Here is a 53,572-nt window from a genome sequence, read left to right as displayed (position 1 = left end):
CGCCCCCCCGGCGGGGCGGGGGGGGGCGCGCCCCCCCCCCCCCGCCGCCCCGCGCCCCCGCGGGGCCGCGCGGGGGGGGGCGCGGCGCGGGGGGGGGGGGGGGGGGGGCGGGGCCCCCCCCCCGCCCACCACTGCGCGAAGCGCATCTATCCGAAGCGGCCGGAGATGTAGTCCTCGGTGGCCTTCTGCGACGGGTTCGAGAAGATCTTCTCGGTGTCGTCGATCTCGATCAGCTTGCCGGGCTTGCCGGTGGCCTCGAGGTTGAAGAAGGCGGTCTGGTCGCTGACGCGGGCAGCCTGCTGCATGTTGTGGGTGACGATCACGATGGTGAAGTCCTTCTTCAGCTCCGTGATCAGGTCCTCGATCGCGAGGGTGGAGATCGGGTCGAGCGCCGAGCAGGGCTCGTCCATGAGCAGCACGTCGGGCGAGACGGCGATCGCGCGGGCGATGCACAGACGCTGCTGCTGACCGCCGGACAGGCCGCCGCCCGGCTTGTCGAGGCGGTCCTTGACCTCGTTCCACAGGTTCGCGCCGCGCAGCGACCGCTCGGCGACCTCGTCGAGTTCCTTCTTGTTGCGACCACCCTGCAGCTTCAGGCCGGCCACGACGTTGTCGCGGATCGACATGGTGGGGAACGGGTTCGGACGCTGGAACACCATGCCGATGGTGCGGCGCACGCCGACCGGATCGACCTGGTTGCCGTAGATGTCCTCGCCGTCGAGCAGGATGGCGCCCTCGACGCGGGCGCCGGGCGTCACCTCGTGCATGCGGTTGATGGACCGCAGCACCGTGGACTTGCCGCAACCGGACGGGCCGATGAACGCGGTCACGTTGCGCGGAGGCACCGACAGGCCGACGTCGGCGACGGCGTGGAACTTGCCGTAGTAGATGTTGACGTCCTTGAGATCAAGACGCTTCGCCATGGTGGCTCCCTTGCATGGTGGTGACTCGAAGGATTGTGGGGGTCACTTGCTGACCCGGGAGAGGTGACCGATCAGCTTCGCGACGATGTTGAGCACCGCGATCAGCAGGATCAGGGTCAGTGCGGCACCCCAGATGCGGTCCGAGCCGGCCTGGGTCGGGTTGTTCATCTCGGCGACCATGACGCCGGGCAGGGTGCCCATCTCGCCGTGGAACAGGTTGAAGTTGATGAACGGTGCGTATCCGACCAGGATCAGCAGCGGCGCCGTTTCGCCGAGCACTCGGGCGAGGGCCAGCATGACGCCGGTGATGATGCCGGGCAGGGCGGTCGGGATGACGATCCGCATGATCGTCTTCCACTTCGGCACTCCCAACGCGTAAGACGCCTCCCGCAGATCCTGCGGCACGATCCGCAGCATCTCCTCGGTGCTGCGGATCACGACCGGAACCATCAACAGCACCAGCGCGAGCGACACCGCGAACGCCGACTTGGGGAAACCGAGGGTGACGATCCACAGCGCGAAGATGAACAGCGCCGCGACGATCGACGGCACGCCCGAGAGGATGTCGACCATGAACGTGGTCACCCGGCGCAGCCGCGACTCCCCCCCGTACTCGACGAGGTAGACCGCGACGAACAGGCCGAGCGGGATGGAGATGACCGCGCAGACGATGCCCTGCAGGATGGTGCCGATCAGCGCGTGGTAGATGCCGCCACCACTGGCGGACGCCGACAGTCCGTTGAGCGAGTTGGTGAACCAGGTCGGGCTGGTCAGCGCCGACAGGCCCTTCTCGATGACGGTGTAGAGCACCCACACCAGGGGAACGAGCGCGACGAGCACCGACGCGGTCACGAGGACGCGGGCGACGAGGTCGGTGGTGCGACGGCGTCCGCTGACCCCTTGGAAGGTGGGGGCCTTGACCGGCTTGTCCATGGTCGTGGTCGTCATGTCAGTCCTTCTTCCCGGCGACGGCGGCGCGCGCCGCGGCGTTGACCACGAAGGTCAGCACGAACAGGACCAGACCGGCGGCGATGTAGGCACCCGCCTGAATGTCGTTGTTGAACTCGGCGTAGCCGAGGGCGATCTTCGAGGCGATGGTCGACCCGCCGTCGAACAGCGACCACGTCGCCGCCTGGGAGGTGGTGCGCAGGATCATGTAGAGCGCCATCGTCTCGCCGAGCGCACGACCGAGGCCGAGCATGGAACCGCTGATGTAGCCGGACTTGCCGAACGGGAGGACGGTGGTCTTGACGACCTCCCATTTGGTGGCCCCGAGCGCCAGCGCCGCCTCGATGTGGGAGACCGGGGTCTGGCTGAACACTTCGCGAGTGACGGCGGTGATGATCGGGAGGATCATCACCGCGAGCACGATGCCCGCCGTGAAGATCGTGCCGCCGCCCTGGATCGACCCGGAACCGTCCGAGAACAGGAAGAACCACCCTAGGTTCTCGTTCAGCCACACCGCGAGCGGCTTGATCGCCGGCGCGAAGACCAGCAGACCCCACAGGCCGTAGACGATCGACGGCACCGCCGCGAGCAGGTCGATCGCGTAGGCCAGCGGCCGCGCGACCTTCGACGGCGCGTACTGCGTGAGGAAGACCGCGATGCCGAGCGCGACCGGCATCGCGAGCACCAGCGCGAACAGTGACACCAGCACGGTGACCTGCAGCAGGTCGAGGACACCGAACGCCATGGCGTTGATGTCGGTGGTGTACCAATCACGGCTCGTGAGGAAGTTGACCTGGTTCCGCTGCAGCGCAGGAACGGCGCGCCACACCAGGAATATGCCGATCGCCGCGATGAGCACCGAGATGAAGATCGCGGATCCCTTGGCCAGGGTGGTGAAAATGCGGTCACCGGGACGGACGACCGATTTTCCCTGGGGTACGGACGGGGTGGGGATCGGTGCCTCCGGTGCTCCGGGCGGCGCCCCTGCGCCCGACCCCGGATCACCGGAGCCGGGCGCGGCAGGCGCCGACTGGGTTGGCGCGTCGCTCATCTGCGCTCGCATTCTGTTAGGTCCGAATATAGAGCGGGTTGACGATGTTCTGCACTCAGCCGATCGCCGCGATCGAGGCGTTCAGCTTGTCCTGCACGTTGCTGGGCAGCGGGACGTAACCCTGCTCGGAGAGGCCGGTCTGGCCCTCGTTCGCAGCGCTCGTCAGGAAGGACTTGACCGCCGCGGAGGTGTCGGCGTCGTAGCCGGTCGAGCACACGATCTCGTAGGTCGCCAGGACGATCGGGTAAGCGCCCGCGGCCTTGGTGCCGAAGATCGAGTCCAGGTTCAGGGTCAGGTCTCCGACGCCCTCGGACTTGAAGGTCGCGCCCTCGATCGCCTTGGCGGCGGTCTCCTCGCTGAGCTCGACGGCACCCGCGCCGGAGTCGATCTTCGCGACGGTCAGCTTGTTCTGGTCGGCGAAGGACTTCTCGACGTAGGTGATCGACCCGGGCGAGCCGGCGACGGCCTGCGCGACACCAGCGGAGCCCTTGGCCCCCTCGCCGACGCCGCCGACGAAGTCGGATCCTGCGCCCTTGGTCCACGCACCGTTCGATGCGGTGGTGAGGTACTGCTGGAAGTTGTCGGTGGTGCCCGAGGAGTCGGAGCGGACGATCGGGGTGATCGCCTCGTCGGGCAGGTCGACACCGCTGTTGAGTGCGACGATCGCCGGGTCGTTCCACTTGGTGATGCCACCGGAGAAGATCTTGGCGAGCACCTCACCGTTGAGGGTCAGGCCCTCCACGCCGTCGAGGTTGTACGCGATCGCGACGGGACCGAACACGAGCGGCAGGTTCCAGGCGTCGCCGCCGGCGCAGCGATCCTTGGCGGCGGTCGCCTGGTCGCCCTTGATGGCGGAGTCCGAACCTGCGAAGTCGATCTGCTTCGCGATGAACTGGGTGCGTCCGTCACCCGAACCGGTCGGGTTGTACGCGATCTTGACGTCCTTGCCCTTCTCCTGGCAGACGGAGATGTAAGTGGAGACGAAGTTGTCCATCGCGTTCTTCTGCGCAGAGGAGCCCGCGGCCGACAGCGACGTCTTGCCCTCGCAGGTCGCGTCGGAGGCAACGCTGCTGCCGCCACTCGACGACGCCGTGTTGTTGTCGCTACCACAGGCGGCCAGGGTCATGGCACCGACAGCCACCACGCCGAGCACGGCAGCATTGCGCTTGAAGTTCACGCTGTTCCCTCCGGGAGACTCTTCACGTCCGGGCAGCACTCCGCGGCCCACCGAGAAAAGTAGGGGCGGGGGGTGGACAGCCGGTCCCGCCTGAGTGAACGAGAAGTGAACAGCTGTGTGCGTCTCGGATTCCGGACAGTGAAATTCGCCACCTCGCGGGAGCCGCCCCCCGCAGCACCGGACTGCTAGCCGGCCTTGGACTCCGGGGCCCGGAATTCACGCACGACATCGGCGTCCGCGGGCCGGTTCTTCAGGGACGCCGCGTACACGTCGACGTACTCCTGACCGGACATCCGCATCAGCTCGTACATGATCTCGTCGGTCACGGTCCGCTCGACCCAGCGGTTGCCGGCCATCCCCTCGAACCGGGAGAAGTCCAGGGGCTTGCCGTACTTGACCTGTACCCGGCGACGACGCCAGCGGAACGGGCCGGGCGGGCAGATCTCGTCGGTGCCGACCACCGCGACCGGGATGACGGGGATTCCGGTGCTCAGCGCCAGCCGGGCCGCCCCGGTCTTGCCCTTGTACAGCCTGCCGTCCGGCGACCGGGTGCCCTCCGGGAACAGTCCGACGAGCTTGCCCTCGTCGAGGAGCCGGCGCGCCGTCGCGAGCGCGGCGTCGGCGGCGTCCGCTCCGCTCCGGTCGATCGGCACCTGCCCGGCACCGGAGTAGAACGCCTTCTGCAGTGCGCCCTTGAAGCCGGGGGTGGTGAAGTACTCACTCTTGGCGAGGTACGTGATCCGCCGCGGCGACGCCAGCGGCGCGAACAACCAGTCGGCGATCGACAGGTGGTTGCCCGCCAGGATCGCGGGGCCGGACGCGGGGATGTTCTCCACTCCCTCGACCCTCGGCCGGTTGTACAGGCGGATGAACGGTCCGACCAGCACGTACTTCAACAGCCAGTAGAACATGCAGTTATTCCTCGTCTCCTGCGTATGCGACGTCGACGTGATACCGCTCGAACGCTAGCCGGTCGTACGTGTGCAATGCGGAGGAATTGTCAGCTTCCGTGTAGAGGAGCACCGAGCCCAGGCCCCGGTCCCGCAGGTAGCGCAGTCCGGCGACGGTCAGCAACCGGCCGAGGCCGCGGCCCTGCGCGGAGGGGTCGATCGCGACGACGTACACCTCGCCGATGGCGGGCTCGCCGGGTTCGTCGCCGCTACCGGTCGCGGCGTGCACCTTCGTCCAGTGGAAGCCGAGCATCTCGCCGGTGTCGGAGTCGGCCGCGACGAACAGTCCGGCGGAGTCGAACCACGGCTCCGCGACCCGCTCGTCGATCTCGCGCTGCGTCCACGCCCCCTGCTCGGGGTGCCAGTCGAAGGCGGCAGCGTTGACGCGCAACAGATCGGCGTCGTCGCTCGGGCCGGCGTACGTCCGCAGTGTCACGCCGTCCCGCGTCGGCACCTCCGGCAGCGGTGGCTCGTCGAGGCGGCGCCGCATCTGCAGCAGTTCGCGTGCGGGCCGCAGGCCGAGCCGGGCCGCGACCGCGCGGGCGGCGGGCAGGTCACCGTGAGCCCAGATGCGGGTCCCCGGTCCGCCGTGCTCGAGCGCCGCCGACACCAGTTCCCGGCCGACGCCGCGTCCGCGGTGGTCGGGATGGACCGCGGCCTCGGCCATCGCAGGGTGCTCGCCGTGCGCAGGTTCCACCCCGGCGTAGCCGATGACGGTGTCGTCCGACGTCGCCAGCAGGTGAGTGGTCCGGGAGCGGCCGCGCAGGCGGTGGACGGCCTGCTCGGAGACGGGCTCCGTGCCGTCGACGGCGGTCGCGTGGTCGAGCAGTGCGCTGATCTGGTCTACCTGCTCCTCGTCGAGCAGGAAGAACCGACTCATTCCCGCCTGGCTCATCTACAGCGCCGAACCGTTCGCGGTGGTCAGGCTGGTGTCGTCGGGGTTGTCCTCGTCGGCGAAGTCGCCCTCGTCGTCGGGTCGCGCCGCGCCGGAACCGGCCTTGCGGCTGGGCCGGACCGCCTTGTAGCCGACGTTGCGGACGGTCCCGATCAGTGCCTCGTACTCGGGTCCGAGTTTGGCCCGCAGCCGTCGCACGTGCACGTCCACCGTGCGGGTGCCGCCGAAGAAGTCGTAGCCCCACACCTCCTGGAGCAGTTGGGCGCGGGTGAACACCCGGCCGGCGTGCTGCGCGAGGTACTTGAGTAGCTCGAACTCCTTGTAGGTCAGGTCGAGGGGGCGGCCACGCAGCCGTGCGGTGTAGGTGCCCTCGTCGATCACGAGTTCACCGAGCGTGATCTTGCCGCTCGACTCCGGGCTGGCGATGCCGCCGCTGCGTCCGACCAGCAGACGCAGGCGCGCGTCCAGTTCGGCCGGTCCGGTGCCGGGCAGCAGGATGTCGTCGAGTCCCCAGTCCGAGTTCACTGCCACGAGACCGCCCTCGGTGAGCACCGCGACGACCGGGATCGCGGAGCCGGTGCTGCCCAGCAGCCGGCACAGTCCCCGGGCCGCCGCGAGATCGGTACGGGCGTCGACCAGTGCCACGTCCGCCGACCCCGCGTCCAGCAGCGACGACACTTCCGTCGGGGCGGGACGGACGGTATGCGCGAGCAGCGCTAGGGAAGGCAGTACCGACTCCGGGTTCGGGTCGGAGGTCAGCAGGAGCAGCTCCACGCACCCTCCCCTTCTCGTCGCTCATGTGCCTGGGCACGGTCGACAGTGATGCCTATCTTCGGGCTACAGAATAGCGTGCCCAATGTTACGAATTGTTACGCAGACAGCGGCGCCCCCACGCCCGCCCCGCCGTGACAGCCCCCGGGGGTGCCTCCCCGCGGTCCGTCACAATGAAACGGTGCGCAAACTGATTCTCGCCCTGGTGAGCCTGCTCGCCCTGGTCGTCGTCGTCGACTTCGGGGCCGCGGCGTACTCCGAGTTCCGGGTCTCGCGGAGCCTGCGGGAGGGTGCCGGACTCAGCTCGGACCCGCAGGTGACGATCACCGGGTTCCCGTTCCTCACCCAGGTCGCCGAGGGCCGGTACCAGCACGTCGAGATCCGCGCCCAGGGCGTGCCCAGCGACGCCCTCGGGGACGTCGCTGTCGAAGCCGACCTGCACGGCGTGCACGTCGAGGCCTCCGACCTGTTCGGATCCTCGGTTCGCACGGTCCCGGTCGACCACCTCGACGGCCGGGTCAAGATCGAGGCCACCGCGCTGGGCGCCTACCTCGGTATCCCGGACCTCGAGGTGTCCGCGCCCCCGGCCGACCGGTCGGACGGGACGGGCGGCTCCGGCGGCTCCGGGATGAGCACGGGCGGCGGCATCGTGCTCACCGGCACGGTCTCCGTCGGACCGTTGAGCGCGACGGTCAGTGTCACCGCGGACCTCGTGCTCGACGGCGACAAGGTCACCATCGTGGCGACCGACCTCTACTTCGGGCCGGAGGGCAACGCCGACTTCACCGTCCCGGCGCCGCTGAAGCCGGCGGTCCTCGGTCTGTTCACCCGGGAGATCGACATTCAGCAACTGCCGTTCGGGGTGCGGCCGACGAAGGTGTACGCGGAGGGTTCACAGGTGGCGATCGAAGGGTCGGGAGACAACGTGGTGATCAATCTCGACGAAATGCTGGCGTCGTGACCGGCCTCGTGGTGCTGGGCGTCGTCCTCGTCGCGGCGCTGGTGACCGGCCTCGCGATGCGGGCCCGGACCGGACGGGTGCGGGTCACCGAACCCGCCGCGGCGCCGAACGACGCGCGACGCACACTGCTGACCGAGGTGGGTGTCCCCGGCACCGGACCGACGGTCCTGCACTTCTCCGCCGACTGGTGCGGGCCGTGCGCGGCGGTCCGACGGGTGGTCGCACAGACCCTCACCGGCCTCGACTCGCGGCTCGCCTCGGACGCTCCGAGGCCGGTCGACCTCGAACTCGACATCGACGAAAATCCGGTACTGGCACGAGAACTCGGTGTGCTGTCACTTCCGACGACGTTCGTCTTCGACCGCGACGGGCAACAGCGCTACCGGGTGTCGGGGGTTCCGAGCGCACCCGAGCTCGAATCGGCGCTGGTCGGACTGTGTGAGCCCGAGGGTTCACATCCCGGCGAAACCCGGTAAGCTCGCCGTCGTGCACACCCGCCACGAGCTGATGCTCACCCGACGCCGCGCAGTCGATCTGTGCCGCCTCGGCGGCTGTTGCTGTCCCTGTCGCTGATCCTCACGTCCGTACCCTCACGCTCGCCTGGCGTCCCGCCGCGAGCCCGCCGTGACGATCAGGCATTCGAGCCCGTCACGCATGTCCCCGGCATCCAAGCGCAGGAGCACATTCGCAATGCCCACCCCCACTCCCACCGCTGTCGCGGCCGGCGCCGACGTCCAGGTGGACGTCCGCGGCCCACGATTCGCGGCCTGGGTCACCACCGCGGTCCTGGTGGCCGTGCTGGTCGTGTCCGTGTTCTCCCCCGTCGCCGCCGGTCTGCTGCTCGCGGTGCAGGCCGTCGTGTTCGCCATCGGCGCCGCCCTCGGTCCGCGTCGCAGCCCCTACGGCCGGCTGTTCGCCCGGTTCGTCGCGCCCCGGCTCGGCCCGGCCACCGAGCGCGAGCCGGTCGCCCCGCTGAAGTTCGCGCAGCTCGTCGGCGGGATCTTCGCGACCGTCGGCGTCGTCGGTTTCCTGAGCGGGCTGACCGTGCTCGGCACCGTCGCGACCGGCTTCGCCCTGTTCGCCGCGCTGCTCAATGCGGCCGTCGGTTTCTGTCTCGGCTGCCAGATCTATCCTCTGGTGGTCCGTTTCCGCAGGTCCACCTCGATCCCCGCGGCGTAGCCGCACACCATCCGGCTTCGGCCGCGTCCGATCCACCCGAACCCACGCAAGTTCCGTACCGAAAGGAAACCCATGGCTCGCTCCGACGTCCTGGTCTCTGCCGACTGGGCCGAGCAGAACCTCAACGCACCGAAGACGGTGTTCGTCGAGGTCGACGAAGACACCTCGGCCTACGACGGCGGCCACATCGAGGGCGCCATCCGTCTCGACTGGCGAAAGGACCTCCAGGACGGGGTCCGCCGCGACTTCCTCGACCAGGAGAAGTTCTCGGCGCTGCTGTCCGCCAAGGGTGTCGCCAACGACGACACCGTGGTCCTGTACGGCGGCAACAACAACTGGTTCGCCGCGTACGCCTACTGGTACTTCAAGATCTACGGCCACAAGGACGTCAAGCTGATCGACGGCGGCCGCAAGAAGTGGGAGCTCGACGGCCGTCCGCTGTCGAAGGACGAGGTCGTCCGCCCGGCGACCGAGTACAAGGCCGAGCCGGCCGACACCTCGATCCGCGCGTTCCGTGACGAGGTCATCAACGCGATCGGCAGCAAGAACCTGGTCGACGTCCGCTCCCCCGACGAGTACGCCGGCAAGATCCTCGCTCCGGCGCACCTGCCGCAGGAGCAGGCGCAGCAGCGCGGTCACGTCCCCGGCGCGATCAACATCCCGTGGTCGACCACCGCCAACGAGGACGGCACCTTCAAGTCGGACGACGACCTCGCCAAGCTGTACGCCGACAAGGGCTTCGACGACAGCAAGGAGACCATCGCGTACTGCCGCATCGGCGAGCGGTCGAGCCACACCTGGTTCGTGCTGCAGGAGATCCTCGGCAAGAAGAACGTCAAGAACTACGACGGCAGCTGGGTCGAGTACGGCTCGCTCGTCGGTGCACCGATCGAACTGGGAGCGTAATCATCATGTGTGGAGCACCTGTCCAGGGTCAGACCCTTCCCGCCGGCGTCGACGCGTCGAAGGAGACCGTGATCACCGGCCGCGTCCTCGCCGCGGACGGTCAGCCGGTCGGCGGCGCGTTCGTGCGTCTGCTCGACGGCACCGGTGAGTTCACCGCCGAGGTCGTGGCCTCCGGAACCGGCGACTTCCGGTTCTTCGCCGCCCCCGGCACGTGGACCGTGCGCGCGCTGTCGAGCACCGGCAACGGCGACAGCACCATCAGCCCCGAGGGCAACGGCGTCCACAACGTGGACATCACCGTCGCCAAGTAGGCAGACGGTTCCCGCCGACAATTGGCGGCACCGCCGCGGCGACCCCGCTCTCACTTCGAGGGCGGGGTCGTCTGCATCTGCTCGATCCCTCCGACGAACGCGGTCGGTTCCGAGTCCGACGACGATCCCCCGCTGCCCCGCTCGGCACCGGGGTCCGGCTGCGGTGCGACACGGTCGCTCCTGTTCTCCGCCGCGAGCGCGGTGATCCAGTCGACCAGCTTCGCCGTCTCCGGATACCGTCCGTCGAGGTTCTTCCAGTACCCCATGTGTTGCAGGACACCGAACACGATGTAGGGCTTGGTGATCAGCTCGGGCACACCGCTGTTGTCCCGAGCGAAACCCGTCAGCTCGCTGTGCACCTTCCGGCGGATGACGTCCCAGCCCGGTCCCGTCGCCCACTTCAGGGTCTCTCCCGGTGTGAGCTGATTCCCGCGCGCCTTGTCGTAGTCGACCGGGTACGTCTGGTCGGCGACCTTGATCAGCACGTCGAGGAGCGATTCCTCGGATTCGATCCAGTCGTCCTGGGAGACGATCTCCGCCACCGCGCGCACCGCGATCGACGCCGCGGCGCGCTCGAGGTCGCTGACGGTCCCGAGCGGGTCGAGCAGCGTGAAGTGCATCTGGCCGAGGACGGCGAGGGCGAGGTCGAGGATCGCAATGTTCCGCGGGGCGTCGCACGAGATGTCGTGGACCCGGCACGCCGAGACGACCTTGCCGTCCAGCGCTCCGTAGTCCCGGGCCTTCGCCGAGACGAAGCCACCGCCGGTGGGTCCGGGCGCACCCAGCGAAGGTGTGCCGGCGGGGCGGTACGGATCCCCGACCAGGGCGACGCCGGCGATGTCGTCGGCGTTGACGTGGGCACTGCCGTCGCGGTGTCCGAGTTCGACGGCGACGCGCTCGACGACCTCGGCCCCCATGCTGTAGCCGACCAGGGCGTACTTCGTCGTGTCCCCGCACGCGGTCTTGTTGTCGTCGAGCAGGCGATTGGTGGACGCGACGCCTTCCGCGATCGCCTCCTGGTAGGTGGGGACCCTGCTCACGCCGAGGCCGTAGGTCGACGCGTAGGGGACGTAGACCCATCCCAGCGAGCCGGGATGCGCGCTGTTCGCCGCCCCGGCGGCGACGGTCAGATTGCCGAGACTGTTGTCGAGTGCCGCGTCGTCGTACAGATTCCGGTCGGAGCTGGAATCCGATCCACCGTTGGCCGCGAGGATCAGGAGGTCCGGGCAGTCCGACGCGTAGTTGTTCGGATCCACCGCGGGCGGCGACGACGACGACCCGGGCGGGTTCGCGTTCGCGACACTCGGCAGCGCCGACAGGCAGGCTGCCACCAGCACACCCACCACCACGAACCCGGCGGAACCAGGACGGTGCATCGGTCCTCCCCCGAAGGCCATCGACCACGATTGGATCTGGACGGGTGAAACAAGACGACGATCGGCAGAAACGTACAACACTCCGCGATCCGAGGCGCTTCGACCGACCGGACCCGCCGTGGTCCGACCGAACGCGCGACACCCCCCGCTGCGTGGGTCCCGGAGCCGATGGGTCTAAGCTGTCCCCGTGGTCATCTTCTTCGAGGTGCTGCTGGTTCTCGCAGCCATCCTGATTACCTGGTTCTCGCTGTACGTCGTGTACCGACTGGTCACCGACAAGCCGTGAGCCAGCCCGGCGACGGCGCCGACGACACCGGCGGGCCGCTGGACGAGGCGTCCGGTTCGTCCGCAGGTGGCGACCCCACCGTCCGGCGGGGCAGCGGCGACCGTGCCGTGGCCGACGCCGTCGAACGCGCCAAGGACACCGCCGGCCTGAACATTCCGGTCCTTCCCGGACTCCCTCTTCCCGAGGACACCGCGAACCTGCGGCTCGGTCCCGACCTGAATCCCGGGATGCTCGCGTTGCTGCCGCTCGTCGGCGTGTGGCGCGGTGAGGGTGAGGGGCACGATCCCGTCACGGGCGACTACCGCTTCGGCCAGGAGATCGTCGTCTCCCACGACGGCGGCGACTACCTGCGCTGGGAGTCACGGTCGTGGGTCCTGGACGAAGCCGGCGAGTACGTCCGGCCGGATCTGCGGGAGAGCGGCTTCTGGCGGGTCACCGGTGACGGCATCCCGGGCAGCGTCGACGAGGAAGTCGTCGAACTCCTCCTCACCCACGCCTCCGGCGTCGTGGAGCTGTACTACGGCCAGGCGCTGACCCAGTCCAGCTGGGAACTCGCCACCGACGTCGTGATCCGCAGCAAGAGCGGCGCCCTGGTCGGCGGCGCGAAGCGGTTGTACGGCATCGTCGAGGGTGGCGACCTCGCCTACGTGGAGGAACGCATCCTCGCCGACGGCGACCTCGAGCCGCACCTGTCGGCCCGGCTGTCCCGCTACATCGGCTGACTCGTCCACGGACACAAGAGACACGACACCCGCACGCGCCGCGTGCGGGTGTCGTCGTCTCACGCCCCGTAACGTCGTCGCTGTTCACCGGCAGACATCAGGAGCGACGATGGCATCCACCGCACCAGGTTCTCCTGTCGTCGACACCACGCACGGCCCGGTGCGGGGCGTGGACGACGGCGCCGTCCGGTCGTGGAAGGGGATCCGGTACGCCGCCCCACCGAAGGCCGCCCTCCGCTTCCGCGGCCCGCAGCCGCCGGATCCGTGGACGGACGTCCGGGACGCCGGCACCTTCGGCCCGTGCGCGCCACAGACGCGACATCCTGCGATCCACCTGGGTCCGGGCGCGCGGACGGACGAGGACTGCCTGTCGCTGAACGTGTGGGCACCGTCGGACGCCGACGGCCTCCCGGTGCTGGTGTGGATCCACGGCGGCGCCTACTTCCGCGGGGCGTCGTGTCAGCCGCTGTACGACGGCCACGCGCTCGCCGCGGGCGGTGTCGTCGTGGTGACGGTGAACTACCGCATCGGTGTCCTCGGGTTCGTGGACTTCTCGTCGCTCGGCGACGGGTTCGACTCGAACGTGGCACTGCGCGACATGATCGCGGCGCTGGAATGGGTGCGGGACAACGTCGCCGCGTTCGGCGGCGACCCGCGCCGGGTACCGGTTCGACTACACCACCCCGATGCTCGAGGTGTTGCGGATCGGGGCCACCCACGGCACCGAACTGCCGTACGTCTTCGGCAACATCGCCCGTCACCCGAAGGACGTCACCTACCTGCTCGGTGGGTTGTCCACCGGCCGCCGCATCTCCGCGCGCCTGCAGCACCGGTGGCGCGCCTTCGCGACGTCCGGCCGTCCCGACGGTCCCGCCGGCGAACCGCAGTGGCTGCCCTACGGCACCGATCGCGCGACGCTGGTGATCGACAAGCACGACCGCGCGGTGCCGGACCTCGACAGGTCGCTGCGGGAGACCGGGGCGACGAGGTCATCGCTTTCACCTGAGGGGTCCCGGAACCGCAGGCCCCCGGAACGCGCGACGACCCCCGAGCCGGACGTGAACGTCCTGATCCCGATCGGACGTGGCCGGGAGACTCGGGGGCCGGGTGACTGCTGGGATTCGCCGGCCGCGGATGCGGTGGGTGAAACCCTTCAGCGTCGTTGGCTAGCGGACAGCCACCTCACGCGTCCTGTCGTTCTTCAACTTCAGACCACCTCCTTCCTCGTGTACCGCCGAACGTACGCCCGACGCGAAGCATCGGCAACGGAATTGTTCGGCGGGCGAAAATCAGCAGCTGGACGGGGCGGGGACGCCGCGGAAGCGGTCGTCGAGCCAGCCCAGTGCCTGCGGCAGACCGAGGACGGCCGCGGACAGGTGATCCGGGCTCGGGGTCAGGAGGGTCTGCACGGGGACGCCCGCGTCGCAGTACCGGCGGACGGTGTTGTCGATCGCATCGACGGGGATGAGCGTGTCCGTGGGACTGTGCCATTCGAAGATCGGCATCGTCGGCACTCCCGGGTAGAGCTCGAGGCTGTTCTCCTCCATCACCTTCCACGCCGCCGGGTCGTTCATGAAGTCGGGGTTGTCGGTGACCTGGCTGGCGGCCCGTCCGATTCCCCAGAACATGATCTCGTTGGTGCACCCGTTCTGGATCATCGACTGCAGCCAGCGCCCGGTCTCGTTGAGCTGGTCGGTGACGTTCATCCGGTCCGGGTACTCGCGTTCGAGTCCGAGGGCGGCGGCCATCGCCAGCCCGAAGGCGGGATGCGGGTTGGCGCCGAGCGCGGTCGCCATCTTCGCGATGTTCATCGGCGCCCCACCCTCGGCGGCGCCGACGATGTTCAGCTCCGGCGCGTAGGTGGGCGCGAGTGTGGCCGCCCACGACGTCGCCATGCCGCCGCCGGAGTAGCCGCCGAGCCCGACCGGGCTGTTCGCCACCTTCAGTTCGGGGATCTTCTTGACCGCCCGGATGCCGTCGAGGGTGATCTGTCCGCCGAGTTTCGCGGCGCCGTACGCCATCCGCGGGCCGAGGTGGTCCGGCAGGGCGACGGCCCAGCCGCGCGCGAGCGCGATGTTCAGCCCCGGCGCCTCGCGGATCTGGGTCAGCGGGTCGGTGGTGTACAGCTCGGTCGCGATCTTGCACTTGTGTCCGAGCGCGTTGATGATGTGCTGGTAAGACAGGAGCGGGCTGTCGGCGACGAAGTTCGCCGGCAGCAGGAACGTGGTGTTCGCGGCGATCGGACGGCCCTCGGAATCCGTCGACCGGAACAGCACCTCCCACACCTCGCTGCCCGGGAAGTACAGGTTCGGCGGCATCTGTCGCAGCTTGAGGACGTCGCCCGGCTGGTGCGCGGCGACGACGTCGTCGGCGGCGCTGAAGAAGGGGTCGGGATCGGACGCCGGGTACACCGGCAATGCGGACGCGGTCACGCCGCCCACCGCGCACATCAACCCCGCGGTCAGCCCGGCTGCAACCACCCCGGAGACAAGTCTGCGAATCAACGCTCCCATGAACAACTCCCGGAGTCGTATGGACGTGTGATCGAGCATCCCGACCCGGGCCACTATGCCAGCGTCTTGTGACCTCCTCTCGCCTTTCTTGTCACCGATTGGTTTCGACGTCGCCAACAGGCGTCTCGAATCGGTCACGCACCGTGCCCGGTTCGTCCACCCCCACCACGACCACCCTGTCCGCGCCGGACCCCGCCGGAAGGTGGTGGGTGACGACCACGACCGTGCGGCCGGGATCGACCAGCGTGCCCGCGCGGTCGAGCAGGGCGTGCAGCACCGAGGCCCCGGCGGCGGCGTCGAGGTGCTCGGTCGGTTCGTCGAGCAGCAGCACCCGCGCCGGGGACACCAGTGCCCGGGCCAGCAGGATGCGTCGCCGCTGACCCCCGGACACCGACCTTCCCCCGGCCTCGAGGGAGGTGTGCACGCCGTCGGGCAGCGAGGTCACCCACTCCCCCAGACCGACGGCGCCCAGCACCTCCAGGGCGGTGTCCGCGTCGAGGTCGCCGCGTGCCACCCGCAGGTTCTCGAGCAGTGAGGTGCCGAACAGGTGCGCGTCCTCGGCGAAGTACCCGACCTGCGTGCGCAGCGTGCCGGTGTCGGTGTCGGCGATCGGGGTGCCGTCGACCGTCACGGTGCCCGCGACGGGCGGCAGCAGCCCGGCCAGGGTCATCATCAGCGTCGTCTTGCCCGCTCCGGACGGGCCGACGAGCGCGGTGCGCGACCCCGGCGCCAGGTCGAGGTCCAGGGGCGGGTCCGACGGGCGCGAGCCGGGCCATCCGCTGCGCAGCCCGGACGCGGTCAGGTGCACCGGCTCCCGGACCGGGACGGTCCCGGTTCGAGCCTCGGCGCCGGACCGGTCGAGCAGGTCCATGATCCGCGCCGACGCCAGCCGGCCGCGGGTGAGCGCGACCGCGGCCGCGGGCAGCGCGGATGTGGCCTCGAACGCCGAGAGCGGCAGCAGCACGAGGATGCCCAGCGCCATCGGCGTCATCGCACCCGTCGTGCCGCCGTCCGGTCCGTACAGCGTGATGCCGACGAGCAGCGACCCGAGCACGCTCGCACCGATCGCGAGCGGGGTCGCGGCCGACGCGAACGCGGAGGGGGCCGCCGCGCGGTCGGTGGCCCGGATCGTCGCGTCGTCCCAGTTCTCCGCGGTCCGCAGGACCTCGTCGAGGCGTCCGGCGACGCGAAGTTCGGCGGCGTGGTCGAGGCCGAGCACCGCCGTTTCCGAGTAGCGCGCGGCCGCGTCGGCTCCGGCCGTCTCCGCCGTCCGCGCGGCGCGGGCCGAGAGCAGCGGGGCCGCCACACCGGCGAGGGCGAGCGCGACCGCGAGGACGAGCGCGGCGGCCGGGGAGATCAGCGCCAACCCGACGACCGCCGACGCAGCGATCACCAGGGCGACGGCCATCGGCACCAACGCCCGGATCACCACGTCGCCGAGCGCGTCGACGTCCGCGCCGGTGCGGGCCAGCAGGTCGCCGCGGCGCAGTGCTGCCGGGGCGGCCGGGTCGCCGGTGGCCAGTCGGCGGTACAGGTTCTCGCGGGCCGACACGGTGCCGCGCAGCGCGGCGTCGTGGGTGGCGAGCCGCTCGAGGTAGCGGAACAGGCCCCGGGAGATGCCGAGCGCGCGGACCGCGACGACGGCCACCGTCAGGTCGAGGACCGGCGGCATCTGCCAGGCCCGGGTGATCAGCCACGCCGACAGCGCGGCGAGGGCCAGCGCGCTGCCCAATGTCGCGACCCCGGCGAGGACCGCGTACAGGACGCGGCGCGGGCTCAGGTCGAGCAGGGTGAGGGCCCGCCGCAACGGATCTCGCGTCATGCGCGCACCTCCGCCGTCACCGTGACGACGGTGTCCGCCGCGGCGAGCACGGTCGCGCGGTGGCCGACGATCAGGACGGCGCGACCGCGATCGGCCAACGCCCGGACCGCGGCGAGGACCCGTGCCTCCGACTCCGGGTCGAGGTGTGCGGTCGGCTCGTCCAGCAGCACCAGCGGGGCGTCGGCGAGCAGGGTGCGGGTCAGGGCGAGGCGTTGCCGCTGTCCGAGCGAGAGGCCCAGACCTCCGACCCCGACGACGGTGTTCCAGCCGTCGGGCAGCTCGGCCAGGACGGTGTCGAATCCGGTTGCACTGCAGGCGTTGTCGAGGAGGTCCGCGCTCACCTCGACGGGTCCGGTCAGCTCCAGGTTCTCCCGGAGCGTGCCCGGGATCAGCACCGGATGCTGCGGCAGCCACGCCACCGACGCCCACCACCGTCGCGGCTCGACGTCGCGGACGTCGCTGCCCCCCACCAGGACCCGTCCCTCGTCGGGGTCGGCGAGGCCGAGGACCAGGTGCAGCGCGGTGGTCTTGCCGGCGCCGTTGGGTCCGGTCAGGGCGGTCACCCGGCCAGGTTCGAGTGTCAGGTCCAGGCCGCGGGGTGCCCACCCGGACCGGCTGCGCACCCCGACTCCCCGCAGGCTCACGACGCCCTCGGGCACCGGCCCGTCCCCCTCCCGGGCGGCCCGGTCACGGCCGTCGAGCACCCCGAACGCCTTGTCCGCGGCGGCCATTCCGTCCTCCGCGGCATGGAACTGGGCGCCGACGGTGCGCAGCGGCAGGTACACCTCTGGGGCGAGGACGAGGGCGATCACTCCGGCGCGCAGCCCCATCTCCCCGAAAACCAGCCGCAGCCCGATGCTGACCGCGATCAGGGCAACGGACAGCGTCGCCAGGAGTTCGAGCACCATCGACGACAGGAACGCGATGCGCAGCGAGGACATCGCGGTCCGGCGGTGCCGGTCGCCGAGGTCACGAACCCGGGCTGTGGGTCCGCGCTCGCGGCCGAGCGCGCGCAGCGTGGGCAGGCCTGCGATGAGGTCGAGCAGCTGCGCGGACAGTGCGGTCATCGTCCGCAGCGACGCGGCGGACCTGCCCTTGGTGAGCAGGCCGATCAGGATCATGAAGATCGGGATCAGCGGCAGGGTGATCATCACGATCACCGCCGAGGTCAGGTCGGTGAAGACGATCACCAGCAGGGTCAGCGGGGTGACGGTGACCGCGAGCAGCAGCGCGGGCAGGTAGCCCGTCAGGTAGTCGCGCAGGCCTTCGATTCCGCGGGTCAGGACGGTCGCGGTCTCGTCCCGCCGGGGGTCGAGGTCGCGGGGGGAGAGTGCGGTCGCGGCGGTGAGCACCTCGCCTCGCAGCTCGCCGATCACCCGGGACGCCGACCGGTGCGCGTACCGGGACTGCGTCCACGTGGCCAGCGTCCGGACCGCGAATGCGATTGCGAGCACGACCAGTTCGCCGGTCCAGTCGCCGAGGGCGCGGGCGCCGGGGTCGGTGATCACCCCGGCCAGGACGGTCCCGATCATGACCGCGGAGACGATCACCGCCACCGCGACGACGAGCGAGAGCGCCACCGTGAGAAGGAGATGGCCGCGGGCGGACCGCGAGTACCGCCACAGGCGTGGATCGACCGGGCCGCGCCTGCGAACGTCGGCACGCGCGGCCGGGGCACTCGATGACATCTATCGGGTCTCGACCGGGAGCCCGATGGACGGCGGGATGTGCTTGGTGGAGATCCGCTGTCGGAACACCCAGTACGTCCAGCCCTGGTAGATCAGCACCACCGGGGTCATGATCGCCGCGGCCCACGTCATCACCTTCAACGTGTACGGGCTGGACGAGGCGTTGTAGATGGTCAGGCTGTAGGCGTCGGAGATCGTCGACGGCATCACGTTCGGGTACAGGCTCGCGAACAGCAGTGTCACCGTCGCGATCACCGCGACGGTGGTGAGCACGAACGCCCAGCCCTCCCGCACGGCGGCGGTCAGCGCGACCACACCGAGCAGCGCGGCCGCCGCGACGCCGACCAGGATCCACGTCCACCCCTTGCCGTAGGCCAGCTGCGTCCACAGCACGAAGGCGCCGGCCACGACGACCGCCGGGATCGACAGCCGCGACGCCAGTTTCACGGCGTCCTCGTGCACCTCGTCGGCGGTCTTGAGCGCGATGAACACCGCGCCGTGCAGCGCGAACACCAGCGCCGTGGTGACGCCGCCGAGCAGGGCGTACGGGTTGAGGAGGTCGAAGAAGCCCGACACCACCTGCCGGTTCTCGTCGATCGCGACGCCGCGCACGATGTTCGCGAACGCCACCCCCCACAGGACCGCGGGCACCCAGGAGCCGAAGATGATGCCCCAGTCCCAGCGCGCCCGCCACCTCGCATCGTCGATCTTGCCGCGGTACTCGATCGCGCAGACCCGCACGATCAGCGCCACCAGGATCAGCAACAGTGGCAGATAGAAGCCGGAGAACAGCGTCGCGTACCACTCCGGGAAGGCCGCGAACAGCGCGCCGCCCGCGGTGAGCAGCCACACCTCGTTGCCGTCCCACACCGGGCCGATCGTGTTGAGCACCACGCGGCGCCGGGTGTCGTTGTCGGCGGAACCGTTCGTGCTCCGACCGAGGACGGGCATCAGCATGCCGACACCGAAGTCGAAGCCCTCCAGGACGAAGTAGCCGACGAACAGAACCGCGATGAGGATGAACCAGAGTTCCTGAAGTCCCATGTCGCCTCTCCTAGTACGCGAACGACAGCTGCTCGGGCTTGCCGGTGTCGCCCGGCTCCTCGGGCTCGTCGCCCGGCGGGTGCGCGTCGTGCGGCAGCGGCCCCTCGACGGTGTAGCGGCGGATCAGCCAGAACCAGACGACACCCAGCGCCGCGTAGAGCAGGGTGAACACGATCAGCGACGTCCACACGGTGGCCGCCGCGTGGTTGGAGACGCCCTGGTCGACGGTGAGCCGGATCATGTCGACGCCGGTCGGGTTGGGGTGCACGACCCAGGGCTGGCGGCCCATCTCGGTGAAGATCCAGCCCGCGCTGTTGGCCAGGAACGGCGTCGGGATCGCGATCAGGCTCAGCCACGAGTACCACTTCTGGTCCGGGACGCGGCCGCCGCGGGTGACCCACAGCCCGGCGATGGCGAGTGCGGCGGATCCGGCGGCGAGGCCGATCATCGCGCGGAAGGACCAGTAGGTGACGAACAGGTTGGGCCGGTAGTTGCCGGGGCCGAACTGCTGCTCGTACTGCACCTGCAGGTCCTCGACGCCCTGCAGGGTGGCGCCGGTGAACTTGCCCTCCGCGAGGAACGGCAGCACGTAGGGCACCTCGATGACGCGGGTGACGCTGTCGCAGTTGTTGTGGGTGCCGACGGTGAGGACGGAGAAGCTGGGATCGGTCTCGGTGTGGCACAACGACTCCGCGGACGCCATCTTCATCGGCTGCTGCTCGAACATCAGCTTGGCCTGGATGTCGCCGGTGATGAACAGGCCGATGCCGGACAGGATCATGACGAACAGGCCGAGGCGGGCCGCGGGCCGGAACATGGTCCGCGCCTCGGTCTCCCTCCGCTCGGCCTCGACGGGCTCGGCGGCCTTGGCGCGGCGCATGTTCCGGACCATCCACCATCCGGCGATGCCGGCGACGAAGGTGGCGGCGGTGAGCAGTGCCCCCGCGACGACGTGCGGGAAGGCCGCCAGCGCAGTGTTGTTCGTCAGCAGCGTCCAGATGCTGGTGAGTTCGGCGCGTCCGGTCTCCTCGTTGTAGATCGCGCCGACCGGGTGCTGCATGAACGAGTTGGCGGAGATGATGAAGTACGCGGACGCGTTGACACCGAACGCGACCAGCCAAATGGTCGCCAGGTGAACGAGTTTCGGCAGCCTGCCCCATCCGAAGATCCACAGGCCGAGGAAGGTGGACTCGAGGAAGAACGCGACGAGACCTTCGAGGGCGAGCGGGGCGCCGAAGACGTCACCGACGAAGCGGGAGTACTCGCTCCAGTTCATGCCGAACTGGAACTCCTGCACGATGCCGGTGGCGACACCGAGGGCGAAGTTGATCAGGAACAGCTTTCCGAAGAATTTGGTGAGTCGGTACCAGTGGTCCTTCCTGGTGACCACCCACATCGTCTGCATGACCGCGATGAGCGGGGCGAGACCGATGGTCAGCGGAACCAGGATGAAGTGGTAGACCGTCGTGATTCCGAACTGCCAGCGCGAGACGTCCAGTGCGTCCATGGCTACTCCCTGTGCAGGGCCCGTGGGACTTCGCTTGCCGGGTTTGCGGGCGTGGGCTGACGTCCGCAGTCCCGGTTCAAAAGGTAACCCCCGCGGCACGGCGCCGCGAGCCCTTCTTCTACGACGGACAGTAGTAGATGTGGACGGATCCACCTACCCTCGACCGGTGAACCGTGCCGGGACTCACATCGGACCTCAGGCCGCGTCGGCCTCCGCGCCCACCGTCCCGACGGCGAGATCCACCAACCCGGACAGCTCGTCGGCGATCTCCGGGGCAGGTAGGGGCAACCCGTCGAGCGTGTGCACCCGCGCGGCCAGCGTCACACTGGAGAGCAACCAAAGACCATCCGCGGCAATGAGATCCGCCGGACGCAGCGCCGCCATCTCACACCGGAACCGGTGCGTGCCCGCCACCTGGAACAGCGCCTGCTGCGTCGTCCCCGGCAGGATCCCGTGCTCGACGGGCGGGGTGATCAGCGTCCGGCCCCGCGCGATCAGCACCGTCGAACGCGGGCCCTCGAGGACCAGACCCTCACTGCTCGTGAAGATCACGTCGTCCGCTCCCGACGCGTGGGCGTGCCGCAGCGCCGCCATGTTGGTCGCGTACGACAACGTCTTCGCGCCCAGGAGCTGCCACGGCGCGGTGGCGGCCAGGTCCACCGAGTACCCACGTTCCAGGGTGCACACCGACAGCCCGTCCCGTCGCGCGGCGACGACCCGCGGCGCCACGGGGCCGATCGTCAGGTAGGCGGTCGGCTCGCCCCCGGACTCGCGTCCCCGGCTGTACACCAGCCGCATCGCGCCCTCGCGGTTCGCGCCCCACTCGTCGATCGCGATGGCGATGGCGATCCGCCACGCCTCGACGTCGGGGGCAGGCAGGTCGAGCGCGGCCGCCGAGTTGCAGAGCCGGGCCAGGTGCAGCTCGATCGTGCACGGCGCGCCGTCCCGGATCAGCACCGTCTCGAAGACGCCGTCACCGCGCACCGCCGCGAGGTCGTCCGCGCGCAACAACGGCGCGTCGGGGTCGCGCAGCTCGCCGTCCAAGGTCACCAGCACCTGCTCAGCCATGCCTCCAGCCTACGGTGGACGGCTCGCGCCACCCGCAACCCCAGCGCTCCTACTATGGAGGCGTGTCCGAGTCCGTGCGCACCACCCCGAGTCCACTGCTCACCGTCCCCGGGGCCGTTCCCAGCCCCGAGGACTCCCCCGATGCCGGCGTCGCATGGCACTACGGGGACCCGCTGCGCGAGCAACGCAGCGCCGAGCGTGCCGCCGCGGTCGTGGATCGCTCGAACCGCTTCGTCCTGTCCGTCGCGGGCGCCGAACGCCTGTCATGGCTGCACACGATCTCCAGCCAGCACGTCGCCGACCTGCCCGACGCCGCGAGCGCCGAGAACCTGAGCCTCGACGTCAACGGCCGCATCGAACACCACTTCGTGCTCACCGACCTCGACGAGGTCACCTGGATCGACACCGAGGCCGGGTACGGGGCCGATCTGCTCGCGTTCCTGCAGAAGATGGTGTTCTGGGCGAAGGCCGAACCGAAACCGGCACCGGACATGGCGGTGCTCAGCCTGCTCGGCCCCGACGTCCGGCGGCCTCGGCTGCTGACCGCCCTCGGGGTCGCGGAGCTGCCCGACGTGTACGGCGCGGTGGCGCTGCCCGGAGGCGGCTTCCTGCGCACGATGCCCTGGCCCGGCGAGCACGCCTGGGACCTGGTCGTCCCCCGCGACCGCCTGCCGCACTGGTGGCAGACCCTCACCGAGGCCGGCGCCGCGCCTGCAGGCACCTGGGCGTTCGAGGCTCTGCGCGTCGCCGCGCTGCGCCCGCGCATCGGGCTGGACACCGACGAGCGCACCATTCCCCACGAGGTCCGCTGGATCGGCGGGGTCCGCGACCACGGCGCCGTGCACCTGGACAAGGGATGCTACCGCGGACAGGAGACCGTCGCCCGAGTCCACAACCTCGGCAAGCCGCCCCGGCACCTGGTGCTGCTGCACCTCGACGGCTCCTCCGACACCCGTCCCGTACCCGGCGACGCCGTCACCGCGGGCGGTCGCGCGGTCGGCCACCTCGGGACGGTGATCGACCACCACGAACTCGGCCCGATCGCCCTCGCGCTCGTCAAACGCACCGTCCCGGCCGAGACACCCCTGGTCGCCGGGAACACCGCCGCGGCGATCGACCCCGACTCGGTGCCCAGCCACGACGAGTTCCAGCCCGGCCGCGCGGCCGTCGACCGCCTGCGCGGCCGGTGACGGGCCGGGTCGACGCGGTCTGCGTCGTGCACGCCGACCGGGACAGCGGCACCCGCAGGGTGACCCGGACCGCCATCGACAAGCGTCCCGTCGCCGGGCCCGTCGAGGTCCGTGCGGCCGGCCTGGCCGGCGACCACGTCTGCGACACCGAACACCACGGCGGCCCGTTCAAGGCGGTCTACGCCTACTCCGAGGACGAGGCCCGGCGCTGGGCGGCCGACCTGGGACGCGACCTGCCCGCGGGGTGGTTCGGCGAGAACCTCCGGGTCGACGGGATCGCGACCAGCGACGCGGTGATCGGTGAACGGTGGCGCATCGGCGGCGTCCTCGAACTCGAGGTCACCGGACCGCGGACACCCTGCGGCACGTTCGGGATGTGGGCCGGCGAGCCCGGCTGGGTGACGCGGTTCACCGAGCGCGGCGACACCGGCGCCTACCTGAAGGTGATCACGCCCGGTCCGGTCTCGGCGGGAGACCCGATCGCCGTCACGCACGTGCCCGGCCACGGCGTCACCGTCCGCGACCTGTTCACCGGTCGCGATCCGGTCTCGCTCGCGCTGCTGCTCGCGCAGCAGCCCGGACTGTCGCCTACTGTCGAGGACAAGGCCCGCGGACACATCGCCCGAATGAAGGTGCAGGTGGACTAGTGAGTGTCGAACTGGTCGAGGTGGTCCGGTCGGGCTTTCGCGAGTGTGTGCACCGCGGGTCGCTGGTCGTGCTCGATCCCGCGGGCGAGACCCGCATGGCGCTCGGCGAGGTGAACACCCCGATCTATCCGCGGTCCGCGAACAAGCCGCTGCAGGCCGTCGCTCTGCTGCGCAACGGCTTCACCCCGGCGGACGGGCGGGAGGTCGCCCTCGCCTCCGCGTCCCACGCCGGCGAACCCGAACACGTCGCGGGCGTGCTGGCGATGCTCGGACGCAACGGGCTGAGCGAGAAGGACCTGCGTTGCCCGCCGGACCTGCCCTCGGACGAGACGGCACGCGCCCGGGTGCTGTCCACCGCGGGTGCGGGCCCGCGGCCGGTCTTCATGAACTGCTCCGGCAAGCACGCCGCGATGCTCGCGGTCTGCGCGGCCCGGGACTGGCCCCGCGGCACCTACACGGACGTGATGCATCCGCTGCAGCAGGAGATCCTCGCGACCATCGCCGACCTGGCCGGTGAGGACGAGTACGAACTCGGCATCGACGGGTGCGGGCTGCCGATCGTCCCGCTGTCGCTTACCGCGCTCGCCCGCGCGTTCGCCGCGCTCGTCACCGCCGCACCGGGCAGCGCGGAACGGACGGTCGCGGACGCGATCCGGGAGCACCCGTGGCTGCTGTCGGGGACCGGGCAGGACGACGTCCGGCTGATGTCCGCGGTGCCGGGCCTGCTGTGCAAGACCGGCGCCGACGGCGTCCACGCCGGCGCCCTGCCCGACGGGACGGCCTTCGCCGTCAAGATCGACGACGGCCACGAGCGGGCGCGGCTCCCGCTGACCGCGGCACTGCTGCACCGGGTCGGCGTCGAGTGGACCGAGGAACTCGCCGAGCTGGCGTCGGCTCCGGTGCTCGGAGGAGGGGTCCGGGTCGGCACGGTCCGCGCCGTCCCCGGCGCCTTCGGATGAGTGCCGGGACGAGTGCTGAGATGAATTAGACACCCCTCCTGGGCAGGGGAAGAAGCGCTCGATCCGTTCTCACGCTAGAGTGTTCGTCAGGAAGACATACACACTCAAACGGGGCCGCCAAAAATTCCCAGGCCGCCCCGCTTAAAGCGCGAGGGGGTTGGCCATGGGCCGCGGCCGGGCTAAAGCAAAGCAGACCAAGGTTGCACGCGAGCTCAAGTACAGTTCGCCCGCCACGAACTTCGACAGCCTGCAACGAGAGCTGTCGGGTGCCTCGTCGAACTCCCACCGGAACGGGTCCTTCTCCGACTCGTCCTCCGAGGACTCGTCGTCCCGTTGGGACGACGAGGACAGCGACGACTGGCGCCGCTGACACTCAGCTGAGCATGTGACATGAGGGGATGCCTCGGGGCTTCCCCTCATTTCGCATGTCCGCATGTCGGGTGACGGCGGCTCACACACGACGAACCGCCCGGGTCCTGTACGGACACCGGGCGGTTCGTGGTCGTGCGCGACTCCTAGAAGCGCGGGTGGTCACCCACCAGGCGCACCAGATCGGACCCGTCCTGCTTGTCCGACGCCTTCGCGACGGTGCCGAGGGTCCAGCAGTCGATGTGCCGGGCCGTGAGCACCGCGAGGGCGCGGTCCACGTCCTCGGGCGCGACGATCGCGACCATGCCGACGCCCATGTTGAACGTGGCCTCCATCTCGGCCCGCTCGACGCGACCACGCTGGCCGATCATCGTGAACACCGGTGCGGGGCTCCACGTCCCACGGTCCAGCTCCGCGATCAGACCCTTCGGCATCACCCGCGCCAGGTTGTTCGCCAGGCCGCCTCCGGTGACGTGGCAGAAGGTCCGCACGTCGGTCTCGGCGATCAGCGCGAGGCAGTCCTTCGCGTAGATCCGCGTCGGCTCGAGCAGCTCCTCGCCGAGCGTGCGGCCGAACTCCTCCACGTGCCCCGTCAGGGACATCCGGTCGATCTCGAGCAGCACCTTGCGGGCCAGCGAGTAGCCGTTCGAGTGCAGGCCCGACGAGCCCATCGCGATCACGACGTCACCGGGACGCACGCGATCCGGTCCGAGCACCGCGTCCGCCTCGACGACGCCGACACCGGTCGCGGACAGGTCGTAGTCACCGTCCGACATCACGCCGGGGTGCTCGGCGGTCTCGCCGCCGAGGAGCGCGCAGCCGGCCTGGATGCAGCCCTGTGCGATGCCGCCGACGATCTCCGCGACGCGCTCGGGAACGACCTTGCCGACCGCGATGTAGTCCTGCAGGAACAGCGGCTCCGCACCACACACGACGAGGTCGTCGACGACCATCGCCACCAGGTCGAGGCCGACCGTGTCGTGCTTGTCGAGTGCCTGCGCGACCGCGAGCTTGGTGCCGACGCCGTCGGTGGACGCGGCGAGCAGCGGCTCCTTGTATCCGCCCTTGAGGGCGAACAGCCCGGCGAAACCGCCGAGGCCCCCGAGCACCTCGGGACGGCTGGCCTTCTTCGCGAGCGGGGCGAACAGCTCCACCGCCCGGTCGCCTGCGGCGATGTCCACCCCCGCCGCAGCGTAGGAGGCGCCGGCGGGCCGGGGGTTCTGGTCGTCGGTCATCGGGTTTCTCAGCTCCAGCTGTGATCTCGCCAGTGCACCGGGCACTGTCTGGGTCCTTCGTGGTGCCGGGGCACCGGCAACGAGTATGCGGCCTCGCGGCCGAATCAGGGGCGGCTCAGCGCACGGGCGTTGTCGTTGTCCGACTTCGGGGTGGCGCCTGCCGTGTTGTCGAGCATGCCCTCGAGCACGTTCTTGCCGATCGACGTCTCCGTCGGCAGCGCGATCGGGTACTGGCCGTCGAAGCACGCCATGCACAGCCGGGACGCCGGCTGCTCGGTGGCCGCGACCATCCCCTCGACCGAGATGTAGCCCAGCGAATCGGCGCCGATCGAGCGGCGCACGCCCTCCACCATCTCCTCGACGTTGCCCGGCTCGTGGTTGGTGCCGCCGGCGCCGTTGGCGATCAGCTCCGCGGGCGACGCGAAGTCGATGCCGTAGAAGCACGGCCACTTCACCGGCGGCGACGCGATCCGCACGTGGATCTCGAGCGCACCCGCCTCGCGCAGCATCCGGATCAGGGCGCGCTGGGTGTTGCCGCGGACGATCGAGTCGTCGACGACGATCAGCCGCTTGCCGCGGATCACCTCACGCAACGGGTTGAGCTTGAGGCGGATACCGAGTTGCCGGATGGTCTGCGACGGCTGGATGAACGTGCGTCCGACGTAGGCGTTCTTCATCAGGCCCTGGCCGTACGGGATTCCCGAGCCCTGCGCGTAACCGACCGCCGCCGGGGTGCCGGACTCCGGCACCGGGATCACGAGGTCGCCGTCGACCGGGTGTTCCTTCGCCAGTCGGCGACCGATCTCGACCCTCGTCGCGTGCACCGAGCGGCCCGCGATCGTGGTGTCGGGGCGGGCCAGGTACACGTACTCGAAGACGCAGCCCTTCGGGGTCGGGTTGGCGAACCGCGACGACCGCACCCCGTCCGCGTCGATGGCCAGCAGTTCGCCGGGCTCGATCTCCCGGACGAACGACGCGCCGACGATGTCGAGGGCCGCGGTCTCGGACGCGACCACCCAGCCGCGGTCGAGGCGGCCGAGCACCAGCGGTCGCACACCGTGCGGATCGCGGGCCGCGTACAGGGTGTGCTCGTCCATGAACGTCAGGCAGAACGCGCCGCGCAGCGTCGGCAGCAGGTCCATTGCGGCCTGCTCGATGGTGCTGTCGCCCGCCGCGTGCGCGAGCAGGGCACCGACGATGTCGGAGTCCGACGTCGCGCCGCCGGGACGCTTGCTGTTCGTCAGGCCCGCCGCCCGCGCCCGCTCGGCGAGCTCGGCGGTGTTCACGAGATTGCCGTTGTGGCCGAGCGCGATTCCGGTGCCCGCCGTGGTGGTGCGGAAGATCGGCTGCGCGTTCTCCCACGTGGTGGACCCGGTGGTCGAGTAGCGGCAGTGCCCGACGGCGACGTGCCCCGGCATCGCGCCGAGGGTCTGCTCGTCGAACACCTGACTGACCAGACCGAGGTCCTTGAACACCAGCACCTGCGAGCCGTCGGCGACGGCGATGCCCGCCGCCTCCTGGCCGCGGTGCTGCAGTGCGTACAGTCCGTAGTAGGTGAGTTTGGCCACATCCTCGCCGGGAGCCCAGACGCCGAAGACGCCACACTCCTCGCGGGGCGGCTGCTCGTCCTGGTCGGACAGGTCTGCGGGTGCGAGAAGATTCGGGCTGTTGACCGACACATCGGCTGAAGTCACCGGGGTTGCTCCCTTGGGGGTGGGTGCGGGGGGCACGCCCAGTCTACGGCCACCTCGGGGGTGCTCCTACCACGGGTGCCGCGCCTGTCGCGCCGCTCACACCGGCGGTCACCGGGGCAGCAGCGGTAACCAGTGCCCGATTTCCGCGGCTCGCGTCCCCGAGGCGGTCACGGTTCCCGCGGCCACCGCGTCGGCGAACGTCGTCCGTCCGGTGACGAGCTCCAGCCAGGTGCGCGGATCGGTCTCCACGACGTTCGGCGGGGTGCCCCGGGTGTGCCGCGGCCCCTCGACGCACTGCACCGCCACGAACGGCGGCACCCGCACCTCCACGGACGAGCCGGGTGCGACGTCCTCGAGGGTGCGGGCGCTCAGGCGCACCGCGGCGGCGAGCACCGCCCGCTCCGGCTCCGGGGCGTCTGCATCGGCGAGCCAGTCCCGCACCGCGACGACCGACGCCCGCAGTTCGGCTGGGTCGATCCTGCGGCGCTGCGGCATCGCGCCAACCTACCAACCACCTCCGTGCGCCGGTGACGGCCGGGCGCGCGCGGACTCCGCCGCCACGGCGCCGCCGGAGTTGATCGCCAGGTGCAGCAGCGCGGGCGCGAGGACGCTGCCGCTGCGCCGACGCAACGCGTCGAACAGCAGCGACGCGGCCGCCGTCAGCGCGACGGTGCCGGGCACCGAGTCGCCGGCGTGCCGGGCCGGGGTCACGTGCCACAGCCCGAACGCGGCGGCGCCGAGCACCGGCGCCCAGCGCGGGGACACGCGCCGCGCCAGCGCGTACAGCACCGACCGGAACGCCAGCTCCTCCGCCAGCACGGTGCCGAGCGGGATGTGCACGAACACCCACTCGGTGTGGTCCGCGCGCCGCGCTCCGGACGCCATCCGCGACCGCACCACGGGCACCGCGAGCATCGCCGGATAGGCGACCGCGGGCAGCGCCGAGGCGATCAGCCCCCAGCGCAGGCCGGACCCCGTTGCCTGCCATCCCAGTTCAACGTCCGAGGCCCCGGCGGTCCGCACCGCCGCGGCGAGCGCCACCGCCGCGGTCGCGGTCGCCGCGGCGCGTCCACGCGCGCCCAGCCCGAGACGCGGCAGGACGGCGTTGTTCCACGCCACCAGACCCACCGCGCACGCCGCCGCGGCCTGTCGGCTCACTTCTCCGGGCCCTGGGTGTCCGCGATCTCGTCCAGCACGGCCCGGACCCGCTCGGTGTCCGCGGACGTCCAGCCGTCCGGGGCGGCGATCGCGACCCACCCGTCGAGGACGGTCGTGCCGTAGTTGTGGCCGTGCCCGTCCGGCACCCCCGCCGCGTTTCCGAGGTCCGCGGCGACCTGCCAGAACGTCACGAACGGGAACCAACGCATCGACGGCAGCCGGTCGTAGCCCGGTGGCTCGGACAGCCAGTCGGGCCGGTTGAAGATCAGGTCGGGACTCCACCACACCACCGGGTCGGAGGGGTGCTGGATGTAGAGCACCCGGGGATACAGCCACGGCCCCGGCTGCCCCGCGATCCCGGCGGCGTTGTCGGCGAACCGCACCACCAACCCGTCCGAGTACTCGGGTTCGACCTCCGGGCTACCGGGGTCCCGGCGGTCGACGAGCGTGCTCCACAACCGGTTCGCGTTGGGCGGCCCCACCCACAGCACCCCGTCGACCATCTCCCGGATGTCGGCGATCCCGTCGAAGGCCCCCTCCCCCGCCTGGGTGCCGAGGGACTCGCCGTAGACCAGCAGCTTGGGCCGCGTCGCCTCCGGTTCCTGCAGCCACCGCTCGTACACCCGGTGGACCAGCGCGCGCCCGGCGTCGGCGGCCTTCTCCCGGTCCGCGAGGAAGGAGATCCAGCTCGGCAGGTACGAGTACTGGCTCGCGACCAGCGCGGTGTCACCGTTGAACATCAACTCGACGGCGTTGGCGGCGGTCGGGTTGACCCACCCCGTGCCGGTGGTCGGGATCACGACGAGCGCCTTGCGCCCGAAGGCGCCGGTGCGTTCGAGTTCCCGGATGATCACGTCGAGGCGGGCGTCGGTGTCGTCTGCCGTGCCGAGGCCGGCGTACACGCGGATCGGTTCCTTCGCCGGCGCGCCGTTGTACTCGGTCAGCTCGTTGGCGTGCAGACCGCGGTAGACGAAGTCGCGGCCCTCGTAGCCGAGGGTCTCCCACGGCGCGTACGACTCCGGACTGCCGGACCGTTCCGGCCGGATCGGCTCCACGACGCCCTCCCGGGTCTCGTCGTTCTGTAGGCTGAAGGCCGAGTTGACGAACGAGTACACCCCGTTGAAGAGGACGTCGGTGACCAGCGTGTAGCCGAGGAACGCCACGACGACGAACCCGATCGGCGCCGCCGCGGACCGCGGGATGCGCAGCCAGGTGTTCAGGTAGCGGGCGATGAGCCGAACGAGGTCGCGCAGCACCCGCCACAGCGAGATCAGCAGCGCCGCGACGACCATGCTCAGCAGCAGGGTGCGCAGATAGCCGGTCGTGGTGGTGCCCTCGGCGCCCATCAGTGCCGCGAGTTCGCGCTGCCAGTTGGCGGAGTACACGAGCATCACGAGTGCCGCAGCGATCGACACCACGGGAATCGCGATCTTCGCGACCATCTGCATCCGCACCGGCGGCGGCCACCACGACAGCTTCGACAGCCAGTACCGGTGTGCGGCCCAGCCGAGTGCGCAGCCGAACGCGTAGCCGATCGCGGCGGTGATCCCGCCGATCAGGCCCTGGAACAGCCAGTCACGCGGCAGCAGCGACGGGGTCAGCGACCAGCAGAAGAACAGTGCGCCGAACGCGATGCCGGTGAAGTCGAGGCTGAGCAGTCCCCACGCCCACACCACGAAGGGGTGCTTCTCCGCGAGCCGGTCCGCGGACCAGGGGAGGTCCTGTCCCGCGAACCATCGGGTCATCTTCGCCGGGACGCCGGGGGCGGTGTCCCCCGAACGCGCCGGAACCCGGGACGGTTCGGCTGATGCCTGCTCCGTCCCGGGTTCCGGGGTTGCCTTCTGGTCGGTCACATGGTTATCCAAACAAAGCAGGCAGCGTTCCTTCGGACGTCGCGCGCAGCGTGTCGAGCGTGACGGAGAAGTGGCCCTGCACCTCGACCGAGTCGGATCCCTCGTCGACGACACCGATCCGCACCCACGGCAGGTTGCGTGCCGTGCACATTCCGGTGAAGCGGGTCTCCTCGGTGCGCGGCACCGCGACCAGGACACGTCCGGCCGACTCGGAGAACAGGGTGACGAACGGGTCGGCGCCCTCGGGCAGCAGGATCCGGCAGCCGGTCTCGCCCGCGAGCGCGGCCTCGACGACGGCCTGCGCGAGGCCGCCCTCGGACAGGTCGTGCGCGGCCGAGATCAGGCCGTCTCGGGAGCCCGCGAGCAGGATGTCGGCGAGCAGCCGCTCCCGCTCGAGGTCGACCTTCGGCGGGACGCCACCGAGGTGGTCGTGCTCGACCTGCGACCAGATCGACCCGTCGAACTCGTCGTGGGTGTCGCCGAGCAGGATCAGCGTCTCGCCGGGCTCGAGGCCGAGTCCGGTCGGGATGCGACGGTGCACGTCGTCGATCACGCCGAGCACGGCGACGACCGGGGTCGGCAGGATCGCGGTCGATCCGGTCTGGTTGTAGAAGCTGACGTTGCCGCCGGTGACCGGGATGCCCAGCTGGGCGCAGCCGTCGGCGAGACCGCGAACGGCCTGCTGGAACTGCCACATCACGCCCGGATCCTCCGGCGACCCGAAGTTCAGGCAGTTGGAGACGGCCTTCGGGGTGGCGCCGGTGACCGCGACGTTCCGGTACGCCTCGGCGAGCGCGAGCTGCGCGCCGGTGTACGGGTCCAGCGCGGTGTAGCGGCCGGAGGCGTCGGTGGCCAGGGCGATGCCGCGGCCCGTCTTCTCGTCGATGCGGACGACGCCGCCGTCGGCGTTCTCGGCGAGGACGGTGTTGCCGCGGACGTAGCGGTCGTACTGCTCGGTGATCCACTTGCGGCTGGCCAGCTGCGGCGACCCGACCATCTTCAGCAGGGTGGCCTCGAGCTCGGCGTCGGTCTCGGGCCGCAACAGGCCGGCGGTGGTGTTCGCGACGAGCGCGTCCTGGCTGTCGGGACGCTGCACGGGACGCTCGTAGACCGGGCCCTCGTGGGCGATGGTGCGAGCGGGGGCGTCGACGACGGTCTCGCCGTGCCAGTCGATGACGAGGTGCTCGCCGTCGGTGACCTCACCGATGACGGTGGCCAGGACGTCCCACCTCTTGCAGACGGCCATGAACTCGTCGACGTTCTCCGGCGTCACCACCGCGCACATACGCTCCTGGGACTCGCTGGAGAGCACCTCGGCGGCCGTCATGCCCTTCGCGCGCATCGGGACCCGGTCGAGGTTGATGTGCATGCCGCCGTCACCGGCCGCGGCCAGCTCCGACGTCGCGCAGGACAGTCCGGCGCCGCCGAGGTCCTGGATGCCGACGACCAGCTTCTCGCGGTACAGGTCGAGGCAGCACTCGATGAGCACCTTCTCGGTGAACGGGTCGCCGACCTGCACGGCAGGGAGCTTCTTCGGTCGTCCACCCGAGCTCTCGTCGAAGGTCTCGGAGGCGAGCACGGACACGCCGCCGATGCCGTCGAGTCCGGTGCGGGCACCGAACAGGATGATCTTGTTGCCCGCGCCGGACGCGAACGCCAGGTGCAGGTCCTCCACGCGCATCGCACCCGCGCAGAGCGCGTTGACGAGCGGGTTGCCCTGGTAGGACGCGTCGAAGACGGTCTCGCCGCCGACGTTGGGCAGGCCGAGGGAGTTGCCGTACCCGCCGACACCGCGGACCACGCCGTCGACGACGCGTCGGGTGTCGGGGTGGTCGGCCGCACCGAAACGCAGCTGGTCCATGACCGCGATCGGGCGGGCGCCCATCGCCATGATGTCGCGGACGATGCCGCCGACGCCGGTCGCGGCGCCCTGGTACGGCTCGATGTACGACGGGTGGTTGTGGGACTCGACCTTGAAGGTGACCGCCCAGCCGTCGCCGATGTCGACGACGCCCGCGTTCTCACCGATACCTGCGAGCATCGAGGACCGCATCTCGTCGGTGGTGGTCTCGCCGAAGTACTTCAGGTGCACCTTCGACGACTTGTACGAGCAGTGCTCGGACCACATCACCGAGTACATCGCGAGCTCGGCGTCGGTGGGACGCCGGCCGAGGATCTCGCGGATGCGGGTGTATTCGTCGTCCTTGAGTCCCAGCTCCCGGTAGGGCTGAGCCACATCGGGGGTCGCGGCGGCATGGGTGACGGTATCGACCTGCGATGACACGAGGAGTCGGGTCCTTCCCTGGAGGATCGAATGGGCAGGCGCGCAGGGCACTGCCAGCGCAAAGTCTAGCCGGGCGGGCGCACCCGGTCCGCACTGGTCGGCGGCGGGTGGGCCCGGTCACGCCAGCGCGACGCCCTTCGTCTCCGGCACCGTGCGGGCGGTGAAGACGAGCGCGACGACGGCGAACACCGTGTAGAGGCCGTAGGTGAGCGGCAGACTCAGGTCCGCGAGGGCGGGGAAGGTACGGGTGACCAGCCAGTTCGCCAGCCAGTTCACCGTCACGGTGAGCGACAGCGCGATCGTCCGCATCCGGGTGTCGAACAGTTCGCCGAGCACCACCCACATCACCGGTCCCCAGCTGACACCGAACGCGACGACGAACAGGTTGGCCGCGACGAGTGCGACGGTGCCCGCGGGCTGCGGCAGGGTGACCGCGTCGCCCTCCCCCGTCGCCGACGCGAAGCACACGGCGAGGGCGCCGAGCGTGACCGCCATGCCCGCAGCACCCCCGAGCAGCAGCGGCCGCCGTCCCAGCCGGTCGACGAGCCCGATCGCGACGACCGTGGCCGCGATGTTCACCAGCGCGGTGAGGACGCTGGTGGTGAACGCGTCGTCCTCGGAGAACCCGACGGACTTCCACAGGGTGGTCGAGTAGAAGAAGATCACGTTGATCCCGACGAGCTGCTGCAACGCCGCGACCACGACGCCGACCCAGACGATCGGTTTCAGGCCGAGCAGGGTGCCACGCAACGCCGCGAAGCCGCCGGTGGGCTCGCGATCGTGGCTGCGTACCGGCTCCGGCAGGCGCAGCGCGATCAGCACCTGGACCGCCGCGGCCAGCGCGATCACCACGAACATCCACCGCCACGCCGAGCCGCCCCAGAGAAGTTCGGCGTCCGCGGCACCCGCCCGGCTGCGCAGCGCGTAGTCCGCGACGAGGCCGAGGAAGATCCCGAGCACGATGGCCAGCTGCCACAACGACGACAGCCGGCCACGGGCCGCACCCGCGGCGAACCGGGTTGCCCGACGTGTGGAGTCCATCCGCTGATCCTGCCTCGGTCCGCCCGGTTTCCCGCCGAACCGAGGGTGGTGCGTCACCGGTGGCGCAACGTCACTGCCCCGTCGTCGGCTCCTGCTCCTCGGGGAACTCGGTGCCGACGCGCTGCGCCTCACCGGTGGTCGCGGGATCGGGCCGGTTCGCCTGGTCCTGCGCGGCCATCTGCAGCCCGTTCAGGTCGGTTCGGTAGTAGGTGACGTTGTAGCGGTCCCAGGTGGTGCCGACGAACTCGAGGTAGCGGCCGCTGCTCCACGGGTGCATGAACCCGCCGTACAGGGACGGCACCAGCTGTCCGGACAGGATGGTCTGGGTGCCGGACCACGGGCCCTCGAGCCGGTCGGCCTGCCGGATCACGATCGAGTTGGTGTGGTCGGTGAACATCGCGACGTACTTGTTCAGGTAGGCGTTCCACTGCACCGACAGTTCGCTGACCGGCGAGTCGATCACCGGGACCGCCGCCGACAGGTCGGGCACCCACGCCGAGCCGGTCCAGTACTCGTAGGCGGTCAGGGCACCGATCTGCGCCTCGGGGACCCGCGCCAGCAGTGCGCTGCCGCTGCGCCCGGACGGGGTGCCGAACTCGTAGACGAAGCCGCCCTCCTTGACGAACGCGCTCTGCTGGAAGTTCGCGTTGGCGGGGTCGAACTGCGGGATCCCGGGGATGCCGACGTTCGCGACGTTGGCGCGGACCGTCAACGGGTCCAGCGTCCAGTTCTCGCCGTTGTCGGTGGACGACGCCAACGCCGAGTACAGCGTCGTCCAGTTGCCGGGGGTGTCCCACGACTGCACGCCCATGACGCGGATGTACTGCACGCCGCCGACCGCGACCCCGGCGGTCGGGATGACGGTGTACTCACCGGGGATCCCGAAGCCGGGGATGATCTCCTTGGAATGGTTCGGGGCGTCCAGCGGTGAGCTGTCGATCCGCATGCCGTCGGCGAGAGTGGTGTCGGCGCTGCGGAACAGGACGTTGGACCGCCAGTCGTCGCCGTCGGTGTCGCAGTCCCCGACGGTGTCACCGAAGGCCATCATCGTCTGGTGCACGCCGCCGGCGTTGTCGTTGTCCCACATGATGCCCAGATCGGTGCCGGAGACGCTGAACCGCTCGATGGTGTCGTTGGGGCTGCCCGGCCCGGTGACCATCTCGACGGCCTGCGTCCGGCCGGTCAACTGGGGCAGCGCACCGTCCGGCGAGCCGGTCAGCCACGGCAGTGCCCGACCGATCGAACCGGTCACGCTGCCGCTGCTGCCGGACGACTGTCCGCACGGCCCGCCGGGCGCCGACGACCCGAACGACCCCGAGGAGCCGGAGGAGCCGGAGGAGCCGGAGGAGTCGGAGGAGCCGGAGGAGTCGGAGGAGCCCGAGGACCCCGGGTCCGACGAGCCCGACGAGCCGAACGACTGCGCTGCGGCGGGGGCCGCGCCGGTCGCGGCGAGCACCACCGCGACGGCGGTCGCGGCGACCGCGGCTCGTGTTCGCCCGGGCGTGCGCCCGGCTCGTCTCCGGCTCGTCGTCTCGTGTGTCAGCCGCACGGCAGATGTCCTCTCCCCGACGAAGTCGCATCCATGCCGAACCAGACAATCACGAGACGCGAGTGACTGCCGTTCCCAATGGGGAAATTGTCATCGATCGCGTGGGCCCGGGGTCGTCACTCCTGCGGCGTGAGGAACGCCGCGAGCGCCGCGGCGTAGGAGGGGACGTCGGCGGCACCCATCAGCTCCCGCGCCGAGTGCATGGCCAGCTGCGGAGCACCGACGTCCACGGTCGACAGCCCGGTCCGCGACGCCGTGATCGGACCGATGGTCGATCCGCACGGCAGATCCGCGCGGTGCACGTACCGCTGCAGCGGCACCCCGGCGCGGTCGCAGGCCAGGGCGAACTCGCCGGCCCCGGCGGCGTCGGTCGCGTAGCGCAGGTTCTGGTTGACCTTGAGCACCGGTCCGCCGCCCACCTCGATCCGGTGCGCCGGCTCGTGCCGGTCCGGGTAGTTCGGGTGAGTCGCGTGGGCCATGTCCCCGGACGCGCACACCGACCCCGCCATGGTCCGCAGGAAGTCCTCCCGCCCCCCGCCGCGGGCGAGCACGATTCGTTCGAGCACCGAGTTCAGCAGGTCGGAGAAGGCGCCGCGATCCGACATGGAGCCGACCTCCTCGTGGTCGAACAGCACCAGCACGGGGATCGCCTCACCCGGATCGTCGACGGCGGCGAGCAGCGCACGACTGCCCGCGTAGCAGGTGCCCTGGTTGTCGAGCCGCGGCGCGGACACCAGCTCGTCGCGCAGCCCGACCACGGCGCTCGGCGCGAGGTCGTGGGTCATCAGTTCCCAGCCGAGCACCGCGTCTGCGTCGACCCCGGCCTCGCCGGCGAGGAACCCGAGGAAGCTGCGCGGCGAGGTCCCGACCCCCCAGATCGCGTTGACGTGCCGCTGCGGGTCGAGGGCGACGCCCTTGCGGTCCTCGGACAGGTGGATCGCCAGCTGCGGCACCCGCAGGATCGGGCGGTCGACGCGAATCAACTTGTCCTGCACCGAGTTTCCGTCACGAATGCTGAGCCGCCCGGAGATCCCGAGGTCGCGGTCGAGCCACGAGTTCAGCCACGCCCCGCCGTACGGTTCGAGGCCGACCATCTGCCAGCCCGCCGACTCGCGGTCGGGGTGCTGCTTGACCCGCAGGTTCGGGCTGTCGGTGTGCCCGCCGACGATCCGGAACGGCGCCGCCTCGCGACCCGCGCCCTCGGTGCTCCACGCGACCAGCGACCCGCCCCGCACCAGGAAGAAGCGGCCCGGCGCGGACGGCCAGTGGTCGGTCTCGTTCAGTTCGACGAACCCGGCCGCGGTCAGGTCACCGGCGACCGTCGCGCACACGTGGAACGGCGAGGGCGACGCGTCGACGAAGGAGCACAGGCCGGCGGCGGTGGCGTCGGTCTGCTGGTCGTCCGGGAAGTTCGTGGGCATGCCCGCGATCCTAGAACCGACCGGGGCCGATGCGGCCCGCTCGGTTACCGTGTCGGCAGTGACCGAGCCCCGACCCGCCGCACCCGCTCCCCAGCCCCAACCGGTGATCGGCGAGCAGAGTCCCGCGGCGATCTTCCTGGTCGCCGCGATCACCGAGGGCGGCGACCCGGTCACCCGGCAGGTCCTCGCGGACGCCTCGGGCCTCGCGCGGTCGGTGGCGCTGCGCGTTCCCGGCGCGGGGCTCGAGCTCGTGGTCGCGGTCGGCTCCGACGCCTGGGACCGCCTGTTCCCAGGTCCGCGGCCGGCACAGCTGCGTCCGTTCCGCGAGGTCCGCGGCGCCCGGCACGTCGCCCCGGCCACACCGGGGGATCTGCTGTTCCACATTCGCGCGATGAGCCACGACGCGTGTTTCGAACTCGCACACCGGATCACGCAACGGCTCGCCGGCGCCGCGACCGTGGTCGAGGAGGTGCACGGCTTCCGGTACCTCGAGAGCCGGGACCTGATCGGGTTCGTCGACGGAACGGGCAACCCCACCGGACGCGCCGCGCTCGCCGCGGTGACGGTCGGCGACGAGGATCCGCCCTTCGCGGGCGGCTCGTACGTCCACGTGCAGCGGTACGTCCACGACCTCGCAGCGTGGGAGGCACTGCCGGTCGCGGAGCAGGAGAGGGTTGTCGGGCGAACGAAACCCGACGACACCGAGATGCCACCCGCGGTCCGTCCGGCGAACTCCCACACCGCGCTGACGTCGATCACCGACGCCGACGGCACCGATCTCGAGATCGTGCGGGCGAACCTGGCCTACGGTCGCGCCGGCGGCGAGAAGGGCACCTACTTCATCGGCTACTCCCGCGATCCGGCGGTCACCGAACGGATGCTGCGGAACATGGTCGTCGGCGATCCGCCCGGCAATCACGACCGGCTGCTTGACTTCTCGACCGCGGTCACCGGGACCGCGTTCTTCGCCCCGAGCGCGACCTTCCTGGAGCGGCCACCGTCGCCGGGTCAGTGCCCCGGCAGCACGCAGGCGGTGTCGAGGCCGAGCACGTGATTGAGGCGACCGAACGCCAGCCACGATCCGATGCTCATCGACAGCTCGACGATCTCGGCGTCGGTGTAGTGGGCCTTCATCCGCGTCCAGAACTCGTCGCCGAGGCCGTGGTGGTCCACGGCGTACCGTTCGGCGTACTCGGCGGCGAGGCGGGTGCGGTCGTCGAATGCGTCTGTGGTGCGCCACTTCTCGACGGCCTCGTCGAAACCGGACTCGACCTTGGCGCCGTCGCGTTCGGTGCGCCAGTCCTGACAGAAGATGCAGCCGTTGATCTGCGCGATCCGCAACCGGGCGGCCTCGAACGCGCGCAGGTCGATGGTCGAGTGCTCGTACACGGACAGCGAGAACTGCGAGGCGGGGATCCCGATACCGGGGACCATCTCACCCCACACGTAGCCGATCGGGTCCTTGCCGTCGGGGACGTCGATGATCATGTCGTGAGCCTTTCCGATGTCGTGAGCTTGCCGACGCCCGGGCGCAGCGGGACGTCGAGGGCGTCGTAGAGTCCGGGCTCCGCGTCGACCAGCCAGTCGATCGCACCGACCAGCCGCCCGACCGCGGTCGCGTTGCCGCCCGCCGACCGGTTGCCTCCCTCGTCGGTCGCTTCGACACTGACCTCGATGCGCGGTGCACCCTCGATGATCACCCGGTGCGCGCCGGCGCCGCCGTCCGGCGGGCACGGCCAGTCGGGCGCGCAGGACGGGTGGATGCGGGTGACGTGCTCGATGACGATGCGCGGCGCACCGTCGACGATCCCCTGGACCTCGAACCGGAGGGCGCCCTGCGTGCCCGCCTCGAAGTCGCCCATCGACGAGGTGGTGACGGTGGCCTCCAGCGGACGGCGGTCGACGGTCTCGCGGACCTCGTCGAGCTCCACGCCCAGCGCGCGGGCCATCATCCGGATCTGCCCGCCCCACACCATCGTCGGGACGGTCGGTGCAACCATCGGCGGCGAGTAGTCCATCGGCTGCCCCATCCCGACGAGCCAGCGCACCGAGTCGGGCTGGTCGTAGGTCGAGTAGTCGAAGATCTCCTGGCAGCGGATCACGTCGACGGTCGTGCCGAGTCCGCTGAGCATCAGCGGGAGCACGTCGTTGCCCCACCCGGGGTCGATGCCGGACACGAACAGCGACCCGCCGCCCTCGGCGATCGCCGCGAGGACAGGCTCGCGCAGCTCCGGCGGCGCGCTGCGGTGGTCGTACAGCGCGTACAGCGCCGGGGTGACGACGACGGCCCCGACCTTCAGTGCCCGGACGATGTCCGCGAGGGCCTCGTCGGGGCGGATGTCGCCGGACGCGGCGTAGACGACCGCGGCGGGCCCGGCGGCGAGCACCGCGTCGACGTCGGAGGTCGCCGCGACGCCGAGGTCGCGGCCCTGTCCGGCGAGGCGACCGGCGTCCCGGCCGACCTTGTCGGGGTTGTGGACGAGGACGGCGGTGAGGTCGAGGGCGGGGTGCGCGGCGACCGCGCGGATCGCCGCGCGGCCGGCGTTGCCGGTGCCCCAGACGACCGTGGTGATCATGCCTTCGGACGGTACCGAACTGGAACACGTTCTGGTGGCGGTTCCACGCCCGTGAGTCCTTCCGGCCCGCCCGGGGACCAGAAGGACTCACAGTCGCGCAGCGCCCACGCGTCGTAGACGCCGGGTGGCCGACCCGCCAGCACCTCGATCGCGCCGACCAGCCGACCGACGGCCGCGGCGGTGCCGTCCCGCGGTCCGGATTCGATGGTCGTCTCGACCCACGGATCGCCCTCGACGACCACCTGATGCGCCGCCCCTCCGGCCGACACGGTCGGCCAGTCGGGGGCGCAGTCCGGGTCGATGCGGCCGATGTGTTCGATCACGACGCGGGGCTCCCCCGCGACGTACCCCTGCACCTCGAACCGCACGGCTCCCTGGCCACCGGACTCGAACTTGCCCATCGTCGCGGTCTCGACGCTGACCTCGAGTTCCAGCCGTTCGACGGTTTCCCGGATCTCGTCGACGTCGACGCCGAGTACCCGCGCCAGCAGCCGTAGCCGGTCCCCCCACACCGTCGTCGGCATCCGCGGCGCGAACATCGGCGCCCGGTAGCTGAGCGGTTCACCCATCCCCATCAGGGCGCGCACCGAGCGCGGCAGATCGTATTCGGAGTAGTCGACGATCTCCCGGTAGCGGATCGAGGTGGCACCCGCGCCGTGCCCGCGCAGCAGCAGGGGCAGCACGTGGTTCGCCCAGCCGGGGTCGACGTCGCCGACGAACAGCGACCCGCCGCCCTCGGCGACGGCGGCGGCGAACTCGGATCGAGGGTCGTGGTGGTCGCGCAGCGGGTGCACCGGAGGGGTGACCACCACCGCCCCCGCGCGCAGTGCCGCGAGGACATCGGCGCGCGCGTCCACGGACCGGGTTCGCCCCGATCCCGCGTAGACCACCGCCCGGGGCCGGTCCGCGAACACCACCGCGCTGTCGTCGGTGGCGACGACACCGAGCGCGCGGTCCAGTTCCGCGAGATCACCCGCATCGCGGCCGACCCGGTCCGGGTCCGTGACGAGGACGGCGGTCAGCTCCAACGCCGGGTGCGCGTCGACGGCCCGGATCGCGTCGCGCGCGATGCCGCCGCAACCCCACACGATGGTCGAGATCATGGGCGGACGGTAGCAAAACGGGGGTGGATCGGCGCAGCGTGCGCCGACCGCCCGCCCCGAAGCCCGCGCGGCACGAAGAAGCCCCGGAGACCGTGATCTCCGGGGCCCTGTCGTGTCGGTGGCGTCAGGCGGTGACGACGCTCTCGAGCACGGAGTAGAACATGCCGAGGCCGTCGTCGCTCGGACCGGTGAGCGCTTCGGTGGCGTGCTCGGGGTGCGGCATCAGGCCGACGACGCGACCGTTCGCGGAGGCGATGCCCGCGATGCCGCGCTGCGAGCCGTTCGGGTTGTCGCCCGCGTAGCGGAACACGACGCGCCCCTCCCCCTCGAGCTCGTCGAGCACCTGCTGCGAGGCCTGGTAGCGGCCCTCACCCGACTTCAGCGGGATGAGGATCTCGGCGCCCGACTCGTAGCGCGTGGTCCACGCCGTCGAGGTGGACTCGACCTTCAGCCACTCGTCACGGCAGATGAAGTGCAGGCCCTCGTTGCGGGTCAGCGCACCGGGGAGCAGGCCGGCCTCGCACAGAACCTGGAAGCCGTTGCAGATGCCGAGGACCGGCATGCCGCCCTTCGCCGCCTCGACGACCTTGCCCATCACGGGTGCGAACCGGGCGATCGCGCCGCAGCGCAGGTAGTCGCCGTAGGAGAAGCCGCCGGGAACGATGACGGCGTCGACGCCCTTGAGGTCCGCGTCGCCGTGCCAGAGGCTGACCGCCTCGCCGCCGGCGAGGGTCACCGCTCGTGCGGCGTCGACGTCGTCGAGGGTGCCGGGGAACGTGATGACTCCGATCCGGGCACTCACTGGACGCGGACCACCTTCCAGTCCTCGATCACCGTGTTGGCGAGCAGGCCTTCGGCGATCTTCTCGAGCTCGGCGTCCTCGACGCTGCCGTCGATCTCGAGTTCGAAACGCTTGCCCTGGCGGACGTCGGACACGCCAGCGAAGCCCAGCCGGGACAGCGCCCCGACGATGGCCTGCCCCTGGGGATCGAGAATCTCGGTCTTGGGCATGACTTCGACAACGACACGGGCCACGTGCTGCTCCTCGCTTGGTGCTCCGGTATCGCCCGGGAGAATCACGCCGGGCACCCGCAGTTTACCGGTCCGCCCGCGTTCGGTCCGCACCACCCGACCTCCGCGACGCGGGCCCCTGCGTCGGTGTGAACCAGCGCATACTCTCGTGGCATGCAGCTCACCCACTTCGGCCATTCCTGCGTCCTCGTCGAACACCTCGGCGCCAGGATCCTGTTCGATCCGGGCAACTTCTCGCACGGCTTCGAGGGCATCACCGGCCTGGACGCGATCGCGATCACCCACCAGCACCCCGACCACGCGGACCCGGCGCGACTGCCGGCTCTGGTGGAGGCGAACCCCGGGGCGGCGCTGTACGCCGACCCGCAGACCGCCGCCCAGCTCGGCGGCGACTGGAACGCGGTGCGTCCGGGCGACGCGTTCGACGTCGGGCGGGTCCATCTGCGCGGCACCGGCGGCAGGCACGCGGTGATCCACCCCGACCTCGCGGTCATCGACAACACGGCGTTCCTGGTCGGCGACGACGAGAACCCGGCGCGGCTGCTGCATCCGGGCGACTCGCTCTACATCCCGTACGAGAAGGTCGACGTGCTCGCGCTGCCCGCGGCGGCGCCGTGGCTGAAGATCTCGGAGGCGGTGGACTACCTGCGTGCCGTCGCGCCGCGGGTGGCGGTACCGATCCACCAGGCGATCCTCGCGAACGAGGCCACCGGCATCTTCTACGGCCGCTACTCCGAGATGGCTCCGGCGGGCACCGAGTTCCGGGTACTGCAGACGGAGACCTCGGTCGAGGTGTGACGCGATCCCGTTGCGACCTGCACCACCGCGACCGCGCTAGCATCGCTGTGTGCCGAAGGTGCTCGACCACGATCAGAGGCGACAGGAGATCGCCGAGGCGGTCTGGCGCCTCATCATGCGCGACGGCATGAGCGGGGTGTCCGTGCGCGACGTGGCCGCGGAGGCGAACCTGTCGACCGGGTCGCTGCGGCACATGTTCGCCACCAAGACCGACCTCCTCGCGTACTCGATGCAGCTGGTGCACGCACGGCTCGGAATCCGGGTCCGCGCGCACGTGGCGATCGCCGACCCGCGCGAGCGGGCGTTGGCGATGCTGTCCGAGGTGTTGCCCCTGGACGAGGTTCGCCGCACACAGTTGATCGTCATCCTCTCGCTGACCACCGAGGCGCCGTCGCATCCCGCGGTCCAGGAGCTCACCCGCCAGGCGCAGCGGGAGACGCGGCAGGCGTACGTGGGGCTGCTGGAGTACCTCTCCCGGAAGGGGCTGGTGGCGCCACACCTGGACATCGAGTTGGAGGCGGTGCGCCTGCACGCGCTGGTCGACGGCGCCGCGCTGCACTCGTTGCTCGGCGAACCCGACACCCCGGACAGCGCCCTGAAGGTGGTCACGGACCACCTCGACTCCCTGGCCCCGTGACCGCGGCGTGCGGTCAGGCCACTTCGAGGCCGCCGCGCCGAGGCTTCCAGCGGTAGGTGTCCACGCGCGCTTCGTGGTGCAGCGCCAGGTCCACCGCGTCCAGCATCGCCTGGCGCGGTCCGGGCTGCGCGAGTTGCTTCGCCGAGACCGCCAGCCGGACGGTGCCGCCGCGGCGTGCGGTGCGTCCTGCGCCGAGTACCAGTGCCCGGCACCACCACGGTTCGGCGCGGAAGCCCTCCCCGATGCCGAGCACCCGGGCGCGGACGACGGTGCCGCGGTCGAGATCGTGGATGCCGGTGGCGCCGGCGAGCAACCGGAATCCCGTTCGCGGCAGCGCGGTCACCGCCCCGGGAGAGACGAGCCAGCGCGGTGCGGCGAACGCGCGGGTGCGCAGTCCTGCCTCCTCCATCACCCGGTCCGCGGCGAGCAGCCGCAGCGTCGCCTCGTGCTGGGGCAGGGCCGCGAACTCGGCTCGGCGCTTCTTGGTGGCGGCCTGGTCGTAGCCGTGCAGGACGATGACGTCCCCGTGTTCGCGTCTGCCGCGCAACCAGTCCTGGGTCGGCTCGTCCCGCACGAGCCGGTACTTGTCCTTGAGCCGCGGCGCCACCAGCAGCGACAGCGGTACTGCCCGGCGGTCCATCTCGTCGGCGAACTCCGCGACGAGTTCCCGCGTCTCGTCCCTGATCCCCGACACCGACACGATCAGCGTTGCGACCATGCCGTCAGCGTCCCACCCGAAGGTGAACGGGCGCTGACATGCAGTGGTGCACTTTCGGACGGCCGGGGGTCCGAAAGTGCACCACTGCGGCTTGCCGCACTCAGAGCGCGGCCTCGATGGCGGCGACGACCTCGGGGGCGTCGGGCTCGGTGCGGGACCGGAAACGGTTGATCACGGTGCCGTCGCGGCCGATGAGGAACTTCTCGAAGTTCCACGCGACGTCACCGGCCTCGCCGTCGGCGTCGGCGGTCTGGGTGAGCTGGGCGTACAGCGGATGCCGGCCCTCACCGTTGACCTCGATCTTCTCCAGCAGCGGGAAGGTGACGCCGTAGTTGGTCGAGCAGAACGTCTGGATCTCCTCGGCGGTGCCGGGCTCCTGGCCCCGGAACTGGTTGCAGGGCACCCCGATGACGGTCAGTCCGCGGTCGGCGTACTCGGTCGCCAGCTTCTCGAGGGCCGTGTACTGCGGGGTCAGGCCGCACTTCGAGGCGACGTTGACCAGCAGCACGACCTTGCCGTCGTACGCGCCGAGAGTGGTGGGGACGCCGCCGAGGGTGTTGATCTCGATGTCCTGCAGCTGTGGGTTCGTCATGACGCCGACAGTACGGGAGCCGCCGGGGCAGCAGCCCTGTCAGAGTCCGGGTGCTCGTCCTCGGGGAGATGGTCGTCGACCATCGCCGCCTCGTCGAACGGCCGGCTGCCCGAGAGCACCTCCCGCACCCGGACGCGGTCGACGGTGCCGGTCCAGGTGCCGATCAGCAGTGTCGCGATGGCGTTGCCGGAGAAGTTGGTGACGGCGCGGGCCTCGGACATGAACCGGTCGATGCCGACGATCAGGCCGACACCGTCGAGCAGTTCGGGACGGTGGCTCTGCAGGCCCCCGGCGAGGGTGGCCAGGCCGGCACCACTGACGCCAGCGGCGCCCTTGGACGCAATGATCATGAACACCAGCAGCGACAGCTGCTCGGTCAGCGTGAGCGGCATGTCCATGGCGTCGGCGACGAAGATCGACGCCATCGTCAGGTAGATCGCCGTGCCGTCGAGGTTGAACGAGTACCCGGTCGGCACCACGATGCCGACGGTGGCCCGCTGTACGCCGAGGTGCTCCATCTTGGCGATCAGCCGCGGCAGCGCGGACTCCGACGACGACGTCGCGAAGATCAGCAGGTACTCCCGGGCCAGGTACTTGACCAGCTTGAACACCGAGAACCCGGTGACCGCGCGCAGCAGCAGGCCCAGGACGCCGAACACGAAGATCACACACGTGATGTAGAAGCCGAGCATCAGGGTGCCGAGCGCGGTGACCGCCCCGAGCCCGGTCTGCCCGACGACGCTGGCGATCGCGCCGAACGCACCGATCGGCGCGAGCCACAGGATCATCGAGAGGATTCGGAACACCAGCTTCTGCACGAGTCCGATGCCGCGGAGGATCGGTTCGCCCTGCGACCCCATCGCCTGCAGCCCGAACCCGACGAGCAGCGCGACGAACAGCGTCTGCAGGACACTGCCCGCGGTCAGCGCCGACAGCAGCGAGGTTGGGATGATGCTCGCGAGAAAGTCCATCGTGCCGCCCGCGCCGTGCGCCTTCTCCGCCAGACCGGCGCCGGCGGCGGACGCGTCCGCGCTCAGGCTCAGGCCGGTGCCGGGGTCGAGGAGGTTGCCGACCAGCAGTCCGATGCCGAGGGCGACGGTGGACATGCCGAGGAAGTAGACGAGGGACAGCCCGCCGACCTTGCCGACTTTCGCGGCGGCCTTCACCGATCCGATGCCGAGGACGATCGTGCAGAAGATGACCGGGCTGATCATCATCTTGATCAGGCTGATGAACAGGGTGCCGAGCACACCGAGGTCCTTGCCGACCTCGGGTGCCAGCCAACCGACGAGCACACCGCCGACGACGGCGACGATCACCGCCATGTACAGCCAGTGGGTGCGGTCGCGCTTGCGTGCCGCCGGGGTACGGTCCCGCCTCGTGTCGTTGGTCATGACGTGTCCTCTTCGACTGACGTTCGTGGATTCGGTGGCAGTGACCGTCGTCACCGGGCCTCGGGAAGAATGGTGGAACGACGCGCGACCGCAGTCACGGTTGCGTTCATTTCGTTCACGGGAGGACGGACGGCGATGGGCACGTCACGACCCGGGTCGCTCGCCCGTCAGGTGCTCGTGCTGCAACTGCTGGTACTGGCGGTGGTGGTGCTCGCGGGCAGCGCACTGGCGGTCGTCGACGAACGCCGGGACGCCGACGCCGCCGCCCGCCGCGAGGTGATCGCGGTCGCGGAAAGCCTCGCCGGCGCCGCGTCGACCGCGCAGGCACTGCGTTCCCCCGACCCCACCGCGGTGCTGCAGCCCGAGGCGGAGGCGATCAGCGCCGCGACGGGCATGGACTTCATCGTCGTGATGGCCCCCGACCGGACGCGGTACACGCACCCGGACACGTCGCTGATCGGCAAGCAGTTCGCCGGCACCATCGACCGGGCCCTGGCCGGCGAGCCCTTCACCGAGACCTACAACGGCTCGCTCGGACCGTCGATCCGCTCGGTCGTGCCGGTGTACGCCGACGGGCAGGTCGTCGGACTGGTGTCCGCGGGCGTGACGCGGGAACGGATCGGCGAGCAGTTCCTGCGGGGGCTGCCGCTGGTGCTCGTGTTGACGGCCGGCGCCCTCGCGCTCGCCGCGCTCGGCTCGGCGCTGCTGAGTCGCCGGGTGCGCCGCCAGACGCTCGGGCTGGCGCCCGCCGAGCTGCGCGCCCTCTACGAACACCACGACGCGGTACTGCACTCGATCCACGAGGGCCTGCTGGTCTTCGGCGCCGGATCCGACACCGCGGAGATCGTCAACGACGAGGCGAGGCGGCTGCTCGCCCTGCCCGACGGGCCGGTCACCCGCGCCGACCTGCCGCCGTCACTGCGCGACCTCGACTCCGCGACGGTGCGCGGCGAGATCCACCTGACCGGTGACCGGGTCCTGGTCGTCAACCAGGACGCCGTGCGCTTCGACGGCCGCCGCATCGGCACCGTGATCACGCTCCGCGACCAGACCGAACTGCAGTCCGTGACAGGGGAACTGGACTCGATGCGGCTGTTCACCGAGTCACTGCGCGCGCAGGCCCACGAGTCCGCGAACCGCCTACACACGGTGGTCACCATGGTCGAACTCGGCCGCGCCGACGAGGCGGTCGCGTTCGCCACCGCGGAACTCGAACTCTCCCAACATCTCATCGACCGGCTGACCGAGGCGGTCCACGATCCGGCACTGTTGGCCCTGCTGCTCGGCAAGGTGAACCAGGCCACCGAACGCGGCGTCGACCTCACCGTCACCGACGACACCGCGCTGCCCTCCCCCGCTCCTCTGACGGCACGTGAACTGCTCACCGTCGTCGGCAATCTCGTCGACAATGCCATCGATGCCGCGAGCGGCGAGCCCATCAATGCCGCCGCCGGTGACGCGACCGACCGGGAACGTCCCTGGGTGGAGGTGACCGTCGTCGGCGACGACACGGGACTCGACATCCGGGTCGCCGACAGCGGCCCCGGCATGACCGCCGACGAGTTCGCCGCCGCGTCTCGGCGGGGCTACTCCACCAAGGACGACCACCACGGTCTGGGATTGGCCCTGGTCACGCAGGTGGTGACGCGGCACGGCGGCACCGTCACCACCGAGACCACCTACGGTGCAGTCGTTTCCGTGCGCATTCCGAGGCGGAGGGAGGACCGGTGATCCGGGTGCTCGTCGTCGAGGACGAACCGCTGATCGCGCAGGCGCACCGCAGCTACGTCGAGCGGGTCCCGGGATTCGCGGTCTCCGGCGTCGTCCACACCGGGTCGGACGCGATGCGCGCCGTCGCGTCCGCGGCGGGCACCGACGCACCGATCGACCTGGTCCTGCTCGACCTCGGCCTGCCCGACAGCAGCGGCATCGACGTCGCCGCCGCCCTCGGCGGCCTGCGCCCGACGCCCGACGTCATCGCGATCACGTCGGCGCGGGAGATGGCGACGGTCCGCGCCGCCGTGAGCCGCGGAGTGGTGCTGTACCTGCTCAAACCGTTCACCTTCGCGGCGTTCCGCGACAAGCTCGAACGCTACCTCGACTACCGGCGGGCGTTGCCGTCCGGTGACACGGTGGTGAGCCAGCGGGAGGTGGACCGCGCGATGGCCGTGCTGCGCGGGACGGACGGCCGCGCCGTCACCCCGAAAGGGGTTGCGCCGCAGACTCTCGACGAGATCTCCGTCGCGGTCCGTGACTCCGGCACCGGCCTGACGGCCATCGAGGTCGCGGGCGTCGTCGGCGTGTCCCGGGTCACCGCGTGGCGGTACCTCGAGCGGCTCGCCGACGACGGCCTCGTCGACCGCGACACCGAGTACGGCCGGGCCGGCCGCCCGCAGGTGCGCTACCGCTGGCGGTAGGCGCCGCGCGCCCGATTGTTCCCGCTACCGAACTCGCGCAGCACCTGCCGTCAGGCCAGCCCGGCCGTGTCGAGCACCCACGCGTACTCGAACGCGACCTCGCGCCACTTCTCGTAGCGTCCGCTGACGCCGCCGTGGCCGGCGCTCATCTCCGTCTTGAGCAGCAGCGGCGAGTTACCCGTCTTGGTGGCCCGCAGCGCCGCAACCCATTTCGCCGGCTCCACGTAGAGGACGCGGGTGTCGTTGATGCTGGTGATGGCCAGGATCGCCGGGTAGTCGTGCGCGCCGACGTTCTCGTACGGCGCGTACGACTTCATGTACTCGTAGACGTCCTTGTCGGCGAGGGGGTTTCCCCACTCGTCCCACTCGATGACCGTCAGCGGCAGGGACGGGTCGAGGATCGAGGTGAGCGGGTCGACGAACGGCACGTTGGCGAGGATCCCGGCGAACAACTCGGGCGCCAGGTTCGCCACCGCGCCCATCAGCAGCCCGCCCGCGCTGCCACCGTCGGCGATCAGTGTGTCCGGCGTCGTGCGGCCCGAATCGATCAGATGCCGTGCGCAGGAGACGAAGTCGGTGAAGGTGTTCTTCTTCGTCAGCGTCTTGCCGTTGTCGTACCAGTGCCTGCCCATCTCACCGCCGCCGCGTACGTGCGCGACGGCGAAGACCATTCCGCGGTCGAGCAGCGACAGCCGCGCCACCGAGAAGCCCGGGTCGATGCTCGCCTCGTAGGAGCCGTAGCCGTACAGCAGCGTCGGCGCAGGCCCCGCGACGCCGACCCGGTGCACGATCGAGATCGGAACCCGGGTGCCGTCCTCACCGACCGCCCAGTCGCGGTGCTGCTCGTAGTCCGCGGGGTCGTACCCGCCGAGCACCGGCTGTTGCTTGCGCAGCGCCAGTTCACCGGTGGAGATCCGGTAGTCGTAGACCCGACTCGGGGTGATGAACGAGGTGTAGCCCAGACGCAGCAGCGGGCTGTTCCACTCGGGGTTGGAGCCGGTGCCGACGGAGTACAGCTCCTCGTCGAACTCGAGCTCGCGACGTTCGCCGTATCCCGTGTCCGTCAGCGGCCACACCGCCAGCCGGGTCAGGGCCTCGCGCCGGTACCCGACGACCAGGTGCCCGGCGAAGGCGTCGACCTCCTCGAGACGGACGTCGGCACGGTGCTCGATCAGGGTCCGCTGCTCGGTCGGGTCGGAAACCGGGGCCTCGACGAGGGTGAAGTTCTCGGCCTTGACGCCGTCGACGACGCCGTTGTGCAGGATCAGGAACCGGTCCTGTCCGCCGACCACGGCGTGCTCGACGCTGTACTCCACGCCCTCCTCCCGGGGCAGCACCAGCGTGAATTCGCCCTCGGGAGTGGCCGATTCGAGGTACCAGATCTCGGAGGTGATCTTCGACCCGATCCAGATCGTCAGGTACTTCTCGCTGCGGGTCGCCCCGAACCCCACCCAGTACCGCTCGTCGGGCTCGTGGAACACCTGCACGTCGGCGGACTGCGCGGTGCCCAGTTCGTGCCGCCACACGGTGTCGGGCCGCCAGGCGTCGTCGACGGTCAGGTAGAAGACGTGCCTGCCGTCCGCGGACCACGTCGCGCCGGGCGCGGTGCCCGGGATCTCGTCGGCGATCGGTTCACCGGTGTCGAGGTTCTTGAACCGCAGCGTGTACCGCTCGTCGCCGGCGGTGTCGACGGAGTACGCCAGCAGCGTGCCGTCCATCGTCACCGTCATCGCCCCGAGCGCGAAGAAGTCGTGCCCCTCGGCGAGCTGGTTGCTGTCGAGCAGCACCTGCTCCCCCGGGATCTCGGTGTCCGCGTCCAGCACCGGCGGCGTCCAGTCGTCCGGCCCGGAGATCGGGCACCGGCACTGCATGCCGTACTGCTTGCCCTCGAACGAGCGCGAGTAGTACCACCACTGCCCCATCCGCGACGGCACCGACAGGTCGGTCTCCTGGGTGCGGGACTTGATCTCGCCGAAGATCGACTCCCGCAGCGGGCCGAGGTGCTCCGTCCGCTCCTGCGTGTAGGCGTTCTCCGCCTCGAGGTACGCGACGACCTCCGGGTCGTTCTTGTCGCGCAGCCACTCGTAGCTGTCGACGAACGTGTCGCCGTGGTGCGTGCGCTCGTGCGGAACCTTCTTGGCGACCGGGGCCGCGCTGACGGGCGAGCTCATGTGGGGGTCACCCGATCCAGTCGTCGAACGAGAGCCCGGAGATGCGCTCGTAGGCTTCGATGTAGCGGGCGCGGGTCGACTCCACGATCTCCTGAGGGAGCGGCGGAGGCGGGGTGTCCGAGGCCCGGTCCCAGCCCGACTCCGGCCCGGTGAGCCAGTTGCGGACGAACTGCTTGTCGAAGCTCGGCTGCACCCGGCCCGCCTCGTAGCCGTCGGCCGGCCAGTACCGCGACGAGTCGGGGGTGAGCACCTCGTCGGCGAGCACCAGATTGCCCTGGGCGTCGAGTCCGAACTCGAACTTGGTGTCCGCCAGGATGATTCCCCGCTCCGACGCGTATATCGCGGCGCGCGTGTAGATGTCGAGGGTGTCCGCGCGCAGCTTGAAGGCGAGGTCCTGACCGAGCTGGTCGACGACCGTCGCGAAGTCGACGTTCTCGTCGTGGTCGCCGAGTGCGGCCTTGGTCGCGGGGGTGAAGATCGGCTCCGGCAGCTGCGACGCCTCGACGAGCCCGGCGGGCAACTCCACCCCGCACACCGCACCGGTGCGTTGGTAGTCCGCCAGCCCGGACCCGGTCAGGTAGCCGCGGGCGACGCACTCGACGGGCACCATGTCCAGCTTCTTGACGATCAGCGCGCGGCCGAGCACGTCCGCGGGGATGCGTTCGTCGTCGGGCGCCCCGGCGAGGTGGTTGTGCCCGCCGAGCACCTCGAAGAAGTACACGCTCATCGCCGTCAGCACCCGTCCCTTGTCGGGGATCGGGGTGCTCAGGATGTGGTCGTAGGCGGAGATCCGGTCGCTGGCGACCAGCAGCAGGTGCTGGTCGTCGACGATGTACAGGTCGCGGACCTTGCCGCCGGCCAGGTGGGCGTAGTCGGAAAGTGATGGGCGCACCGGTCAACCCTATCGGGTCCGCCCGGTACCCGATCGGACGGCAACGAAGACCGGTGTCGATCCCGGTGCACGCGCCGGTCACCGATGCGGCAGGCTTGCGTCCATGTCGTCACCCCGGGTACGGATCACCTACTGCACGCAATGCCAGTGGCTGCTGCGGGCGGCGTGGATGGCGCAGGAGCTGCTCAGCACGTTCGGCACCGACCTCGCCGAGGTCGCGCTCGCGCCCGGCACCGGTGGGGTGTTCCGGGTGGAGGTGGACGGCACCCCGGTGTGGGATCGCACCGTCGACGGCGGGTTTCCCGACGCGAAGACGCTCAAGCAGCGGGTTCGCGACGTCGTCGCCCCGGACCGGGACCTCGGGCACGCCGACCGGCCTCGGGACCCGCGGACGGGACGGCCCGCGACGGGATTGCCGGAGTCCTGACGACGACTCAGCCGGCGGTCACGCGGGCGTGCTCCGCCGCGGCCTCTCGAGCCCAGCGCGGCAGGATGAAGATGCCCTCGGCCTCGACGCAGACGCCACCGGCGTCCGCGATATGGCCGGTCACGATCGTCTTGACGCCCTCGACGCGGTCGAGCCGGGCCTCCGCGTGCAGGTCGCCGAGCGGCGTGGGTCGCCGGTAGCGCAGCGTCAGGGTGCCCGTCATCCCGGGGTGACCCGACGCTCGGGCGGCGTCCCCGAGCACCTGGTCGAGGACGAGGGCGGACACGCCACCGTGCGTCAGGCCGGCCGGCCCCTCGTACTGCGGTCCGAGATGGAAGTCGACCCACGTCCGACCGTTCTGGTCGTACTGCATCTCGAGCGGCGGGGCGACCGCGTTGCGCAGTCCGGCCGCCGCGTTGCCCCAGTCCCGCATCCAGCCGGACGCACCCCACCGGACGCCGTACGGGCCGGGGATCGCCTGCCCCTGGAGCAGCGAGGCCGCCTCCTCGATCAGTGCCCGTGCGCGCCGCACGTCCGCGTCCCCGACCTCGGTCTGCAGGGTGGCGGCGATCAGCCCGCGCACGCTCTGGGTCAGCGGACCGTACAGGTCGGCCTCGCGCTGGATCTCCTCGTCGGACAGTCGGTCCTGGACGTAGAGCAACTGCGGGTCGGTCGTCGCATCGGTCACGGGTGCCTCACTCGGGGTCGAACACTTCACTGCCCCTGCACCCTACAGACGGGTGCACGGTGCACATTCGCCCCTCAGAACACCGTCAGCCGGCGCCGGATCGTGCCGGCGAGCCAGTCCAGGTCGTCGCGGCGCGGCGAGGTGGGCCTGCCGCGCAGGCCGAAGCCGTCTCCGGCGGTGCGCGGAACCACGTGCAGGTGCACGTGGAACACCTCCTGGCCCGCCGCGACCCCGTCGGCGAGGAAGAGGTTCACTCCGTCCGCCCGCGGACCGTCCCCGAGGTCGTCGGGTACGCGCAGCGCGGTCGCGATCGCCTGCCCCACCGCGAACACCCGGCGTCCGTCCTCGGGGTCGAGGTCGGCGAGACCGGACGCGTGGACCTTCGGCACCACCAGCAGGTGGCCGGGTGTGAAGGGCCGGATGTCCATGAAGGCGAGGGTGTGCTCGTCCTCGTGGACGATGCTGGACTCCGCGGTGCGGGCGACGATCGCGCAGAAGACGCAGTGCATCGGTGCATTATGCGCAGTGGTGGGGGGGGGGGGGGGGGGGGCCCCCCCCGGCCCCCCCCCCCCCCCGCCCCCCCCCCCCCCCCCCCGGGCCCCCCCCCCCCCCCCCCCGGCCGCGGCCCC

General features: G+C 70.6%; 52 protein-coding genes and 1 pseudogene. 18 read left to right on the top strand and 35 right to left on the bottom strand.

The window, feature by feature from the left end; all coding sequences use genetic code 11:
- Positions 1-146: 146 nt before the first annotated feature.
- The 7 genes from pstB to ACFYVR_RS06695 all read right to left on the bottom strand — a co-directional run bounded on the left by pstB (position 147) and on the right by ACFYVR_RS06695 (position 6,718).
- The gene (gene pstB / locus ACFYVR_RS06725) at positions 147-923 is read right to left on the bottom strand and encodes a phosphate ABC transporter ATP-binding protein PstB (protein ID WP_387470958.1); all 777 of its coding nucleotides are present in this window, start codon (positions 921-923) and stop codon (positions 147-149) included.
- A 42-nt stretch (positions 924-965) separates the two neighbouring features.
- Positions 966-1,871, bottom strand: coding sequence for a phosphate ABC transporter permease PstA (gene pstA / locus ACFYVR_RS06720; protein ID WP_387470956.1), 906 nt, complete (start codon positions 1,869-1,871; stop codon positions 966-968).
- A 1-nt stretch (position 1,872) separates the two neighbouring features.
- Positions 1,873-2,922, bottom strand: a complete 1,050-nt coding sequence (gene pstC, locus ACFYVR_RS06715; protein ID WP_387470954.1) for a phosphate ABC transporter permease subunit PstC — start codon at positions 2,920-2,922, stop codon at positions 1,873-1,875.
- Positions 2,923-2,977: 55 nt separating this feature from the next.
- Entirely contained in the window at positions 2,978-4,099 is a 1,122-nt protein-coding gene (gene pstS, locus ACFYVR_RS06710; RefSeq protein ID WP_387470952.1) for a phosphate ABC transporter substrate-binding protein PstS, read from the bottom strand.
- Positions 4,100-4,284: 185 nt separating this feature from the next.
- Entirely contained in the window at positions 4,285-5,010 is a 726-nt protein-coding gene (locus ACFYVR_RS06705; protein ID WP_387470950.1) for a lysophospholipid acyltransferase family protein, read from the bottom strand.
- 4 nt (positions 5,011-5,014) lie between these two features.
- Positions 5,015-5,944 carry a mycothiol synthase gene (gene mshD / locus ACFYVR_RS06700; protein ID WP_387470948.1) on the bottom strand — a complete coding sequence of 310 codons (930 nt, stop codon included), beginning with the start codon at positions 5,942-5,944 and terminating at the stop codon, positions 5,015-5,017.
- Positions 5,945-6,718 carry a winged-helix domain-containing protein gene (locus ACFYVR_RS06695; protein ID WP_387470946.1) on the bottom strand — a complete coding sequence of 258 codons (774 nt, stop codon included), beginning with the start codon at positions 6,716-6,718 and terminating at the stop codon, positions 5,945-5,947.
- A 178-nt stretch (positions 6,719-6,896) separates the two neighbouring features.
- On the opposite strand from ACFYVR_RS06695, the gene ACFYVR_RS06690 reads away from it, so the two are divergent.
- From ACFYVR_RS06690 to ACFYVR_RS06665, 6 genes are all read left to right on the top strand, one after another.
- Complete coding sequence (locus tag ACFYVR_RS06690; protein ID WP_387470944.1) at positions 6,897-7,676, top strand: LmeA family phospholipid-binding protein; 780 nt, start codon at positions 6,897-6,899, stop codon at positions 7,674-7,676.
- Complete coding sequence (locus tag ACFYVR_RS06685) at positions 7,673-8,152, top strand: thioredoxin family protein (protein ID WP_387470942.1); 480 nt, start codon at positions 7,673-7,675, stop codon at positions 8,150-8,152. The genes ACFYVR_RS06690 and ACFYVR_RS06685 overlap by 4 nt, the downstream gene beginning before the upstream one ends.
- Positions 8,115-8,249 carry a putative leader peptide gene (locus ACFYVR_RS06680; RefSeq protein ID WP_387470940.1) on the top strand — a complete coding sequence of 45 codons (135 nt, stop codon included), beginning with the start codon at positions 8,115-8,117 and terminating at the stop codon, positions 8,247-8,249. The genes ACFYVR_RS06685 and ACFYVR_RS06680 overlap by 38 nt, the downstream gene beginning before the upstream one ends.
- Positions 8,250-8,366: 117 nt before the next feature.
- Entirely contained in the window at positions 8,367-8,855 is a 489-nt protein-coding gene (locus ACFYVR_RS06675) for a DUF4395 domain-containing protein (protein ID WP_387470938.1), read from the top strand.
- 72 nt (positions 8,856-8,927) lie between these two features.
- A complete protein-coding gene (locus ACFYVR_RS06670) occupies positions 8,928-9,761 on the top strand; it encodes a sulfurtransferase (RefSeq protein ID WP_387470936.1) in 834 nt (277 codons plus the stop codon).
- Positions 9,762-9,766: 5 nt separating this feature from the next.
- Positions 9,767-10,072: a DUF1416 domain-containing protein gene (locus tag ACFYVR_RS06665; protein WP_387470934.1), complete on the top strand. Its 306-nt coding sequence runs from the start codon at positions 9,767-9,769 to the stop codon at positions 10,070-10,072.
- A 50-nt stretch (positions 10,073-10,122) separates the two neighbouring features.
- Here the strand turns inward: ACFYVR_RS06665 and ACFYVR_RS06660 are convergent, their stop codons facing one another.
- Complete coding sequence (locus ACFYVR_RS06660; RefSeq protein ID WP_387470932.1) at positions 10,123-11,448, bottom strand: cutinase family protein; 1,326 nt, start codon at positions 11,446-11,448, stop codon at positions 10,123-10,125.
- A gap of 324 nt (positions 11,449-11,772) precedes the next feature.
- Here ACFYVR_RS06660 and ACFYVR_RS06655 point away from each other — a divergent pair, with 324 nt between their 5' ends.
- Both ACFYVR_RS06655 and ACFYVR_RS06650 read left to right on the top strand, forming a co-directional pair.
- Positions 11,773-12,456: an FABP family protein gene (locus ACFYVR_RS06655; protein WP_387471202.1), complete on the top strand. Its 684-nt coding sequence runs from the start codon at positions 11,773-11,775 to the stop codon at positions 12,454-12,456.
- A 109-nt stretch (positions 12,457-12,565) separates the two neighbouring features.
- Positions 12,566-13,462 (top strand): annotated as a pseudogene (locus tag ACFYVR_RS06650) (carboxylesterase family protein).
- Positions 13,463-13,745: 283 nt separating this feature from the next.
- Here ACFYVR_RS06650 and ACFYVR_RS06645 read toward each other — a convergent pair.
- The 6 genes from ACFYVR_RS06645 to ACFYVR_RS06620 all read right to left on the bottom strand — a co-directional run bounded on the left by ACFYVR_RS06645 (position 13,746) and on the right by ACFYVR_RS06620 (position 22,098).
- Positions 13,746-14,906 (bottom strand): lipase family protein, encoded by a 1,161-nt coding sequence (locus tag ACFYVR_RS06645; protein ID WP_387471200.1) that lies wholly within the window; start codon positions 14,904-14,906, stop codon positions 13,746-13,748.
- Between the two features lie 154 nt (positions 14,907-15,060).
- Positions 15,061-16,791 (bottom strand): thiol reductant ABC exporter subunit CydC, encoded by a 1,731-nt coding sequence (gene cydC, locus ACFYVR_RS06640; RefSeq protein WP_387470930.1) that lies wholly within the window; start codon positions 16,789-16,791, stop codon positions 15,061-15,063.
- Positions 16,788-18,479: a thiol reductant ABC exporter subunit CydD gene (gene cydD / locus ACFYVR_RS06635; protein WP_387470928.1), complete on the bottom strand. Its 1,692-nt coding sequence runs from the start codon at positions 18,477-18,479 to the stop codon at positions 16,788-16,790. Before cydD ends, cydC begins: the two co-directional genes overlap by 4 nt.
- Complete coding sequence (cydB, locus tag ACFYVR_RS06630) at positions 18,480-19,523, bottom strand: cytochrome d ubiquinol oxidase subunit II (RefSeq protein ID WP_387470926.1); 1,044 nt, start codon at positions 19,521-19,523, stop codon at positions 18,480-18,482. It abuts the gene before it with no gap.
- A 10-nt stretch (positions 19,524-19,533) separates the two neighbouring features.
- Positions 19,534-21,030 (bottom strand): cytochrome ubiquinol oxidase subunit I, encoded by a 1,497-nt coding sequence (locus tag ACFYVR_RS06625; protein ID WP_387470924.1) that lies wholly within the window; start codon positions 21,028-21,030, stop codon positions 19,534-19,536.
- Between the two features lie 195 nt (positions 21,031-21,225).
- A complete protein-coding gene (locus ACFYVR_RS06620; RefSeq protein WP_387470922.1) occupies positions 21,226-22,098 on the bottom strand; it encodes an aminodeoxychorismate lyase in 873 nt (290 codons plus the stop codon).
- A gap of 62 nt (positions 22,099-22,160) precedes the next feature.
- Here ACFYVR_RS06620 and ACFYVR_RS06615 point away from each other — a divergent pair, with 62 nt between their 5' ends.
- From ACFYVR_RS06615 to ACFYVR_RS06600, 4 genes are all read left to right on the top strand, one after another.
- The gene (locus ACFYVR_RS06615) at positions 22,161-23,288 is read left to right on the top strand and encodes a YgfZ/GcvT domain-containing protein (RefSeq protein ID WP_387470920.1); all 1,128 of its coding nucleotides are present in this window, start codon (positions 22,161-22,163) and stop codon (positions 23,286-23,288) included.
- Complete coding sequence (locus ACFYVR_RS06610; protein ID WP_387470918.1) at positions 23,285-23,935, top strand: MOSC domain-containing protein; 651 nt, start codon at positions 23,285-23,287, stop codon at positions 23,933-23,935. Before ACFYVR_RS06615 ends, ACFYVR_RS06610 begins: the two co-directional genes overlap by 4 nt.
- A complete protein-coding gene (locus ACFYVR_RS06605) occupies positions 23,935-24,894 on the top strand; it encodes an asparaginase (RefSeq protein ID WP_387470916.1) in 960 nt (319 codons plus the stop codon). The genes ACFYVR_RS06610 and ACFYVR_RS06605 overlap by 1 nt, the downstream gene beginning before the upstream one ends.
- A 163-nt stretch (positions 24,895-25,057) precedes the next feature.
- Positions 25,058-25,264 (top strand): DUF3073 domain-containing protein, encoded by a 207-nt coding sequence (locus tag ACFYVR_RS06600; protein WP_387470914.1) that lies wholly within the window; start codon positions 25,058-25,060, stop codon positions 25,262-25,264.
- A 145-nt stretch (positions 25,265-25,409) separates the two neighbouring features.
- Here ACFYVR_RS06600 and purM read toward each other — a convergent pair whose 3' ends face one another.
- The 9 genes from purM to ACFYVR_RS06555 form a co-directional block, all read right to left on the bottom strand.
- The gene (purM, locus tag ACFYVR_RS06595) at positions 25,410-26,498 is read right to left on the bottom strand and encodes a phosphoribosylformylglycinamidine cyclo-ligase (protein WP_387470912.1); all 1,089 of its coding nucleotides are present in this window, start codon (positions 26,496-26,498) and stop codon (positions 25,410-25,412) included.
- A gap of 104 nt (positions 26,499-26,602) precedes the next feature.
- Complete coding sequence (purF, locus tag ACFYVR_RS06590; RefSeq protein WP_387470910.1) at positions 26,603-28,192, bottom strand: amidophosphoribosyltransferase; 1,590 nt, start codon at positions 28,190-28,192, stop codon at positions 26,603-26,605.
- Positions 28,193-28,300: 108 nt separating this feature from the next.
- On the bottom strand, positions 28,301-28,687 hold the full coding sequence (locus ACFYVR_RS06585; protein WP_387470908.1) for a sterol carrier family protein: 387 nt from the start codon (positions 28,685-28,687) through the stop codon (positions 28,301-28,303).
- A gap of 9 nt (positions 28,688-28,696) precedes the next feature.
- Positions 28,697-29,350 carry a CPBP family intramembrane glutamic endopeptidase gene (locus tag ACFYVR_RS06580; protein ID WP_387470906.1) on the bottom strand — a complete coding sequence of 218 codons (654 nt, stop codon included), beginning with the start codon at positions 29,348-29,350 and terminating at the stop codon, positions 28,697-28,699.
- Positions 29,347-31,095, bottom strand: a complete 1,749-nt coding sequence (locus ACFYVR_RS06575; protein ID WP_387471198.1) for an alpha/beta hydrolase — start codon at positions 31,093-31,095, stop codon at positions 29,347-29,349. The genes ACFYVR_RS06580 and ACFYVR_RS06575 overlap by 4 nt, the downstream gene beginning before the upstream one ends.
- A gap of 112 nt (positions 31,096-31,207) precedes the next feature.
- Complete coding sequence (gene purL, locus ACFYVR_RS06570) at positions 31,208-33,487, bottom strand: phosphoribosylformylglycinamidine synthase subunit PurL (protein ID WP_387470904.1); 2,280 nt, start codon at positions 33,485-33,487, stop codon at positions 31,208-31,210.
- 117 nt (positions 33,488-33,604) lie between these two features.
- Entirely contained in the window at positions 33,605-34,528 is a 924-nt protein-coding gene (locus tag ACFYVR_RS06565) for an MFS transporter (RefSeq protein WP_387470902.1), read from the bottom strand.
- A gap of 70 nt (positions 34,529-34,598) precedes the next feature.
- Positions 34,599-36,071, bottom strand: a complete 1,473-nt coding sequence (locus ACFYVR_RS06560) for a DUF4185 domain-containing protein (protein WP_387471196.1) — start codon at positions 36,069-36,071, stop codon at positions 34,599-34,601.
- A 122-nt stretch (positions 36,072-36,193) separates the two neighbouring features.
- Positions 36,194-37,498, bottom strand: a complete 1,305-nt coding sequence (locus ACFYVR_RS06555) for a M18 family aminopeptidase (RefSeq protein ID WP_387470900.1) — start codon at positions 37,496-37,498, stop codon at positions 36,194-36,196.
- Between the two features lie 58 nt (positions 37,499-37,556).
- Between ACFYVR_RS06555 and ACFYVR_RS06550 the strand changes: the two genes are divergently transcribed.
- Positions 37,557-38,552 carry a Dyp-type peroxidase gene (locus tag ACFYVR_RS06550; RefSeq protein WP_387470898.1) on the top strand — a complete coding sequence of 332 codons (996 nt, stop codon included), beginning with the start codon at positions 37,557-37,559 and terminating at the stop codon, positions 38,550-38,552.
- Here ACFYVR_RS06550 and ACFYVR_RS06545 read toward each other — a convergent pair.
- The 5 genes from ACFYVR_RS06545 to purS all read right to left on the bottom strand — a co-directional run bounded on the left by ACFYVR_RS06545 (position 38,507) and on the right by purS (position 42,212).
- Positions 38,507-38,986 carry a carboxymuconolactone decarboxylase family protein gene (locus ACFYVR_RS06545; protein WP_387470896.1) on the bottom strand — a complete coding sequence of 160 codons (480 nt, stop codon included), beginning with the start codon at positions 38,984-38,986 and terminating at the stop codon, positions 38,507-38,509. The two genes, ACFYVR_RS06550 and ACFYVR_RS06545, sit on opposite strands and share 46 nt — an antisense overlap.
- Entirely contained in the window at positions 38,983-40,074 is a 1,092-nt protein-coding gene (locus tag ACFYVR_RS06540) for a dihydrodipicolinate reductase (protein ID WP_387470894.1), read from the bottom strand. Before ACFYVR_RS06540 ends, ACFYVR_RS06545 begins: the two co-directional genes overlap by 4 nt.
- Positions 40,071-41,177 (bottom strand): dihydrodipicolinate reductase, encoded by a 1,107-nt coding sequence (locus ACFYVR_RS06535; protein ID WP_387470892.1) that lies wholly within the window; start codon positions 41,175-41,177, stop codon positions 40,071-40,073. Before ACFYVR_RS06535 ends, ACFYVR_RS06540 begins: the two co-directional genes overlap by 4 nt.
- 124 nt (positions 41,178-41,301) lie before the next feature.
- A complete protein-coding gene (gene purQ, locus ACFYVR_RS06530; RefSeq protein ID WP_387470890.1) occupies positions 41,302-41,979 on the bottom strand; it encodes a phosphoribosylformylglycinamidine synthase subunit PurQ in 678 nt (225 codons plus the stop codon).
- A complete protein-coding gene (gene purS, locus ACFYVR_RS06525; protein ID WP_387471194.1) occupies positions 41,976-42,212 on the bottom strand; it encodes a phosphoribosylformylglycinamidine synthase subunit PurS in 237 nt (78 codons plus the stop codon). The genes purQ and purS overlap by 4 nt, the downstream gene beginning before the upstream one ends.
- Before the next feature lie 150 nt (positions 42,213-42,362).
- Here purS and ACFYVR_RS06520 point away from each other — a divergent pair, with 150 nt between their 5' ends.
- Both ACFYVR_RS06520 and ACFYVR_RS06515 read left to right on the top strand, forming a co-directional pair.
- The gene (locus ACFYVR_RS06520; RefSeq protein ID WP_387470888.1) at positions 42,363-43,007 is read left to right on the top strand and encodes an MBL fold metallo-hydrolase; all 645 of its coding nucleotides are present in this window, start codon (positions 42,363-42,365) and stop codon (positions 43,005-43,007) included.
- Between the two features lie 49 nt (positions 43,008-43,056).
- Positions 43,057-43,644 carry a TetR/AcrR family transcriptional regulator gene (locus ACFYVR_RS06515; RefSeq protein ID WP_387470886.1) on the top strand — a complete coding sequence of 196 codons (588 nt, stop codon included), beginning with the start codon at positions 43,057-43,059 and terminating at the stop codon, positions 43,642-43,644.
- A gap of 13 nt (positions 43,645-43,657) precedes the next feature.
- On the opposite strand, the gene ACFYVR_RS06510 is transcribed toward ACFYVR_RS06515, so the two are convergent.
- The 3 genes from ACFYVR_RS06510 to ACFYVR_RS06500 form a co-directional block, all read right to left on the bottom strand.
- Positions 43,658-44,362, bottom strand: coding sequence for a DUF2334 domain-containing protein (locus ACFYVR_RS06510; RefSeq protein WP_387470884.1), 705 nt, complete (start codon positions 44,360-44,362; stop codon positions 43,658-43,660).
- Between the two features lie 100 nt (positions 44,363-44,462).
- Complete coding sequence (locus tag ACFYVR_RS06505; protein WP_387470882.1) at positions 44,463-44,954, bottom strand: glutathione peroxidase; 492 nt, start codon at positions 44,952-44,954, stop codon at positions 44,463-44,465.
- Positions 44,951-46,348 carry a cation:dicarboxylate symporter family transporter gene (locus ACFYVR_RS06500; protein WP_387470880.1) on the bottom strand — a complete coding sequence of 466 codons (1,398 nt, stop codon included), beginning with the start codon at positions 46,346-46,348 and terminating at the stop codon, positions 44,951-44,953. The genes ACFYVR_RS06505 and ACFYVR_RS06500 overlap by 4 nt, the downstream gene beginning before the upstream one ends.
- A gap of 135 nt (positions 46,349-46,483) precedes the next feature.
- Here ACFYVR_RS06500 and ACFYVR_RS06495 point away from each other — a divergent pair, with 135 nt between their 5' ends.
- Together ACFYVR_RS06495 and ACFYVR_RS06490 are read left to right on the top strand one after the other, a co-directional pair.
- Positions 46,484-48,079 (top strand): ATP-binding protein, encoded by a 1,596-nt coding sequence (locus tag ACFYVR_RS06495; RefSeq protein WP_387470878.1) that lies wholly within the window; start codon positions 46,484-46,486, stop codon positions 48,077-48,079.
- Complete coding sequence (locus ACFYVR_RS06490) at positions 48,076-48,765, top strand: response regulator (protein WP_387470876.1); 690 nt, start codon at positions 48,076-48,078, stop codon at positions 48,763-48,765. The genes ACFYVR_RS06495 and ACFYVR_RS06490 overlap by 4 nt, the downstream gene beginning before the upstream one ends.
- A 50-nt stretch (positions 48,766-48,815) precedes the next feature.
- Here the strand turns inward: ACFYVR_RS06490 and ACFYVR_RS06485 are convergent, their stop codons facing one another.
- Positions 48,816-50,936 carry a S9 family peptidase gene (locus ACFYVR_RS06485; protein WP_387470874.1) on the bottom strand — a complete coding sequence of 707 codons (2,121 nt, stop codon included), beginning with the start codon at positions 50,934-50,936 and terminating at the stop codon, positions 48,816-48,818.
- Positions 50,937-50,943: 7 nt separating this feature from the next.
- Positions 50,944-51,828, bottom strand: coding sequence for a phosphoribosylaminoimidazolesuccinocarboxamide synthase (locus tag ACFYVR_RS06480; RefSeq protein ID WP_387470872.1), 885 nt, complete (start codon positions 51,826-51,828; stop codon positions 50,944-50,946).
- A 103-nt stretch (positions 51,829-51,931) separates the two neighbouring features.
- Here ACFYVR_RS06480 and ACFYVR_RS06475 point away from each other — a divergent pair, with 103 nt between their 5' ends.
- Complete coding sequence (locus ACFYVR_RS06475) at positions 51,932-52,255, top strand: SelT/SelW/SelH family protein (protein ID WP_387470870.1); 324 nt, start codon at positions 51,932-51,934, stop codon at positions 52,253-52,255.
- 7 nt (positions 52,256-52,262) lie between these two features.
- Here ACFYVR_RS06475 and ACFYVR_RS06470 read toward each other — a convergent pair whose 3' ends face one another.
- Positions 52,263-52,943, bottom strand: coding sequence for a PaaI family thioesterase (locus tag ACFYVR_RS06470; protein ID WP_387470868.1), 681 nt, complete (start codon positions 52,941-52,943; stop codon positions 52,263-52,265).
- Positions 52,944-53,017: 74 nt separating this feature from the next.
- Positions 53,018-53,452, bottom strand: a complete 435-nt coding sequence (locus ACFYVR_RS06465) for an HIT family protein (protein WP_387470866.1) — start codon at positions 53,450-53,452, stop codon at positions 53,018-53,020.
- Positions 53,453-53,572: the final 120 nt, after the last annotated feature.

Origin of the sequence: Rhodococcus sp. NPDC003318, from assembly GCF_042879035.1 — a bacterium.
Lineage (GTDB): Bacteria > Actinomycetota > Actinomycetes > Mycobacteriales > Mycobacteriaceae > Rhodococcus_G.
This window is presented reverse-complemented; position numbering and strand designations above follow the sequence as displayed.

Excerpts from the sequence above, each read along its gene's own strand:
- ACFYVR_RS06505 (WP_387470882.1), bottom strand. The coding sequence starts at position 44,954 with ATGACGAACCCACAGCTGCAGGACATCGAGATCAACACCCTCGGCGGC.
- pstC (WP_387470954.1), bottom strand. The coding sequence starts at position 2,922 with ATGAGCGACGCGCCAACCCAGTCGGCGCCTGCCGCGCCCGGCTCCGGT.
- ACFYVR_RS06670 (WP_387470936.1), top strand. The coding sequence starts at position 8,928 with ATGGCTCGCTCCGACGTCCTGGTCTCTGCCGACTGGGCCGAGCAGAAC.
- ACFYVR_RS06585 (WP_387470908.1), bottom strand. The coding sequence starts at position 28,687 with ATGCCGCAGCGCCGCAGGATCGACCCAGCCGAACTGCGGGCGTCGGTC.
- ACFYVR_RS06495 (WP_387470878.1), top strand. The coding sequence starts at position 46,484 with ATGGGCACGTCACGACCCGGGTCGCTCGCCCGTCAGGTGCTCGTGCTG.
- purM (WP_387470912.1), bottom strand. The coding sequence starts at position 26,498 with ATGACCGACGACCAGAACCCCCGGCCCGCCGGCGCCTCCTACGCTGCG.
- ACFYVR_RS06465 (WP_387470866.1), bottom strand. The coding sequence starts at position 53,452 with ATGCACTGCGTCTTCTGCGCGATCGTCGCCCGCACCGCGGAGTCCAGC.
- ACFYVR_RS06500 (WP_387470880.1), bottom strand. The coding sequence starts at position 46,348 with ATGACCAACGACACGAGGCGGGACCGTACCCCGGCGGCACGCAAGCGC.
- cydB (WP_387470926.1), bottom strand. The coding sequence starts at position 19,523 with ATGGGACTTCAGGAACTCTGGTTCATCCTCATCGCGGTTCTGTTCGTC.
- cydD (WP_387470928.1), bottom strand. The coding sequence starts at position 18,479 with ATGTCATCGAGTGCCCCGGCCGCGCGTGCCGACGTTCGCAGGCGCGGC.
- pstB (WP_387470958.1), bottom strand. The coding sequence starts at position 923 with ATGGCGAAGCGTCTTGATCTCAAGGACGTCAACATCTACTACGGCAAG.
- ACFYVR_RS06545 (WP_387470896.1), bottom strand. The coding sequence starts at position 38,986 with ATGATCATCGACGTCCCCGACGGCAAGGACCCGATCGGCTACGTGTGG.
- ACFYVR_RS06555 (WP_387470900.1), bottom strand. The coding sequence starts at position 37,498 with ATGCCCACGAACTTCCCGGACGACCAGCAGACCGACGCCACCGCCGCC.
- ACFYVR_RS06620 (WP_387470922.1), bottom strand. The coding sequence starts at position 22,098 with ATGGCTGAGCAGGTGCTGGTGACCTTGGACGGCGAGCTGCGCGACCCC.
- ACFYVR_RS06565 (WP_387470902.1), bottom strand. The coding sequence starts at position 34,528 with ATGGACTCCACACGTCGGGCAACCCGGTTCGCCGCGGGTGCGGCCCGT.
- mshD (WP_387470948.1), bottom strand. The coding sequence starts at position 5,944 with ATGAGCCAGGCGGGAATGAGTCGGTTCTTCCTGCTCGACGAGGAGCAG.
- ACFYVR_RS06675 (WP_387470938.1), top strand. The coding sequence starts at position 8,367 with ATGCCCACCCCCACTCCCACCGCTGTCGCGGCCGGCGCCGACGTCCAG.
- ACFYVR_RS06665 (WP_387470934.1), top strand. The coding sequence starts at position 9,767 with ATGTGTGGAGCACCTGTCCAGGGTCAGACCCTTCCCGCCGGCGTCGAC.
- ACFYVR_RS06575 (WP_387471198.1), bottom strand. The coding sequence starts at position 31,095 with ATGACCCGATGGTTCGCGGGACAGGACCTCCCCTGGTCCGCGGACCGG.
- ACFYVR_RS06520 (WP_387470888.1), top strand. The coding sequence starts at position 42,363 with ATGCAGCTCACCCACTTCGGCCATTCCTGCGTCCTCGTCGAACACCTC.
- ACFYVR_RS06600 (WP_387470914.1), top strand. The coding sequence starts at position 25,058 with ATGGGCCGCGGCCGGGCTAAAGCAAAGCAGACCAAGGTTGCACGCGAG.
- ACFYVR_RS06485 (WP_387470874.1), bottom strand. The coding sequence starts at position 50,936 with ATGAGCTCGCCCGTCAGCGCGGCCCCGGTCGCCAAGAAGGTTCCGCAC.
- ACFYVR_RS06535 (WP_387470892.1), bottom strand. The coding sequence starts at position 41,177 with ATGATCTCGACCATCGTGTGGGGTTGCGGCGGCATCGCGCGCGACGCG.
- ACFYVR_RS06475 (WP_387470870.1), top strand. The coding sequence starts at position 51,932 with ATGTCGTCACCCCGGGTACGGATCACCTACTGCACGCAATGCCAGTGG.
- ACFYVR_RS06510 (WP_387470884.1), bottom strand. The coding sequence starts at position 44,362 with ATGGTCGCAACGCTGATCGTGTCGGTGTCGGGGATCAGGGACGAGACG.
- ACFYVR_RS06645 (WP_387471200.1), bottom strand. The coding sequence starts at position 14,906 with ATGTGCGCGGTGGGCGGCGTGACCGCGTCCGCATTGCCGGTGTACCCG.
- ACFYVR_RS06540 (WP_387470894.1), bottom strand. The coding sequence starts at position 40,074 with ATGATCACCACGGTCGTCTGGGGCACCGGCAACGCCGGCCGCGCGGCG.
- cydC (WP_387470930.1), bottom strand. The coding sequence starts at position 16,791 with ATGACGCGAGATCCGTTGCGGCGGGCCCTCACCCTGCTCGACCTGAGC.
- pstA (WP_387470956.1), bottom strand. The coding sequence starts at position 1,871 with ATGACGACCACGACCATGGACAAGCCGGTCAAGGCCCCCACCTTCCAA.
- ACFYVR_RS06660 (WP_387470932.1), bottom strand. The coding sequence starts at position 11,448 with ATGCACCGTCCTGGTTCCGCCGGGTTCGTGGTGGTGGGTGTGCTGGTG.
- ACFYVR_RS06705 (WP_387470950.1), bottom strand. The coding sequence starts at position 5,010 with ATGTTCTACTGGCTGTTGAAGTACGTGCTGGTCGGACCGTTCATCCGC.
- ACFYVR_RS06625 (WP_387470924.1), bottom strand. The coding sequence starts at position 21,030 with ATGGACGCACTGGACGTCTCGCGCTGGCAGTTCGGAATCACGACGGTC.